Origin of the sequence: Enterobacter dykesii (genome assembly GCF_008364625.2) — a bacterium.
GTDB lineage: Bacteria > Pseudomonadota > Gammaproteobacteria > Enterobacterales > Enterobacteriaceae > Enterobacter > Enterobacter dykesii.
The window spans coordinates 3,609,143-3,666,813 of sequence record NZ_CP126604.1; the positions used below are offsets into that span (position 1 = coordinate 3,609,143).

Consider the following 57,671-nt stretch of genomic DNA (forward strand, 5'->3'; position numbering starts at 1 on the left):
AACATAGCCTTCATCCACGGCGGCGAAGTCGGTATCCGGGCCCGCGTCGCACTTATCGCCGGGAGGACCAATCCAGTAAAGCGTGTTGCCGCGAGGATCCTGCTGCGGGATCACCTGATCGGCCGGATGGCGGCTCCCGCAACGGGTGACGCGAATGCCTTTAATTTCATCAAGAGGAAGATCCGGCACGTTGATGTTGAGGATGCGCCCGGTACGCAACGGCTCGCGGCCGAGCGCCCGCAGGATCGAACAGGTCACCGCGGCAGCAGTGTCGTAGTGCGTGTGGCCGTTTAACGAGACCGCCAGCGCCGGGAACCCCAGATGGCGCCCTTCCATTGCGGCGGCCACGGTACCGGAGTAAATCACGTCATCGCCGAGGTTAGGACCGGCGTTAATGCCGGAGACGACGATATCCGGACGCGGCCGCATCAGCGCGTTCACGCCCAGAAAAACGCAGTCGGTTGGTGTGCCCATCTGCACGGCAATATCGCCATTTTCAAAGGTAAAGGTGCGAAGCGACGACTCCAGCGTCAGAGAGTTAGACGCTCCACTGCGGTTACGATCGGGCGCCACGACCTGCACGTCCGCGAATTCGCGGAGGTGTTTCGCCAGGGTCTGAATGCCCGGCGCGTGGATCCCGTCATCGTTACTCAGCAATATTCGCATAATCACCCGAGGTGTTGATAAGTTCCCTGACAACACTGGTGGCAAAGCTACCTGCCGGTAGCCAGAAGCGTAACTCGACGGTTACGTCATCCCACCAGTTCCAGCTTAACTGCTGCGGATAGAGCAGCATCGCGCGGCGTGCCGCCTCGACTTTTTCCCGCACCAGCAAGGATTGCAATTCTGCCGCATCCGCTACGACTGACTGCTCGGCAGCCAGCGCGTCGCCCTGCGATCCCCAGTCGCCCGTACCCGGCAACGCGGCGGTAATCATCAGCGCTTTTGCGTCCACGCGCGACTGCACATCGGCCATTTCTTCGGCCGTTGCCACAAACCAGCTTCCGCGTCCCGCTAATTGTAGCGCATCGCCAACAACAACTTGATTCGCGTCCGTTTTTTTCAGCCTTTCGCTCACAATCTGATTAAACAACGCGCTGCGGGCCGCCGACAACCAAAAACTGCGTTTATTCCTGTCGCGAACCGGCGCATCGCTTTGCGCCCAGCGCAGCGCGCCCTGCAGGTTGCTGCCGCCAATGCCAAAGCGCTGCGCGCCAAAGTAGTTCGGTACGCCGCGTTCATTGATAGCGTTCAGACGTTTTTCAACGTCTTCGCGGTGGGACACTTCACGCAGCACCAGCGTAAAGTTGTTCCCTTTCAACGCCCCCAGACGCAGTTTGCGCTTATGGCGGGCAAACTCCAGTACCTTACAGCCTTCAAGCTCAAATTTGCTTAAATCAGGCATCGTATTGCCTGGAACGCGCGCGCAGAGCCACTGTTCGGTGACGGCGTGTTTATCTTTCTGCCCGGCAAAGCTCACTTCGCGAGCATGAATTTTGAGGAATTTTGCCAGCGCGTCGGCCACAAAGCGGGTATTGCAGCCATTTTTCAGAATTCGCACCAGGATATGTTCGCCTTCGCCATCCGGCTCAAAGCCCAGATCCTCCACCACGAGGAAGTCTTCAGGGCTGGCTTTCAGCACTCCGCTCCCCTGCGGTTTACCGTGCAGGTAGGTCAGGTTGTCGAAGTCCGTCATTTGCTCGCCTTCACCAGCAGCGCCACGGCTTCACAGGCAATTCCTTCGCCGCGCCCGGTAAAGCCCAGCTTCTCGGTCGTCGTCGCTTTGACGTTCACGTCATCCATATGGCAGCCCAGATCCTCTGCAATAAACACGCGCATCTGCGGAATGTGCGGCAGCATTTTCGGGGCCTGAGCAATAATCGTCACGTCGACGTTGCCGAGGGTGTAGCCTTTCGCCTGAATGCGGCGCCACGCTTCGCGCAGCAGTTCGCGGCTGTCCGCGCCTTTAAATGCCGGGTCGGTGTCCGGGAACAGCTTGCCGATATCACCCAGCGCGGCAGCGCCCAACAGCGCGTCGGTCAGCGCATGCAGCGCCACGTCGCCATCAGAATGCGCCAGCAGCCCTTTTTCATAGGGAATGCGCACGCCGCCAATGATAATTGGGCCTTCTCCGCCAAAGGCGTGTACATCAAAACCGTGTCCAATTCGCATTATGCCTTCTCCTGATGGGTCGAACGGGTAAGATAAAATTCCGCAAGCTGTAAATCTTCCGGACGCGTTACTTTTATATTATCAGCGCGTCCTTCAACAAGCTCAGGGTGGAAACCGCAATACTCCAGCGCGGAGGCTTCGTCCGTGATGGTCGCACCTTCTTTAAGCGCTCGCGTTAAGCAGTCGTGGAGTAATTCGCGGGGGAAAAATTGTGGCGTCAGCGCGTGCCATAAATCGACGCGATCGACTGTGTGGGCGATAGCCTGTTTGCCCGGCTCGGCGCGCTTCATGGTGTCGCGCACCGGCGCGGCCAGAATCCCACCGACCTTGCTTGTTTCGCTCAGCGCCAGCAGGCGCGCAAGATCGTCCTGATGCAGACACGGACGCGCCGCGTCATGCACCAGCACCCACGGCGCGTTTCCGGCGGCCTGAATGCCCGCCAGCACGGAATCGGCGCGCTCGGCGCCACCGTCAACGACGGTAATGTTTGGATGATTTGCCAGCGGCAGCTGCGCGAAGCGCGCATCGCCAGGGCTGATAGCGATAATCACACGCGTCACCCGCGGGTGCGCCAGCAGCGCCGCCACGGCGTGCTCAAGGATCGTTTTATCGCCAATAGAGAGGTACTGCTTGGGACATTCTGTCTGCATGCGCCGGCCAAAACCTGCGGCCGGCACCACGGCGCATACGTCCGAAAAAGTTACTGCCATGTCGTAATCCTGGGCCTGATTATCGATTGTTTTGTGCTGAGCCCTGATTGCGTTTAGACGCATCCGGAACCAGACGATAAAAGGTTTCGCCCGGCTTAGTCATACTGAGTTCATTGCGTGCGCGTTCCTCAATCGCCTCTTGCCCGCCATTGAGGTCATCAATTTCAGCGAAGAGTTGATCGTTTCGCGCCTTAAGTTTGGCGTTTGTTGCCTGCTGAGCCGCGACGTCATCGCTTACCCGGCTATAGTCGTGCAGTCCGTTCTTACCGAACCACAGCGAATATTGCAGCCAGATTAGCAAAGCCAGCAACAGCAGCGTTAGTTTACCCATCCTGCCCCCTGAAAAACGGCATCATCATCCCAAGACTTCCCCAGAGCACTACGCCGGGGTAACAGAGATGCCGCAACATCGCGGGCAAATGTACCACATTTTTTCCGCAGAATCGTCCTGCACAATATCGTTACACAGTTGGTTACGGTTTGAATTATGGCTGAAGTTAGCCCATGAGCCACAAAAATAACAGACCAAACATCAGAACCACCGTCACAATCGTGACCACGGTGCTGTAGAGGAGCTTACCGTTCAGCAGCGAGTGCAGCGCAATGCCGACGACAACCGCCACGGGCATCAGCGCCAGAAAGAAAGGCCAGGTGTAGAGAAAGAAGAACAGTGTGTTGCCGCCGTAGATGAGAAACGGAATGCCAAGCGCCAACAGCCATGAGACGAAGCCAATGATGGCCCCAGGAAATGACCAGGTCGTTTCGTCGTCGGTCGCTAGCGGCTCCGACCCGGTGGTGGTGATGTAATGTTCACTGTTGCGCATAGCTAATCCTGTGACCGTGACTCATCGTTCGGGAAGACAGCTCCCGAACGATACCGCCTCAGGATCTGATAATATCGTCCCGTCTGAGCAGGTCTAATAATTGGCTTACTAAATTTGTTACCAATTGTTGACCTTCAAGGTGAATCTCAGGCGATTCAGGCGCTTCGTAGACCGCGTCAATTCCGGTGAAGTTGCGCAGTTCTCCGGCACGCGCTTTCTTGTAAAGCCCTTTCGGGTCGCGCGCTTCGCAAATCTCCAGCGGCGTATCGACAAACACCTCGATAAAGCGATCCTGGCCCACGCGTTCGCGCACCATCTGGCGCTCGGCGCGGTGCGGAGAGATAAACGCGGTCAGCACCACCAGCCCGGCGTCAGCCATCAGGCTGGAGACTTCGCCCACCCGGCGGATGTTCTCTTTGCGGTCGTCGTCGCTAAACCCTAAATCGCTGCACAGGCCGTGACGCACGTTGTCACCGTCCAGCAGGTACGTGCTTACGCCCTGCTGATGCAACGCCTCTTCCAGCGCGCCTGCCACCGTCGATTTACCCGAGCCGGACAGCCCGGTAAACCACAGCACAACCCCACGGTGACCGTGGAGCTGTTCGCGCTGGGCGACGGTGACCGGATGAGGATGCCAGACGACGTTCTCATCATGGGCGGCCATTACTTGCCTCCCAGCAGATCGCGTGCGCCCCAGTGCGGGAAGTGTTTACGCACCAGCGCGTTCAGTTCCAGCTCGAAGGCGCTGAATTCAGACGTCGCGGCAGCCTGTTTAATCGGTTCGCGAACCATACCGGCCCCGACGGTAACGTTGGTCAGCCTGTCGATAAAGATCAGCCCTCCCGTTACCGGATTCTGCTGATACGGATCCAGCACCAGCGGTTCGTCGAAAGTCAGATCGACCAGACCGATGCCGTTCAGCGGCAGCTCAGTGACGTCACGCTGGGTCAGGTTGTTGATATCCACCTGGAACTGAATACCGTCCACGCGGGCGCGGGTTTTCTTGCCGGCAATTTTGATGTCATAGCTTTGGCCTGCGGTCAGCGGCTGTTCGGCCATCCACACCACGTCCACGGAAGCCCCTTGAACCGCGGCCAGCGTTTCCTGCGCGTCTACCAGCAGGTCGCCCCGGCTGATATCAATTTCGTCTTTCAGCACCAGCGTTACGGCTTCACCGGCGCCCGCGTCCTGGAGGTCACCGTCGAAGGTGACGATACGGGCGATAGTCGATTCCACGCCGGATGGCAGCACCTTGACGCGCTGACCTACCTTCACGGAACCTGACGCGAGGGTGCCTGAGAAACCGCGGAAATCGAGGTTTGGACGGTTCACGTACTGCACCGGGAAGCGCATCGGCTGGGTGTCGACCACGCGCTGAATTTCAACGGTTTCCAGCACTTCCAGCAGCGTCGGGCCGCTGTACCAAGGCATGTTCGCGCTCTGGGACGCGACGTTGTCCCCTTCCAGCGCCGAGAGCGGCACAAAGCGAATATCCAGGTTGCCCGGCAGCTGTTCGGCAAAGGTCAGGTAGCTCTGGCGGATCTCCTCGAACTTCTCTTCGCTGAAGTTGACCAGATCCATCTTGTTGACCGCCACCACCAGGTGTTTGATCCCCAGCAGCGTGGAGATAAAGCTGTGACGGCGGGTCTGATCCAGCACGCCTTTACGCGCGTCCATCAGCAGGATCGCCAGGTCGCAGGTGGACGCGCCGGTCGCCATGTTGCGGGTGTACTGCTCGTGCCCCGGGGTGTCGGCGATAATAAATTTGCGCTTCTCGGTAGAGAAATAGCGGTAGGCCACGTCGATGGTGATGCCCTGCTCGCGCTCCGCCTGCAGGCCGTCCACCAGCAGGGCCAGGTCGAGTTTTTCGCCCTGGGTGCCGTGGCGCTTGCTGTCGTTATGCAGGGAAGAGAGCTGATCTTCGTAAATCTGGCGCGTATCGTGCAGCAGGCGGCCAATCAGGGTACTTTTCCCGTCATCCACGCTGCCGCAGGTCAGAAAACGCAGCAGGCTTTTGTGTTGTTGCGCGTGCAGATACGCTTCCACGCCGCCTTCGTTGGCAATTTGTTGAGCAATAGTGGTATTCATGGCGGCTCCTTAGAAATAACCCTGACGTTTCTTCAGCTCCATGGAGCCTGCCTGGTCGCGGTCAATCACGCGCCCCTGTCGCTCGCTGGTGGTGGACACCAGCATCTCTTCGATGATCTCCGGCAGCGTCTGCGCGCTGGATTCCACCGCGCCGGTCAGCGGCCAGCAGCCGAGAGTACGGAAGCGCACCATCTGTTTTTTGATCACTTCGCCCGGCTGCAGGTCGATGCGATCGTCGTCGATCATCATCAGCATGCCGTCGCGCTCCAGCACCGGGCGCTCGGCGGCCAGATACAGCGGAACGATCTCGATGTTTTCCAGATAGATGTACTGCCAGATGTCCAGCTCGGTCCAGTTGGAGAGCGGGAAGACGCGAATGCTTTCGCCTTTGTTAATCTGACCGTTGTAGTTGTGCCACAGCTCCGGACGCTGGTTTTTTGGGTCCCAGCGGTGGAAGCGGTCGCGGAAGGAGTAGATACGCTCTTTGGCGCGGGATTTCTCCTCGTCACGGCGCGCGCCGCCGAAGGCCGCGTCAAAACCGTATTTGTTCAGCGCCTGCTTCAGCCCTTCGGTTTTCATAATATCGGTGTGCTTGGCGCTACCGTGCACGAACGGGTTAATGCCCATCGCCACCCCTTCCGGGTTTTTATGCACCAGCAGCTCGCAGCCGTAGGCTTTGGCGGTACGGTCGCGGAACTCGTACATTTCGCGGAATTTCCAGCCTGTATCCACGTGCAGAAGCGGGAACGGCAGCGTGCCCGGATAAAACGCTTTACGCGCCAGGTGCAGCATGACGCTGGAATCTTTACCGATGGAGTACATCATCACCGGGTTAGAAAACTCGGCGGCCACTTCGCGGATGATATGGATACTCTCCGCTTCGAGCTGCCGCAGGTGTGTAAGACGTTTTTGGTCCATAACCGTTCCTTAAGCCAAATTTACAACAGAAGAACCAAAGCCTTCTGTATCGGTTGTGTGTTGGAACCAGGCGAGCGTGCTGTGCAGCTGCACCACTTCTCCCACCACAATCAGGGCGGGCATCGGGGCGTCTTTCGCCAGGGTTGCAAGATGTTCCAGCGTGCCCGTCGCAACGTGCTGATCGACGCGCGTGCCGCGAGAAATGACGGCAACGGGCGTCGTCGCCTCGCGACCGTGCTGAATAAGCTGTTCGCTGATGTCCGCCGCCTTCATCGTGCCCATGTAGATCGCCAGCGTCTGGCGGCTCTGGGCGAGATGCGACCAGTCGAACGGCGTGCTGTCGGCCTTGTAGTGGCCTGTCACAAAGGTGACGCTCTGGGCGTAATCGCGGTGGGTCAGCGGAATACCGGCGTAGGCCGTAACCGCAGAGGCCGCCGTGATGCCGGGCACCACCTGGAACGGTACGCCCGCTTCGGCTGCCGCCTGCAGCTCTTCGCCGCCGCGACCGAAAATGAACGGATCGCCCCCTTTCAGGCGCACCACGGTTTTACCCGCTTTGGCGGCGTCAACCAGCATCTGGTTGGTGTCGTGCTGCGGCACCGAGTGCTCGCCAGCCCGTTTGCCGACGCAGATTTGCTCCGCGTCCCGACGGATCAGCTCGCGCACGCCGTCGGTGACCAGATGGTCGTAGAACACCACGTCCGCGTCCTGCAGCACCTGCAGGCCGCGCAGCGTCAGAAGTCCGGCATCGCCAGGCCCCGCGCCCACCAGGATGATCTCCCCGCCCGTGCTGCCGGGGTTATCCAGTTCGTCCTCGAGAATTTTCTGCGCTGCCGTCTCATTACCGGCATGCATCAGGCTGGCAAAGCGGCCGCGAAACACGCGTTCCCAGAAGCGACGGCGTTCCGTCACGCTGGTCAGGCGCGTTTTCAGGTGGTTGCGCCAGTAGCTGGCTTTTTCCGCCATGCGCCCGAGGCTGGTCGGCAGCAGCGCTTCGATTTTTTCACGCAGCACGCGCGCCAGCACCGGTGCGGTACCGCCGGAGGAGATCGCCACCAGCAGCGGCGAACGGTCAACGATCGACGGGAAGATGAACGAGCATAACGGCTGGTCGTCCACCACGTTCACAAGGCGATAACGGGCCTGCGCGGCGTCGGAGATCCGCCGGTTCAGGTCGCGATCTTCGGTCGCCGCAATAACCAGCACCACGCTGTCGATTTGTGACTCGTGAAAATCTGCCTCTGCAACGACCTGCACCTGGGCCCCTGCGCGCTGTAGAAACGCGATTTTGCGATCGGCAATTTCACCCGTGCCAACAACCAGCACCGGCTTCTCTTTTATCGCGGCAAATAAGGGCAGATAGTCCACAAGCAACAACTCACTAACAACGAGGAATAAAGGGACTATAGGGGGCGGCTTAGACCGAATGAAATTACGAATTGGAATGAGTAGTTACTCAATGGAATAACGCCGTGAAAAAGCTAATACCAAAAAGTGCTTAACACGCGAAATTTCGGGCATTTAAGAGCAATTCAAATTGTGTATGGGCGATCACAGTTTCATACTAGGCGGGTTAATATTTTGCTCTGTTTTTAAGGACTCACTATGTTTTCCGCAACGCGCCACCGTATCGCTGCCCTGGCGCTCGGCGTTTGCTTTATTCTTCCTGCCCAGGCAAAAAACCAACCTTATGGTGAAATCGCCACTATGCAGGCGCGGCATATTGCCACCGTCTTTCCTGGCCGTATGACCGGCTCGCCTGCAGAGATGCTCTCTGCGGACTATCTTCGCCAGCAGTTTGCCGGGATGGGCTACCAAAGCGATATCCGCGCGTTTCACAGCCGCTACGTCTATACCTCCAGAAATAAAACGAAAAACTGGCATAACGTGACCGGCAGTACGGTTATCGCGGCGCATGAAGGTCGCGCGGCTGAACAGATTATTATTATGGCGCACCTTGATACCTACGCTCCGATGAGCGATGCCGATACGGATAACAACCTCGGCGGGCTGACGCTGCAGGGCATGGACGACAACGCGGCGGGCCTGGGCGTGATGCTCGAACTGGCCGAGCGGATGAAAGATATTCCAACCCAGTATGGCATTCGTTTCGTGGCCACCAGCGGTGAAGAAGAGGGCAAACTCGGCGCTGAGAATCTCCTTAAACGCATGAGCGCTGAGGAGAAGAAAAATACGCTACTGGTGATCAACCTTGATAACCTGATCGTCGGCGACAAGCTTTATTTCAACAGCGGGCAGAGTACGCCGGGACCCGTGCGGAAACTGACGCGCGACCGGGCGCTGGCGATAGCCCGCAGCCATGGCGTTTTTGCCACGACCAATCCGGGAGGGAATCCTGCTTTCCCACGCGGAACAGGCTGCTGCAACGACGGGGAAGTCTTCGATAAGGCGGGCATTCCGGTGCTGTACGTGGAAGCGACAAACTGGGCACTGGGCAAGAAAGATGGCTATCAGCAGCGCGCTAAATCGAAAGCCTTCCCGGACGGGACAAGCTGGCACAACGTGATGCTGGATAATCAGCAGCACATTGATAGCGCGCTGCCGCAGCGGATTGAGCACCGCAGTCGTGATGTGGTGAAGGTCATGCTGCCGCTGGTTAAGGAGCTGGCGAAGGCGGGGAAAGCCTGAGGTCGTTAAGCATAGCGCGGCCTGATGCCCTCACCCAAACCCTCTCCCACCGGGAGAGGGAGGATAAAGGATCACCCTTCGTGCAGCCCGCACTCGCGCTTCAGCCCAAAGAATCGCGTCTCTTCTTCCGCCATTCCCGGTTCCCATTTGCGCGTGGTATGGGTATCGCCCACTGACAGATAGCCCTGGTCCCACAGCGGATGGTACTTCAGCCCGTGTTTTTGCAGGTACTGATACACCGTCCGGTTATCCCAGTCGATAATCGGCAGCACTTTAAATACCCCGCGCTGGACCGCCAGCACCGGTAAGGTTGCACGGCTGCCCGACTGCTCGCGGCGCAGCCCCGCAAACCACGTCTGCGCATTGAGTTCTTTCAGCGCCCGGTTCATCGGCTCAACTTTGTTGATTTCATTGTATTTCTCAATGCCCTCAACGCCCTGTTCCCACAGCTTGCCGTAGCGCGCCTCCTGCCAGGCCGCGCTTTCCGTCGCGCGGTACACTTTGAGGTTCAGCTTGAGCTTGTCCGTCAGCTCGTCAATAAACTGGTAGGTTTCCGGGAACAGGTAGCCGGTATCGGTGAGGATCACCGGAATGTCCGGACGGATCTGATTCACCAGATGCAGGCTGACCGCCGCCTGAATACCAAAGCTCGACGACAGCACATAGTCTCCCGGCAGGTTTTCCAGCGCCCACGCCACGCGCCCTTCGGCGTCCAGCTTTTCAAGGTGGGCATTGGTTTCTGCCAGCGCCAGAATGCGTTCGACTTTCGGCAGATCGTTAAGGGCGTTTAGATCGAGTACGGACATAATTACCTCTCGTGGTTACTCCCAGAAATCCCTTGCGGGATCGAGCACCGGGCGAATGATGCCCGCACGCACCGTAAAGTCGCCGAAGCCTTCACCCGCTTCGCGCTCTTTCGCCCAGCGCCCGACAAGCTCGTCGATGGAATCAAGGATTTCCGGCTCGGTAATGTTCTCGCGGAACATACGCGGAATGCGCGTGCCGATACGGTTACCGCCCAGGTGCAGGTTATAGCGCCCCGGCGCTTTCCCCACCAGACCCAGCTCGGCCAGCATCGCGCGGCCGCAGCCGTTCGGACAGCCGGTGACGCGCATAACAATATGCTCGTCCGGAATACCGTGTTTTTCCAGAATCGCTTCCACTTTGTCAGTGAATGACGGCAGGAAACGTTCCGCTTCGGCCATCGCCAGCGGGCAGGTCGGGAACGACACGCAGGCCATCGAGTTTTCACGCTGCGGCTTAACCGCATCCATTAACCCGTGGTCGCGCGCCAGCTTCTCGATCTTCGCCTTCTGGCTTTCCGGCACACCGGCAATAATCAGGTTCTGGTTAGCGGTAATGCGGAATTCGCCTTTATGGATCTTAGCAATTTCCAGCAGACCGGTTTTCAGCGGACGGCCCGGATAATCCAGAATACGGCCGTTTTCGATAAACAGCGTCAGGTGCCATTTATTGTCGATGCCCTTCACCCAGCCAATGCGATCGCCGCGACCGGTGAATTCGTAAGGGCGGATCGGCTCAAACTTGATGCCCGCACGACGCTCCACTTCCTCTTTGAACGTCTCCACGCCCACGCGCTCCAGGGTGTATTTGGTTTTCGCGTTTTTACGGTCGGTACGGTTGCCCCAGTCGCGCTGCGTGGTCACTACCGCTTCCGCCACGGCAAGCGTGTGCTCCAGCGGCAGGAAGCCGAACTCGCTCGCGGTGCGGGCGTAGGTTTTCTTATTACCGTGTTCAATGGACAGGCCGCCGCCCACCAGCAGGTTAAAGCCAATCAGCTTGCCGTTTTCGGCAATCGCCACGAAGTTCATGTCGTTGGCGTGCAGGTCGATATCGTTCTGCGGCGGGATCACGACCGTGGTTTTAAACTTACGCGGCAGATAGGTCTGGCCAAGGATCGGTTCTTCGTCCGTTGTCGCGACTTTTTCCTGATCGAGCCAAATCTCCGCATAGGCGCGGGTGCGCGGCAGCAGGTGCTCAGAGATCTTCTTCGCCCACTCATAGGCTTCGGCGTGCAGCTCGGACTCATACGGATTCGAGGTGCAAAGCACGTTACGGTTCATGTCGTTGGCGGTCGCCAGCGCGTCCAGCCCGACCGAGTGCAGCATCTGATGCACCGGCTTGACGTTCTTCTTCAGAATGCCGTGGAACTGGAAGGTCTGACGGTTGGTCAGGCGGATGCTGCCGTAAATCGTGTTTTCACCGGCAAACTTGTCGATGGCCTGCCACTGTTTGGTGGTGATCACCCCGCCCGGCAGACGGCAGCGCAGCAGCATCGCATGGCGCGGCTCCAGCTTCTGTTCGGCACGCTCGGCGCGGATGTCGCGATCGTCCTGCTGGTACATGCCGTGGAAGCGGATCAGCAGGAAGTTGTCGCCTTTGAAACCGCCGGTGAGACCGTCATTCAGATCTTCAGCAATGGTGCCGCGCAGATAGTTGCTTTCCAGCTTCATGCGCTCGGCGTCTGTCAGTTTACCTTCGACCACCAGTGGCCCTGGATGTTTTTCGCTCATTAGTAGACATCTCGCTGATAACGGCGCTCAACGCGCAGCTCACTTAAAAATTCATCCGCCGTTTCGGCATCCATACCGCCGAATTCGGCAATCACTTCCAGCAAAGTCTGCTCAACGTCTTTCGCCATGCGATTGGCGTCGCCGCAGACATAAATGTGGGCACCGTCATTGATCCAGCGCCACAGCTCTGCGCCCTGTTCGCGCAGTTTGTCTTGTACGTATACTTTTTCTTTCTGGTCGCGGGACCAGGCCAGATCGATACGGGTCAGTACGCCTTCTTTTACATAGCGCTGCCACTCAACCTGGTAGAGGAAATCTTCGGTAAAGTGCGGGTTGCCGAAGAACAGCCAGTTTTTACCCGGCGCTTCATCTGCCGCGCGCTGCTGCATGAAGGCGCGGAACGGCGCAATGCCGGTACCCGGGCCAATCATGATGACCGGGGTTTCCGGGTTCGCCGGCAGGCGGAAGTTGTCGTTGTGCTCGATAAAGACGCGCACTTCGCCCTCTTCTTCCACGCGATCCGCAAGGAAACTTGATGCCCCACCCGCGCGGGCGCGGCCTTCGATGTCGTAGCGCACCACCCCGACGGTAACATGCACTTCGCTCTCCACTTCGGCCTGCGAAGAGGCGATGGAGTACAGGCGCGGCGTCAGCGGTCGCAGCAGGCCGATCAGCGCATCGGCATCCAGCTGAGCCGGAGAGAAACGCACCATATCGACAATTGGCGTCGTCGCGGCGTAATGCTGCAGCTTCGCCTTGTCGCCCACCAGCGGCAGCAGGGATTCGCTGCGCGTTAAGGTGGCATAATTTTCGACGATATTCGGGGTATTCACCGTCAGTTCGAAATGCCACTGCAGCGCCTCTGAAAGCGGCTGGGTTTTGCCGTCAACGGTGACGGGCTCGTCCCCCTTCAGCCACAGCAGCTCAACCAGCTCTTTCACCAGAGCCGGATCGTTCTGATACCAGACGCCCAGCGCATCGCCAGGCTGATAGCGCAGCCCCGAGTCGCCTAAATCGATTTCGATATGACGCACGTCTTTTTCTGAGTCGCGGCCGGTAATTTTCTGGTTCACCGACAGGCTCGCCGTCAGCGGCGCCTCTTTGGTGTACGGGCTGGTGTGGATGTCGTTAACAGCCCCCGTCGCGGTGAACGCGGCCTGCGCCGACGTCTCTTTCGGCACGCGCGCTTTCAGCACATCAACGATGCGCGCACGCCATTCGGCGGCGGCGGTCTGGTATTCAACATCTGCGTCAACGCGGTCCAGCAGGCGCTCCGCGCCCAGCTCCGCCAGCCTGCTGTCGAAGTCTTTACCGGACTGGCAGAAGAATTCATACGAGGTATCGCCCAGGCCAAATACGGCAAACGCCGTGCCGTCCAGCTTCGGCGCTTTTTTCGAGAACAGGAACTTGTGCAGCGCCACCGCTTCTTCAGCGGGTTCACCTTCGCCCTGGGTAGAGGCGACCACCACCAGCAGTTTTTCCGACGCGATTTGCTTAAATTTATAATCCCCGGCGTTGACCAGGTTCACGTTCAGTTTCGCGGCCAGCAGGTCGTCACGCAGCGCTTCGGCCACGCGGCGGGCGTTGCCCGTCTGCGAGGCGGAAATCAGGGTAATGGCCGGAATTTCAACGGTCGTTACCGGTGCACCCGCCACAGCGCCAGGCTGCTGATTGAGCATTCCCCAGAAATAACCGGAGACCCAGGCAAGCTGAGTGGGAGAAAAATCAGAGGTGGCAGCCTGAAGGCGCGCCAGTTGCTCCGGGTTCAGGGGAGGCAAATTTGAAGGTGGGGCCTGTGTTGTCATGCGTCGTTATGTTCCAGTAGCCAAGCGGACTTTAAGCGAATAAATCCAAACTGAAGATAAGGTTAACGGCGAGGATAATAACAATTAAAGAAGGGATGGAAATAATAAATAACCAAATGGACTAACCTGTTTTAGTTGTCATACTTAGCGATAAAAGCGATTAATTAACCCACTGAAAATTATCGATAAAAACATCAAAAAACGTCCGTTAATGAGACGCCAGGCTTCAGAGCCGTTTTAGTTAATGCTAAAAATTGTGCTTTCCGGTACTATGCGGCGGTTTTTTCCGCATTACTGAGAGCGATCATGTCCACCACACTGTTTAAAGATTTCACCTTCGAAGCCGCCCACCACCTTCCGCATGTCCCTGAAGGGCATAAATGCGGCCGTCTACACGGGCATTCGTTCATGGTGCGTCTTGAGATCACCGGTGAAGTTGATCCGCATACCGGATGGATCATGGATTTTGCCGAGCTGAAGGCGGCGTTTAAGCCGACCTACGATCGTCTGGATCATTACTACCTGAATGATATTCCGGGCCTTGAAAACCCGACCAGCGAAGTGCTGGCGAAATGGATTTGGGATCAGATGAAGCCGCTGGTGCCACTGCTGAGCGCGGTGATGATCAAAGAGACCTGCACCGCCGGCTGCATCTATCGCGGAGAGTGATCCTCTTCATCACGCCCGTTTAGCGGCATGAACTCATAGAGCACGAGCGCGTTACTTTCCAGTGATTCTGTCATTTGCCAGCCGTCATTAAGCCGTTCATCGCGTAAGGAAAGCGTTGGACGCGCTTTGTGCGCAATCCAGCGCCACATCTCTTCATCAGGCCCGCTGTCGCTGCGTACCCCTTCCAGCAGCGGGTAGAGCGCACCATTGTGCCGATCGAAAAGATGGCGCCTGATGCGCCACTCGCCGCACATCCCCTGTAGCTGCAGATGATATTGCTGTTGAAAACGTTGGATGAAAGCCTCCTCGCTGGAGAGCAGCGGATTGAACACCACCACGTTACGCAGCAGCAGCTGATAGCCCCCCTGATGGCGGAGCAGCAGCACGCTCTTGTCGTTGATGAGCACTTCTCCCCGCAGGCGTTGCCACAGCCAGAGCACCCAGTAGATAGGCCGCGGAAGGCCGTGATTATACTGAAGCGCAAGGCTCGATGTATCGAGGGTGTTGTTCGCCCTGGCTTCCCCCTGCAAACCGGAATTCAGCCAGAATCCCGCCAGCCAGACCTGTTCTGAAAGCCCGAGTAAATTTTGCATAAGCAGCGCGCCGCGAAAAAACCAGCCGTTGGTTGCCCGCGTATTCCCGGTAAGGGTATTCCACGAGAGTAACCATACCGGCAGCGTGCGCTGCCGCTGGCGAAGGGCGGCGAGTATTTGGCGAATCTTCAGCACGGGATAGTTTTCAGCCGAGGAGAGATGTGCAGGATCCAGCCGCGCCAGATCGAGCAGCTCGTTGGCATCCGCCTGACAGGCGAGGAAATCGGCCTGGTCCAGAATGCCAGAATGGAACAGCGCGTCGTCGCCGAGTTCAGTACCCACGGGAGAGAAGCGATGCCACACCCCAAACTTTGCCTGTGGAAGGTAGGCCCCGACCGTCGCCCGCTGAGCCTGCCAGGCGTGCTCCTGGGTTTCCGCGCTTGCCTGAGGAGACCAGTGCATCACGACGTGCCAGCCTGCGGTAATATCGGGTAAAAATCGGTTAACCGACAGCTGCAAAAAGCGCTTCAGAAGATCGCATCGGGTGGTGACCCCCGTGTGCAGCAGGATCGTCCAGCCTTTTTTTGCTACCCAGGTAAACAGCTGCTGCAAATTGTACCAGCAGGCGTAACCCGCCATATGGGGATCGTCCCATCCCGTGGCGAACAGACGGCTGCTGAGAAAAGGTTCAGCGATATCAATCCCCTCAATTGGGATCGCCTCGTGAAGCGCCTCAAGATGCTGGCGAACATCCTCCCGCAGTAAATCGTCGAGCTCGCGCAGGGTGACGACCAGCCGCGCGCGGCGCAGCGCGGACGAGAGCGGATAAAGCTGCTGCAGATCAACTATTCGCTCCTGACGCGGAGAGTGGGTTAGCGGAGCGGGTTCCCAGCAGCGGTTCTCAGCGCCTCTAAGCAGGCTAAACAGCCTATCCACCGCGACGGGAAAGCGCTGCTCGCCCGTGCCTGCCCGCAGCGGAGACGCATCGGAGCGATGCCGTCTGGCCTTACGAAACTCACCCGGAGACATATTGTGATAGCGCCGGAACCGATCGGTCATCATGCGCGTGCTGGCAAACCCGTGCTCCAGCGCAATCTGATGCAAAGGACGGCTGGTGAGGCGCAGGGCGTCAGCCGCTTTTTCCAGCCGCAGGGCGGTGATGTACTGCATAAAACTGACACCCATCTCTTTTCGAAAGAGGCGGGAGAGCCACGCTTCGGAGACGAACTCACTCGCTGCAATTTCGGCCAGCGTAATGCGCCGGGTATAGCTGGCGTTGATCCGCTCCAGCACGCGGGCAATGCGCTTGCTGACGTCGGCGTGCTGGTCCCGGGGTTTCTGGCGGGCAGGCTGCTGAAAGCGGCCAATCAGCAGCAGCAGGATCTCGCTCAGCCAGCGATTTGCCTCCAGCCTGAAGCGGTGCGGATCGTTCACCAGCGTCACCACCAGAAGCTGACGCAGCAGGTGCCGAAGTTCGTCACACTGCGGCCAGTTTCCACCGGACTCTGTCGGAACCGCGTAGTCATGGGCAAAAAAGTCATTGTACAGCTTGATTACCCACCGCCCGGAGAGAACGACACGAAGCGTTACGTTCGCGCTCTGGCTACTGAACCGCCAGCGCTGATAGCGGTTTATCACCGCAAGACCGTTATTTGACACCGTCTCGCGTCCTGCGGCGGTTTGCAGTTCGGCTTGCCCTTCCAGAACCCACAGTATCGTCAGCGAATCACCTTCATCCTGCGTGAGCAGGCGAATGTCTTCAACGACTACCGCAAACTCGTTCCCATGCTGCTCCATTCGGCTCCCCCGCATGGACAAAAAATGATGCGCCATTTTTTGTCATAACTGAATCGTATGAAAAACAATCAGAAAAAAGGCGTCGCTTTACAACAAAAAAGGGCATTTTCCGGCAATGCGATCGACATAAACTCGAAACTAACACCGTTTGGCAGGAAAAGGATAACAAAAATGACACATCCAATTGTTGACGCTCTGCGGGACACCGAAGATCGGTTCACTGAACTTCGTCGCGAATTCCACCGACACCCCGAAATTGGCTTCGAGGAGCACAAAACCAGCGACCGCGTCGCGTCACTCCTTCAACAGTGGGGCTATGAGGTCCACCGGGGAATGGCAAAAACCGGGGTGGTTGGTACCCTGAAGGTGGGCAACAGCAGCAAAAGCCTGGGCCTGCGCGCCGACATGGATGCGCTGCCAATGCAGGAAAACAGCGGCAAGGCGTGGAGTAGCACCGTCGAGGGAAAATTCCACGGCTGCGGGCACGATGGCCACACCACCACGCTGCTCTATGCCGCAGCATATTTGGCTCGCACCCGCAACTTTAGCGGTACGTTACATCTCATTTTTCAACCTGCGGAAGAGCTGCTGTATGGCGGACGCGTCATGCTGGAGGATGGCCTGTTTGAGCAGTTCCCCTGCGACCATATTTTCGGCCTGCACAATATGCCCTCCCAGCCGCTCGGGAAAATCGGCCTTCGCGATGGCGCCATGATGGCCTCTTCGGACACCGTTCATATTGAAGTCAACGGGGTGGGAGGGCACGGCGCCGTTCCGGAACACACCGTCGATGCCACGCTGGTTGCCTGCCACATCACCCTCGCCCTGCAGTCGATTGTGTCGAGGAATATCACCCCGTTCCAGCCGGTCGTCGTGACCGTGGGCAGCATCCAGGCGGGTCATGCTCCGAATATCATCAACGACAAGGTGTTAATGAAGCTGACCGTTCGCACGCTGGATGAAACGGTGCGTCAAACCGTGCTGCAGCGGATCCATGATATCGCCGTGGCGCAGGCTGAGAGCTTCAACGCCACGGCCACGATCCGTCACGTGAACGGGAGTCCGGTGCTAAGGAATAACCCGCAGGCCAATGAAATGGTGCGTACGGTAGCGACCGACCTGTTCGGTCAGGATGCCGTCTCGTCGGTGAATGCCTTTATGGGAAGCGAAGATTTTGCGTTCATGCTCGAGAAAAATCCCAACGGCTGCTACTTCACCCTCGGTGCGGGAGATGAGCCTGAACGCTGCATGGTGCATAACCCAGGCTATGACTTTAACGACAAGCTTCTCCTCACCGGCGCGGCACTCTGGTGCGCGTTGACCGAACATTATCTGCGTTAATTCTCGCCCCCCCCGGAGGCTTGCACGATGAGTACCGTTCCCCTGACAGGCACACCGACCTACGCCGGTAACGATCGGCTGCTGGCCGGTATTGTGATGAGCGTTCTGACGTTTTGGTTATTTGCGCAGTCGGTGATTAACGTTGTCCCGGCAATGAAAAATAGCCTGACTATCTCCCTCGAAACCCTCACGCTGGCGGTAAGCCTCAGCGCCTTGTTCAGCGGCTGTTTTGTCGTTGCCTGCGGGGGATTTGCCGACAAGTTTGGGCGTATGCGCATGACCTATATCGGCCTGATGCTGAGCATCGTCGGAAGCGCCCTGCTTTTCATCTCGTGGGAGCCGGTCCTGTTTTTGCTGGGAAGAGCGATACAGGGGCTGTCAGCGGCCTGCATCATGCCCGCCACGCTGGCGCTGATTAAAACCTGGTATGAAGGAAACGCGCGGCAGCGGGCCATCAGCTTTTGGGTCATTGGTTCATGGGGCGGCAGCGGCCTGAGCGCGTTTGTCGGCGGGACTATCGCCACCACGCTCGGCTGGCGCTGGATTTTTGTTTTTTCCATGCTGGTCGCGGTGGCGGCGCTGCTGCTGATCCGCGGCACGCCGGAAAGCCGAAGCGACGCCGCGAGCCGCCATAAGCTGGATATCAGCGGCCTGGTGAGCTTTGTCTGCATGCTGGTGCTGCTGAACCTGTTTATCAGTAAAGGGCACAGCTGGGGCTGGAGCAGCGTTTTATCGCTACTTGTGCTGGGTGGCGCCGCGCTGGCAGCGGTATGCTTTGTGCTTACCGGGCGACGTAAAGGTGATGTGGCGCTGATTGATTTTGCCCTGTTTAAAAACCGGGCCTACAGCGCGTCGGTATTCTCTAATTTTTTGCTCAACGGCTGCATTGGCACCATGATGATCGCCAGTATCTGGCTGCAGCAAGGACACCATCTTTCGCCGCTACAAACCGGCATCATGACGCTGGGATATCTGGTCACCGTGCTGGCGATGATTCGGGTCGGGGAAAAGCTGCTCCAGCGTTACGGGGCGCGCCTGCCGATGATGACCGGGCCGCTGCTGACCGCAACGGGTATCACGCTGATCTCCTGCACTTTCTTAAGCAAAGAGATCTATATTGTCACCGTTTTTCTCAGCAACATTTTATTTGGCCTGGGGCTGGGGTGTTACGCCACGCCGTCAACGGATACTGCGGTAATGAATGCGCCTGAAAACAAAGTTGGCGTGGCCTCAGGGGTTTACAAGATGGGCAGTTCGCTGGGCGGAGCAATGGGGATCGCCGTTACCGCGTCGCTGTATGCGCTGCTGCTGCCGCTGGGAATGGCCAGCGCCGCACAGTATGCGCTACTCTTCAACAGCGCAATTTGTCTCGCTTCGGCGGGAGTCACCTGGGCATTGCTTCCTTCAGAACGGGCCCCGCGATAGGCGGGGCCGCGCAACGATCAGGCGATATTCAGATATTTGTGCGTCTGCATCGACAGGCGCCAGTTACGCGCAATACAGGTTTCAATGCACAGGCGCGTTGCATCCTCTTTCTGGCTGATAGGCTGCAGGGCAATCACCCGCTGCTTTTCATCCGTCAGCGTGGCCAGCAGTTCTTCCAGCGCTTCGATATCACGCACGCGCCCTACCGGGTGCTTAATCTCATCCGCGCGCTCCAGCGCCTGAGACAGCACGTCATACCCACCGCGCATATTCACTTTTGGCGATACCGTCACCCAGGTCGTGTGTGAACAGCGCACTTCATGGGTGCCGCTGGTTTCAATCTGGCAGCTGTAGCCGTTCTTTTCGAGCAGCTCGGTCAGCGGCGTCAGATCGTGGATGCAGGGTTCACCGCCGGTGATCACCACGTGGCGCGCCGTCCAGCCCTGACGACCAATAATGGCCAGCAGATCTTCAGAACTGCCCGCGCCCCACTTATCGCTCTCTTTGGTTTTCGCCAGAATGCTAAACAGCGACACTTCCCGATCTGCGAGCTTATCCCACGTATGTTTGGTATCACACCAGGCACAGCCAACCGGGCATCCCTGTAAACGAATGAAAATAGCGGGAACGCCGGTAAAGTAACCCTCGCCTTGCAGGGTCTGGAACATCTCGTTAATCGGGTACTGCATAGTCATCTCAGTAAAGGGGATAAACGATAAGTATCGCAGATCCCCGCCGGATGGTCATGCTCCATCGGTGCTTTGCGCGCCAATCGCCGCCATAAAACGCTCGGTAATTTGCTGCGGGCGGGTGATCGCGCCGCCGACGACGACCGTATGCGCGCCCAGCGCCAGGCATCTGGCCGCGCGTTCAGGCGTATCCACGTTCCCTTCGGCAACCACGGGAACCGTCACGGCAGCCAGCACGGCCTTCAGGAACGCGCAGTCACTCTCAGGAAGCGAATGGCCCGCCGTTTCCGCCGTATAGCCGTAAAGCGTGGTGCCGACGCAGTCGAAGCCCAGCGCCTGCGCCGTCACGGCTTCGCCCACGGTGGAAATATCGGCCATCAGCAGTACCGCGGGATAGCGCGAGCGGATGCGCGAGACCAGCGTTTCCAGGGATTCACCACCGGGACGTTCCCGCGCCGTCGCATCAAGCGCAATGATTTCCGGGGAGATGCTCATGAGTTCATCCACCTCTTTCATCGTGGCGGTGATAAACACCTCGCTTTCCGGGTAATCCCGTTTGATGATGCCGATAACAGGCAAAGAGACCTGCTGCTTAATGGCCTCAATATCGACCACGCTGTTGGCACGAATGGCCGCGGCTCCGCCCTGCGCCGCCGCCAGCGCCATCCGCGACATAATAAACGGGCTGTGCAGCGGTTCATTCTCCAGCGCCTGACAGGAGACGACCAGTTTTCCCTTCAGGTTATCCAGTACAGTTTTCATTACGATAAGATCTCTTCCACTTCGTTTTTGATAATCGTGACGTGCGGGCCATAGATGACCTGAACCCCGTTACCGCGCACGATAACGCCGCGCGCGCCGGTGGCTTTCAGCGCCGCGTCATTCACTTTGCTGCCGTCCTTCACCGTGACGCGAAGCCGCGTGGCGCAGCAGTCCACCTCTTCCAGATTCTCTTTTCCGCCTAATCCGGCGATTACCGCAACGGCGCGCTCGCTCTGCGAGAAGGTCACTTCACTGGCTATCGCCTCCTTTTCCCGACCCGGCGTGGCAAAATCGAAGCGGTTAATCAGGTAGCGGAAGGTGAAGTAGTAAAGGAAGAACCACGGCACGCCGACCAGCGGAACGAACATCCAGTTAGTTTTGGCCTCCCCCTGCAAAATGCCGAACAGCACGAAGTCGATGAAACCGCCGGAGAAGGTTTGCCCGATGGTGATATGCAGCATGTGCGCGAGCATGAATGCCAGCCCGTCAAACAGCGCATGAATGACGTAAAGCACCGGCGCAATAAACAGGAAGGAGAACTCGATAGGCTCGGTAATCCCGGTCAGGAACGAGGTTAACGCCGCAGAGAGCAGCAGGCCGGCAACGCGCTTTTTGTTCTCCGGTTTTGCCGTGTGGTACATCGCCAGACACGCGCCGAGCAGGCCAAACATCATCGTAATAAAGCGCCCGGACATGAAGCGCGACGTGCCCTCATAGAAATGCTGCGTGTTCGGGTCGGCCAGCTGGGCGAAGAAGATCCGCTGTGTGCCCTCAACGAGGTGACCGTTAACAATCTCACTGCCGCCGAGCGCGGTGGTCCAGAACGGCAGATAGAAGATGTGGTGCAAACCAAACGGGCCCAGCATGCGTAAAATAAAGCCGTACAGCAGGGTGCCAAGATAGCCGGTGGCATCCACCAGCCCGCCGAGACCAAAAATCAGCTTCTGGAAATGCGGCCAGATCACGGTCATGAGCGCGCCTACGAGTATCGCCGCCAGCGAGCTGATAATGGGGACAAAGCGCGAGCCGCCAAAGAACCCGAGGAACTGCGGAAGCGCAATTTTATTAAACCGGTGATGGAGCGTGCAGGTCACCAGACCAATCACCACGCCGCCAAACACGCCGGTTTCCAGCGTCTGGATCCCCAGCGTCATGCCCTGCCCCACAGCGCCCGGGTTGTCGTGCGCCAGTTTGCCGGTGAGGATCAGCAGCGCGTTGATGGTGGCATTCATCACCAGAAACGCGAGTAGCGCCGCCAGCCCAGCCGTGCCCTTATCGCTTTTTGCCAACCCGACGGCAACCCCAACCGCAAACAGCACCGAGAGGTTTGCAAACACGATTGAACCGGCGCTGCTCATGATGGTGAAAATGGCCTGAAGCCAGCCCACATCTAAAAACGGATAAGCCGCCAGCGTATTGGGATTCGATAGCGCACCGCCTATCCCCAGCAGCAGACCCGCCGCGGGCAGCACGGCGATAGGCAACATAAAGGATTTACCAAAGCGCTGCGCTTTTTCAAACCATCCCCCCGAAGAAGCGCCACTGAACATCTGCATCATTTTTTCATCTCCCCATTAAACGATGAAAATTTTTACCATATAAATTTTATTCATTGAAAATTATCATCAAAAACCAGGAAGCCGATCATACTTTTTCAAAATGACTGGCATCTTTCCCCTCCTTTCCGCCACACTAGTCGCAGCGAAACACATTAAGGACGTGGCATGTCGGACCATGAAAATCTGCTGCTGAAGCTCCGCCAGGAGGCTTCCGGGTACAGCCCAACGCAACAAAAACTCGGCGAGTTTGTCCTCAGCGATCCTGGCCGGGTGCTCTACCTGACGATCACTGAACTGGCGCGCGAGAGCCACACCAGCGAAGCCAGCGTCACTCGCCTTTGCCGGACGCTGGGCTGCAAGGGCTATAACGAATTTAAAATGGCGCTTGCGCTGGATATTCAGCAGGGCCAGCCCGCGCGTCAGGGGGGGGATGAGATTGATAACGTCGTGGATGAGTCGGTGCAGGCTTTGCAGGATACCGCCCGACTCCTCGATCGCACGCTGCTTGAAAAGGCGGCGCTGGCGCTGCACCAGGCGCAATCCGTGCAGATTTATGGCGTCGCGGCCAGCGCGATCCTCGGGGAGTATCTCCACTACAAGCTGTTGCGGCTGGGCAAACCCGCACAGCTGTTTAGCGATATGCACCGCGCGGCCATGAATGCGACAACGCTTTCGAAAGAGACCCTGGTTGTGGCCATCTCCAGCTCGGGTTCAACGCGGGATTTGCTCCACGTGGTGAAGCTTGCCCGCAAGCGCGGCGTTAAGGTTCTGGCACTCAGCAATACGCCCCGCAGCCCGCTGGCGTCTCTGAGCGACATGCAGCTGGTTGCCGCCAAACCAGAAGGCCCTCTAAGTGCAGGCGCACTCAATGCTAAGGTTGGGGTGATGCTGCTGGTCGAGCTGCTGACCACGTCCATGATTGCGCTGGATGGTCATTACGGCGACGTTAGCCAGCAAACAGCCAGCGCCACGCTTCCCCTTTTGCTCTGAAAATCATTCGCAGGCTAAATAAAATAACCTGCGACTTATGTTGTCTGATTTGAGTTAAGTGGCGTTTAAATGATTTATTTGGTAAATGTTTGGTGTAACAAATTATTATATTTATTACATTTTGAATTACGTTCACCATTCGGCGAAGACTTCATAAAAACATTTAAATTCAATTGGTTAAAAATTAAATTTTAATAGAGTGAATTTTTAACATTGCGATAGTGTCCAATATCTCCACCTGATTTCCTTTCCTTAAAATAAGCTTAAGACGCCATTGATTTCGGCGATTTATTATTTAAATGCCGTTTACTTTTGCGCGCCTACAATCCGCCTCATCAATCATAATGAGACGGTATTAATGAAGATGTTACTGATTACAGGCGTGACCGGATTTCTGGGCGGTGCAGTTCTTGAAAAAATCCTGACCAGCGATCAATCCGTAGAACTCCTTTTGCTTGCGCGCGCCGGCGATCCGCAGAGCGGGCTGGAGCGCGTGCTGGATAACATGCGCAAGTTCAACGTTCCCGAGGACAAACTGGCCTCCCTGAAGGTGGATAATATCCTGATTGGCGATCTCAGCCAGCCTGAAGCCTTTCTCAACGATCCCCGTCTGGATCGGGTTACGCATGTCGTTAACTGTGCGGCCGTCGCCTCATTTGGTAATAACCCGCTGATCTGGAAGGTCAACGTTGAAGGTACGCTCGCGCTGGCGCGCCGTATGGAGCAGGTTACAGGACTGCAGCGTTTCCTCCACGTCGGCACCGCAATGTCATGCACGCCGGAGCAGGATTCCCTGGTCGCCGAAAGCGCTGAATTCAGAGATAATGCTGAACACCTGGTGGAATACACGTTTTCGAAGTCAACAATCGAACAGCTGATGCGCCAGGAGTGTCCTAACCTGCCGCTGCTCATCGCCCGTCCGTCCATCGTCGTCGGCCATACCCGTCACGGCTGCACGCCGTCGAGCAGCATTTTCTGGGTCTTTAGCATGGGCCTGATGCTGCAGAAGTTTATGTGCTCAATGGAAGACCGGATCGACGTTGTTCCGGTGGATTATTGCGCCGACGCGATGTTAATGCTGCTCAACAGCAACGCGCGTCCGGGGGAAGTAGTACACATTTCTGCGGGAGAAGAGAACAGCGTTCGCTTTGCGGATATCGATCAGGCAATGGCGCAGGCGCTGGAGAAAGCCCCCGTCGGGGATAAATATGCGCAGGTCAGCTACGAAACGCTGGTCAGAATGCGCCGCGAGCTGAAACATATTTTTGGGCCGTGCAACGAACGTCTGATGCTGAAAGCCATGCGGTTATACGGTGCGTTTGCCACGCTTAACGTGCGCTTCAGCAACGATAAGCTGCTGAGCATGGGAATGCCGAAGCCGCCCCGGTTTACGGATTATATCGCCCGCTGCGTGCAAACCACCCAGGGGCTGACCATTCCGGAGCAAATGGCGGTCGATTTTAAATAGCAAAAAAATGCCAGTCATTCGACTGGCATTTTCATTTTAAGGCTTAAGCAATTATGCCTGGCCTTTGATCTCTTTCAGACCGTTGTATGGTGCTTTTTCGCCCAGCGCTTCTTCGATACGAATCAGCTGGTTGTATTTAGCAACACGGTCAGAACGGCTCATAGAACCGGTTTTGATCTGGCCTGCAGCGGTACCCACAGCCAGGTCAGCAATGGTAGCGTCTTCAGTTTCGCCAGAACGGTGAGAGATAACCGCGGTGTAGCCAGCGTCTTTCGCCATTTTGATCGCAGCCAGAGTTTCGGTCAGAGAACCGATCTGGTTGAATTTGATCAGGATGGAGTTAACGATGCCTTTCTCGATGCCTTCTTTCAGGATCTTGGTGTTGGTTACGAACAGGTCGTCACCAACCAGCTGGATTTTGTCGCCCAGTACTTTAGTCTGGTATGCGAAGCCAGCCCAGTCAGACTCGTCCAGACCGTCTTCGATAGACACGATTGGGTACTGTTTGGTCAGGTCTTCCAGGAAGTGAGTGAACTCTTCGGAGGTGAACGCTTTGTTGCCTTCGCCAGCCAGAACGTATTTACCGTCTTTGTAGAATTCAGATGCTGCACAGTCCATCGCCAGGGTGATGTCTTTGCCCAGCTCGTAACCAGCAGCTTTAACTGCTTCTGCGATAACGGCCAGCGCTTCTGCGTTAGAACCCAGGTTTGGCGCATAGCCACCTTCGTCACCAACAGCCGTGTTCATACCTTTAGCTTTCAGAACTTTAGCCAGGTTGTGGAACACTTCAGAACCCATACGTACGGCTTCTTTCAGGGATTTCGCGCCAACTGGCTGAATCATGAATTCCTGAATATCAACGTTGTTGTCTGCATGCTCACCGCCGTTGATGATGTTCATCATTGGTACAGGCATGGAGTATTTGCCTGGGGTGCCGTTCAGTTCAGCGATGTGCTCGAACAGTGGCATACCTTTAGCAGCCGCAGCCGCTTTGGCGTTCGCCAGGGAAACGGCCAGGATTGCGTTCGCACCGAAGTTAGATTTGTTTTCAGTACCGTCCAGATCGATCATGATCTTGTCGATGCCAGCCTGGTCTTTGGCGTCTTTGCCAAGGATTGCCTGAGCAATCGGACCGTTTACAGCGCCAACCGCTTTCAGTACGCCTTTGCCCATGAAGCGGGATTTGTCGCCATCGCGCAGTTCCAGCGCTTCGCGAGAACCAGTAGAAGCGCCTGATGGAGCAGCAGCCATACCAACGAAACCACCTTCCAGGTGAACTTCGGCTTCAACGGTCGGGTTACCACGGGAGTCGATGATTTCACGACCGATGACTTTAACGATTTTGGACATTAGATTTTCCTCAGTACAAGTTAAACTAAAACTCCAGACAAACAACGCGTACCAAAGGTACGCGTTGCCGTTCTAACTTTTTTTACTTCGCCTGACGCTTCTGGTAGTCGCTAGCGGCCTTCACGAAGCCTGCAAACAGCGGATGCCCGTCACGTGGCGTTGAAGTAAATTCCGGGTGGAACTGGCAGGCGACAAACCACGGATGGTTTGGCACTTCGATGATCTCGACTAACTGATCATCCCCGGAGCGGCCCGCAACACGCAGGCCCGCGGCTTCAATAGGTTTCAACAGCATGTTGTTGACTTCATAGCGGTGACGATGGCGCTCGGTGATGACCGGCTCGCCATACAGCTTGCGAACCACGCTATCATCAGACAGCTGGCAGGCCTGTGCGCCAAGACGCATGGTGCCACCCAGATCGCTCTTCTCGGTACGGACTTCGACGTTACCTTCTTCGTCACGCCATTCGGTGATAAGCGCCACAACAGGGTACTTACAGTCTGGCACAAATTCCGTAGAGTTCGCGTTTTCCATTCCCGCTACGTTGCGCGCAAATTCGATCAGCGCAACCTGCATACCCAGGCAGATGCCGAGGTATGGAATATTGTTTTCACGCGCATAGCGCGCGGTGGCGATCTTGCCTTCAACACCACGGTAGCCGAAGCCGCCAGGGATGAGGATAGCATCCAGATCTTTCAGGATTTCAACGCCACGCGTTTCAACATCCTGAGAATCAATCAGCTTGATGTTCACGGAAACACGGTTCTTCAGACCACCGTGTTTCAGCGCTTCGATCACTGACTTATAGGCATCCGGCAGTTCAATGTACTTGCCGACCATACCGATAGTCACTTCGCCTGCCGGATTGGCTTCTTCGTAAATAACCTGTTCCCATTCAGACAGGTTCGCTTCCGGACAGTTCAAGCTGAATCGTTTACAAATATAATCGTCCAGGCCCTGAGATTTCAACAGGCCCGGGATTTTATAAATGGAATCGACATCTTTCATTGAAATAACGGCTTTTTCAGGCACGTTACAGAACAATGCAATTTTCGCACGTTCGTTCGCCGGAACCGCGCGATCGGAGCGGCAAACCAGGATGTCTGGCTGAATACCAATGGAGAGCAGTTCTTTCACAGAGTGCTGAGTCGGCTTGGTTTTCACTTCACCTGCGGCGGCCATGTACGGCACCAGAGTCAGGTGCATGAACAGCGCGTGCTCACGGCCGATATCTACCGCCAACTGACGAATCGCTTCCAGGAATGGCAGGGATTCGATATCACCCACGGTACCGCCGATTTCAACCAGCACCACATCGTGGCCTTCGCCACCCGCAACAATGCGTTCTTTAATTGCGTTAGTGATGTGCGGGATAACCTGAACGGTTGCACCCAGATAGTCACCACGGCGCTCTTTACGCAGAACGTCGGAGTAGATGCGACCAGTCGTGAAGTTGTTACGACGGGTCATTTTGGTGCGGATGAAACGCTCGTAGTGGCCAAGATCCAGATCGGTTTCAGCGCCGTCTTCAGTAACGAACACTTCCCCGTGTTGGATTGGGCTCATGGTGCCCGGATCGACGTTGATGTACGGATCCAGTTTCATCATGGTCACATTGAGGCCACGGGCTTCAAGAATGGCTGCGAGGGAGGCTGCGGCAATGCCTTTACCCAGAGAGGATACGACCCCGCCGGTCACAAAAATATAGTTCGTTGTCATGCTGAACCTGAGAAGTTAGGGTGAAACGATGGAATAACCAGGACGGGAAAGTAGTATACCCGAACACGGCGAGCGCCACAAACTTTCATTCTCCGTCTCCATTCCAGGCCATGACAAACATAAGGAGTGAGAAAATAGCCCCTTTTGGGTAAATGTTTTTGACGCAAATCAAGCGCTTGTCATTTAAAAAATCACACAAATTGCGCTTGATCGCAAAATTTCGTTAGAGATCAGATTCCTGGCGCTTTACTTCCTGCCAGACTTCTTCCATTGCCTCGAGGTCAATTCCGCTCATTTCCAGGCCTCGCGAGGCGACAATCCGCTCAACTTCGCGAAAGCGTCGTTCGAATTTTAGGTTGGCTTTTTGCAGGGCGGTTTCCGCTTTTACACCCAGGTGGCGAGAAAGGTTGACGGTCGCGAACAACAGGTCGCCCATCTCTTCCTCAAGCTTTGCTTCATCCACTACCGCCTGCTGCGCTTCGTGCATGACTTCGTCAATCTCTTCGTGCACTTTATCCAGCACAGGGCCGAGGGAGGTCCAGTCAAAACCGACGGCGGAGCAGCGCTTCTGGATTTTATGCGCGCGCATCAGCGCGGGCAGGCTCAGCGGAATATCATCCAGCGCAGAGTGCTGGGATTTTTCCGCTCGCTCGGCGCTTTTGATCTGCTCCCAGCGGGCCAGCACCTCAGCGCTGTTCCCTGCGGTGGCATCGCCGAAGATATGGGGATGACGGCGCTCAAGCTTGTCGCTGATGGCAGCGCAGATATCGTCAAAGTTAAAGCGCCCTTCTTCCTGCGCCATTTGCGCATAGAACACCACCTGGAACAGCAGGTCGCCCAATTCGCCGCGCAGGTCGTCAAAATCTTCGCGGGAAATGGCGTCCAGCACCTCGTAGGTTTCTTCGAGGGTATAAGGCGCAATGGTGGCGAAAGTCTGCTCTTTGTCCCACGGACAGCCATTTTCCGGGTCGCGCAGGCGTTTCATGATGCCGAGCAGGCGGTCGATTTGAGTCATAGTTTTTTCCATTAAAAAAGCCGGGTGGCGGAAAAGCCTTACCCGGCCTACAGAAGAGTGTGTTTAACCGCCGTGCAGACGACGCGCGTCTATCACATCCGGCACCTGGTTCAGCTTGCCAAGCACGCGGCCCAGCACCTGCAGGTTGTAGATTTCGATGGTCATATCGATGGTGGCAAGCTGCTCGCGGGTATCGCTGCGGCTGGCGACGCCCAGCACGTTGACCTTCTCGTTGGCGAGAATGGTCGTGATGTCGCGCAGCAGGCCGCTGCGGTCGTTGGCAGTGACGCGCACCACCAGCGAGTAGCCGGCAGAATAGCTCTCACCCCAGACCGCTTCCACGATGCGCTCCGGCGCATGCGACTGCAGCTCGGCAAGCTGGTCGCAGTCGGAACGGTGAATCGAAATTCCGCGTCCCTGAGTGATAAAGCCGACGATATCGTCGCCCGGAATAGGCTGGCAGCAGCGGGCAATGTGGTGCATCAGGTTACCTACGCCTTCAACCACCACGCGGCCGTTGTCTTTGCTGCGCTGCTGCGGCGCGTAGGTTTTCTGCTGCAGCTGCTTCAGCGCCGCCGCGTCCTGCTCTTCCGCGCTTGGCTTATTGAACTGCGCCTGCAGGAAGTTCACCATCTGATTCAGACGAATATCACCGCCGCCAATGGCCGCTAACAGCTCGTCAAGCTCGTTGAAGTTGTAGCGCGGCAGCAGGAATTTTTCCGCCTCTTTCAGGCTGATTCCGATATGCTCCAGCTCGTCGTCGAGGATCTGACGACCGGCAAGGATGTTCTTGTCACGATCCTGCTTACGGAACCAGGCGTGAATTTTTGAGCGCCCGCGGCTGGTGGTGACGTAGCCCAGGTTCGGGTTAAGCCAGTCACGGCTCGGGTTGGGCTGCTTCTGGGTAATGATTTCAATCTGGTCACCCATCTGCAGCTGATAGGTGAACGGTACAATACGCCCGCCAATTTTCGCCCCGATGCAGCGGTGTCCCACATCGCTGTGGATGTGGTAGGCAAAATCGAGCGGCGTAGAGCCCGCCGGCAGGTCGACAACGTCCCCTTTTGGGGTAAAGACGTAGACGCGATCGTCAAAGACCTGGCTGCGCACTTCGTCGAGCATCTCGCCGGAGTCGGCCATCTCTTCCTGCCACGCAATCAGCTTGCGCAGCCAGGCAATGCGGTCTTCGTGGCCAGAACGCGCTCCGCCGGACGTACCTTCTTTGTATTTCCAGTGCGCGGCAACGCCCAGCTCGGCGTCTTCGTGCATCTGTTTAGTGCGGATCTGAATCTCGACCGTTTTGCCGCCAGGGCCAAGCACAACGGTATGGATAGACTGATAGCCGTTCGGTTTGGGGTTGGCGACATAGTCATCGAACTCATCGGGAAGATGACGGAAGTGAGTGTGTACTATCCCCAGCGCGGCGTAGCAGTCCTGCAGACGCTCCGCCACGATACGCACGGCGCGCACGTCAAACAGCTCGTCAAAGGCGAGGTGTTTCTTCTGCATTTTGCGCCAGATGCTGTAGATATGCTTAGGCCGACCGTAGACTTCGGCGCGTACGTTCTCTTCTTTCATCGCCTGGCGCAGCCCGCCGACAAATTCCTCGATATAATGCTCGCGGTCGATACGGCGCTCGTGCAGCAGTTTGGCAATACGTTTGTATTCCGCCGGGTGCAGGTAACGGAAGCAGTAATCTTCCAGCTCCCATTTCAGTTGACCAATCCCTAAGCGGTTCGCCAGCGGCGCGTAGATATTTGTACACTCTTTGGCCGCCAGCACGCGCTCGTCTTCCGGCGCATCCTTCACCTCACGCAGGTGGGCAATACGCTCGGCAAGCTTGATGACCACGCAGCGGAAGTCATCCACCATGGCCAGCAGCATCCGGCGAACGTTATCGACCTGCTCAGATGAGACGGAATCGGTGTGCGCGGCTTTGAGCTGGCGAATGGCCGCCATATCGCGCACGCCGTGGATCAGCGCGACGACGGATTTCCCGACGCTGTCGCGCAGCACATCTTCGCTGACCACGTCCGCATCCGCGAGGGGGAAGAGCAGCGCGGCCTGCAGCGTTTCAATATCCATGTTCAGCATGGATAAGATTTCCACCATCTCCACGCCGCGCCACAGGAGAAGATCGGCATCCGGATGCCCCTGCGTGGTGCGCAGACAATAGGCCCAGGTTTCGGTTAAGCGTTCACACGACTGCTGGCTGGAAATTCCCAGACTTGCGATCCATTTTTGTGGGTCAAACTCCCCAGCTTTATTGAGATGTGCACTTCTTACCGCAACCATTGTCCTCTCCTTTAGGGACCAGGGCCTGTCGAAGTCGACAAGCCAAACAAATTAGATGTGCTCGAACAACACCATCGATTCCAGATGTCCAGTGTGCGGGAACATGTCCAGCATTGCCAGACGCTGAATCTGGTAACCCGCGCTGAGTAATGCCTCGCTGTCTCGTGCAAGCGTTGCCGGGTTACAGGAAACATAGACCACGCGCTTCGGCGCGAGTTTAATAATATGTGCCATCACGCCCGGGGCACCGGCACGTGCCGGGTCGAGCAAAATTTTATCAAAGCCCTGTTTTGCCCACGGCTGTTGGGTGACATCTTCCTCAAGATTTTGATGAAAGAATGTCACATTTTGCAAGCCGTTCTGCTGCGCGTTCTCCTGCCCTTTCGCCACCAGCGCCTCAACACCTTCCACGCCGACGACGCTGGCCGCTTTTCGCGCCAGCGGCAGCGTAAAGTTGCCCATTCCGCAGAACAGATCGAGCACCCGATCGCTTTTCTGAACATCCAGCCACGTCAGCGCTTTCTCAACCATCAGTTGGTTAACGCCATCATTCACCTGAATGAAATCCCGCGGGCTGAACGTTAAGCGTAGCCCGTTTGACGCATACCAGGGTGCCTCACCGGTAACCTGCTCAAGTATCTCGCTTTGTGGTGCAAGGAAAAGCGCCAGGTCGTGGGAATGCGAAAAGCGTTCCAGTTTTTCGCGATCTTTTTTCGACAACGGCGCGGTATGGCGCAGGACCATCAGCGGTCCATTGTTGGCCATGACCAGTTCGACATGCCCGAGGTGGCGAACGCCGTCCAGTCCGGAAAGACAGATGCGCACTTCCGGAAGCAATGCCTCAAGATGGGGCACCAAAATAGGGCACTGCTGCACATCGACAATGTCACTGGAACCGGCCTTGCGAAACCCCATCTCCAGACGTTCCGTTTTTGGCTGATAGCTGAGGCTCAGGCGCGCGCGTCGACGATAGCCCCAGGGCTCGTCGGCGAGGATCTCATTAACGTCGTGTTTAAGCAGGCGCGCCAGCGCGCGGCTTTTGCTTTTTTGCTGTAATCCTGTGCTCGCATGCTGTTGCTGGCAGCCCCCGCAGACGCCAAAATGGGGGCAGCGAGGCACTTCGCGTTCCGGGCTATCGCTCAGTCGGCGCTTTACCTGGCCGCGCGCGTACTGGCGTTTATCTTCCGTCAGCGTAATTTCTGCTCGTTCTGATGGCAGCAAACCTGTTATAAACAGTGTCTTACCGTTGTGCCGCGCCACCCCCTGACCAAAAGGATCGAGGTCCGTGGCTTCAACAGTTATGATCTGACGCGTCGTCACGCGTCGCTTTGCAGAGTAGAATTGCGCCATCGCTGAGATTTTTCTCACATATAAACATAATTGTCCTAATTGTCCCATAACGGAACGCCATGACCAACTACAGCCTGCGTGCACGCATGATGATTTTGATCCTCGCCCCCACCGTATTGATCGGTTTGCTGCTGAGTATCTTCTTTGTGGTGCATCGCTATAACGATTTGCAGCGACAGCTGGAAGACGCCGGAGCCAGCATTATCGAACCGCTGGCGGTCTCCAGCGAGTACGGGATGAACCTGCAAAACCGGGAATCCATTGGTCAGTTAATTAGCGTCCTGCATCGTCGTCACTCGGACATCGTGCGGGCTATCTCCGTTTATGATGAAAACAACCGTCTGTTTGTTACCTCGAATTTTCACCTTGACCCGACGTCCCTGAAAATTCCTGACGGCACGCCGTTCCCGCGCCATCTCACCGTATTGCGGCGCGGCGATATCATGATCCTGCGCACGCCGATCGTGTCGGAAAGCTATTCACCCGATGAGTCAGCGCAATCCGACGCTAAATCCAGCAACAATATGCTGGGATATGTGGCGCTCGAGCTGGATCTCAAGTCGGTCCGGCTACAGCAGTACAAAGAAATTTTTATCTCTGGCGTGATGATGCTGTTCTGCATTGGCATTGCGCTGATCTTCGGCTGGCGCCTGATGCGTGACGTGACAGGCCCCATCCGCAACATGGTTAACACGGTTGACCGCATCCGCCGGGGTCAGCTCGACAGCCGGGTGGAAGGGTTTATGCTGGGCGAGCTGGATATGCTGAAAAACGGCATCAACTCGATGGCCATGTCGCTGGCGGCGTATCATGAAGAGATGCAGCACAACGTTGACCAGGCGACGTCCGACCTGCGCGAAACGCTGGAGCAGATGGAGATCCAGAACGTTGAGCTGGATCTGGCGAAAAAGCGCGCCCAGGAAGCCGCGCGCATTAAATCCGAATTCCTTGCCAATATGTCACACGAGCTGAGAACCCCGCTGAACGGCGTGATCGGCTTTACCCGCCTGACGCTGAAAAGCGAACTGAATCCTACTCAGCGCGATCACCTGCACACCATTGAACGCTCGGCCAACAACCTGCTGGCGATCATCAACGACGTGCTGGACTTCTCCAAGCTGGAAGCGGGCAAGCTGATCCTGGAAAGCATTCCGTTCCCGCTGCGCAGTACGCTCGATGAGGTGGTGACGCTGCTCGCGCACTCATCGCATGACAAAGGCCTTGAGCTGACGCTCAACATTAAAAACGACGTGCCGGATAACGTCATTGGCGATCCGCTCCGCCTGCAGCAGGTCATTACCAACCTTGTCGGGAATGCCATTAAATTCACCGAAAGCGGTAATATCGACGTCCTGGTAGAGAAACGCTCGATCAGCAGTAATAAGGTGCAGATTGAAGTCCAGATCCGCGATACCGGCATCGGTATTCCGGAACGGGATCAGTCGCGTCTGTTCCAGGCGTTCCGTCAGGCGGATGCCAGTATATCCCGCCGTCATGGCGGCACCGGTCTGGGGCTGGTAATCACGCAGCGTCTGGTGAACGAGATGGGCGGCGATATCTCTTTCCACAGCCAGCCAAACCGCGGTTCAACCTTCTGGTTCCACATTAATCTGGATCTCAATCCGAACGTGCTGACCGATGGCCCGGTGACGGACTGCCTGAAAGGCAAGCGTCTGGCCTACGTCGAACCTAATGCGGCGGCAGCGCAGTGTGCGCTCGATATTTTAAGCACCACGCCGCTGGAGGTGGTCTATAGCCCTACCTTCTCAGCCCTTGCCGTTGAGCATTACGACATTCTGCTGATGGGGATCCCGGTCACCTTCACCGGCGAACTGACCATGCAGCAGGAGCGGCTGGCGAAAGCCGCATCGATGACCGACTATTTGCTGCTGGCGCTACCCTGCCACGCCCAGATTAATGCGGAGGAGTTGAAAAACGACGGAGCCGCCGCGTGTCTGCTGAAACCGCTCACCTCGACCCGCCTCCTGCCCGCGCTCACGGAGTATTGCCGTCATAGCCAGCATGCTCTCCCGCTGATTAACGACGAGCAAAAATTGCCGATGAGCGTGATGGCGGTGGATGATAATCCGGCCAACCTGAAGCTGATTGGCGCATTGCTTGAGGACCAGGTTCAGCACGTTGAGCTGTGCACCAGCGGCGCGCAGGCGGTTGAACAGGCGAAGCAGATGCAGTTCGATTTAATCCTGATGGATATTCAGATGCCGGGCATGGATGGCATTCGGGCCTGTGAGCTGATCCACCAGTTGCCGCATCAGCAGCAAACCCCGGTCATTGCGGTCACCGCGCACGCGATGGCCGGTCAGAAAGAGAAGCTGCTGAGCGCCGGGATGAATGACTATCTGGCGAAGCCCATCGATGAAGAGAAGCTTCATAACCTGCTGTTACGCTATAAGCCGGGTCACATTGGCGGGACATACACGGTTTCCAGCGAGCCGGTTGAAATCAGCGTTAACCAGAACGCCACCTTTGACTGGCAGCTCGCGCTGCGCCAGGCGGCCGGTAAACCCGATTTGGCCCGCGAAATGCTGCAAATGCTGGTCGCGTTTCTGCCGGAAATTCGCAATAAGGTGGAAGAGCAGCTGGTGGGTGAAAACCCGGAAGCGCTGCTGGAAGCAATCCACAAGCTGCACGGCAGCTGCGGGTACAGCGGCGTACCTCGGCTGAAAAATCTTTGCCAACTGCTGGAGCAGCAGCTGCGTGCCGGCACACCGGAATCGGAGCTTGAACCGGAGTTCCTGGAGCTGCTGGATGAGATGGATAACGTAACGCGGGAAGCAACGAAGGTGCTGGGAAGCTGAGGTAAAAGCCCGGTGGCGCTACGCTTACCGGGCCTACAATTGCGGTTGCGGCCTGATGTCCTCTCCCACAGGGAGAGGGAGCACTACATTCCCTGCCCCACTTTCAGCACCGCCGCGATATTCCTGGCGGCCATCCTGACGTTCTCGCTGGCATTTTCCAGCGCATCTTCCAGCGAGCAGATGGTGTAGATCACGCTAAACACCGCATCAATGCCGTGATCGTGTACCACGCCAACGTCCGCCGTCAGGCTGCCTGCAATGCCGATGACGGGTTTGTTAAAGCGTTTCGCCACTTTCGCCACGCCCACCGGGACTTTGCCGTGGATCGTCTGGCTGTCGATGCGGCCTTCTCCCGTGATCACCAGATCCGCGTCGGCCACCTGGTCGGCCAAGTGTAGCGCATCGGTCACGATCTCAATACCCTGGCGCAGCTGCGCGCCGCAAAAGGCGTACAGCGCGGCCCCCATGCCACCCGCCGCGCCGCCGCCAGCAAGGTTTAGCACGTCGATATCCAGATCCCGGGCAATGACTCTCGCATACTGCGCCAGCGCGTTGTCCAGGGTAACGATCATCTCGGGAGTGGCCCCCTTTTGCGGACCAAATACGGCTGACGCGCCATCCTTACCGGTGAGCGGATTCGTCACATCACAGGCGACCTCAATCCGGCACTCCGCCAGACGTCTGTCCAGCCCGCTCAGGTCGATACGCGCGAGTTTTCCCAGTTCACCCCCGCCCTGCCCAAGGGGCTGCCCGCTGTCGTCCAGCAGCTTTGCCCCCAGCGCCTGCACCATCCCTGCTCCGCCGTCATTGGTGGCGCTGCCGCCAATGCCAATGATGATATGCTTAACGCCTGCGTCCAGCGCGTGACGAATAAGTTCGCCCGTCCCCCACGAGGTGGTTTTCAGGGGATTACGCTGTGAAGGAACGACCAGCTCCAGGCCGCTTGCCGCCGCCATTTCAATAAAGGCACTCTGCTCGTCACCGGATAAGCCATAAAATCCTTCCACGCGCTCACCCAGCGGGCCGGTCACCGGAACATGCACAATGCGTCCCTGCGTTGCCGCGATCATCGCCTCAACCGTCCCTTCGCCACCGTCCGCGACCGGCAGTTTGACGTAAACCGCCTCGGGAAAGATCTCGCGAAAACCACGTTCTATCGCTGTCGCAACCTCAAGCGCACTCAAACTTTCCTTATACGAGTCCGGTGCGATAACAATTTTCATAAGCCATCCTTACGCATAGTCGTTACGTTAAGCATACACCACGTAAAAGACCGCCCATGGGAGCGGTCCCAATGCGTTTATCGTACCATGCACGGGCGTTTATTGTCGAATGTCCAGTCGGGGATCAGATACTGCATCGCCATCGCGTCGTCGCGCGCGCCCAGACCGTGTTTTTGATACAGCTCATGGGCTTTCATGACCTGGTCCATATCCAGCTCAACCCCCAGCCCCGGCGTGGAAGGCACCTGCACCATGCCACCTTTGATCTCAAACGGCTGCTTAGTCAGACGCTGATTACCTTCCTGCCAGATCCAGTGCGTGTCGATAGCAGTAATCGTGCCCGGCGCGGCGGCGGCAACGTGCGTGAACATCGCCAGCGACACGTCGAAGTGGTTATTAGAGTGCGAGCCCCAGGTCAGGCCAAACTCGTGGCACATTTGCGCCACGCGCACCGACCCCTGCATCGTCCAGAAGTGCGGATCCGCCAGCGGAATGTCGACGGACTGCAATGACAGGGTGTGTCCCATCTGACGCCAGTCGGTGGCTATCATATTGGTCGCGGTCGGCAGCCCCGTGGCGCGACGGAATTCCGCCATAACTTCACGGCCCGAGAAGCCCTGTTCAGCCCCACACGGATCTTCCGCATACGCCAGCACGCCTTTCAGCTGCTTGCCAATTTTGATCGCTTCTTCAAGCGACCATGCGCCGTTCGGATCCAGCGTCACGCGTGCCTGCGGGAAACGTTTTGCCAGCGCGGTGACGGCTTCCGCCTCTTCCTCACCGGCCAGCACGCCGCCCTTCAGTTTGAAATCGTTGAAGCCATACTTCTCGTAAGCGGCTTCCGCCAGGCGCACCACCGCATCCGGGGTCATCGCCTCGTCGTGGCGAAGTCGATACCAGTCGCATTGTTCATCCGGCTGGCTCTGATAAGGCAACGGCGTCAGCCTGCGGTCGCCGACAAAGAACAGATAGCCCAGCATTTCCACTTCGCTGCGCTGCTGCCCCTCGCCCAACAGCGACGCAACGTTAACGCCCAGATGCTGACCCAGCAGATCCAGCATCGCGGATTCAATCCCGGTCACCACGTGAATGGTGGTGCGCAGGTCGAAGGTCTGCAGGCCACGCCCTCCGGCATCGCGATCGGCAAAGGTATTGCGCACGGTGTTGAGGACATTTTTGTACTCGCCCAGCGCTTTGCCCACCACCAGCGGAATGGCATCTTCCAGCGTCCGGCGGATCTTCTCCCCGCCCGGAATTTCGCCCACGCCCGTATGGCCGGAATTGTCTTTGATAATGACAATGTTGCGGGTAAAGAACGGCGCATGCGCGCCGCTCAGGTTCATCAGCATGCTGTCATGACCCGCAACCGGAATGATTTGCATGGAAGTGACGACAGGGGTCGTAAAAGTACTCATCGTGTAATCCTTTTATCAGTGACGTCCAAAAACAGGGCGCTTGCGGTCAAATGTCCAGCCGGGGATCAGGTACTGCATCGGGCCCGCGTCGTTACGCGCGCCGCCCGGTAGCTTTTTATACGCCTCATGGGCTTTATGGATCTGATCCCAGTCAATCTCCACGCCCAGGCCCGGCGCATCCGGTACGGCAATCTTGCCATTGATGATTTCCAGCGGATTTTTCGTCAGGCGGGCTTCACCTTCCTGCCAAATCCAGTGGGTGTCGATGGCGGTCGGGTTACCCGGCGCCGCCGCGCCAACGTGGGTAAACATCGCCAGCGAAATATCAAAGTGGTTGTTCGAGTGACAGCCCCAGGTCAGCCCCCAGTCATCGCACAGCTGCGCCACGCGCACTGCGCCTGAAAGCGTCCAGAAGTGAGGGTCCGCCAGCGGTATGTCGACAGCGTTCAGCATCACCGCATGACCCATTTCACGCCAGTTGGTGGCGATCATATTGGTCGCGACCGGCAGCCCGGTGGCGCGACGAAACTCAGCCATGACTTCGCGGCCCGAGAAGCCCTGCTCCGCGCCACAGGGATCTTCCGCATAGGTCAGGACATCCCTTAGCCCCTTGCACAGGCTAATCGCTTCATCCAGCAGCCAGGCGCCGTTCGGGTCAACGGTGATCCGCGCATCCGCAAAGCGTTTTTTCAGCGCCCGGGCCGTGTCAATCTCCTGCTCGCCGGGCAGCACGCCGCCCTTCAGCTTGAAATCCTTAAAGCCGTAGCGATCCTGCGCCGCCTCGGCCAGACGCACCACCGCGTCGCTGGAGAGCGCTTCCTGGTGGCGCAGGCGATACCAGTCGTGATCGCCCGTGGATCGCGCCAGATAGGGGAGATCGGTTTTATTGCGATCGCCAACGTAGAACAGATAGCCCAGCACGGTGACCGCATCACGCTGTTTGCCGGGCCCCAGCAGCTCGCAAACCGGGACCTGGAGCGCTTTACCCAGTAAGTCGAGCAGGGCGGCCTCCAGCGCGGCGACCGCGTTGACGCGCAGTTCGAACGTCCAGGCACCTTTACCGAACGTATCAAAGTCAGCAGACTGGTTACCCTTATGCACACGCTGAACGACCTTGTTCAGACGGGCAACCTCCTGACCCACGACCAGCGGAATGGCATCAACCAGCGTCTGGTAAATTACCTCTCCGCCCGGGGCTTCGCCCACGCCGGTATTCCCTGCGCTGTCTTTCAGCACGACGATATTACGGGTAAACCAGGCGTTATGCGCCCCACCGATATTGAGCAGCATGCTGTCCTGCCCGGCCACCGGAATGACCTTCATCTCCGTAACGGTTGGGCTCGATTGCGTTGTCATCATCCACGCTCCGCAACAGGTTTAAGTTCGACGCGTTTGATATCCCCTACCAGCACCAGGTAACTCAGTACCGCCACCAGCGCATGCACACCCACGTAGATTAGCGCACCGTTGAAAGAGCCGGTGGTGCCGACGATGTAGCCGATAGCGATTGGCGTAACAATCCCGGAGATGTTGCCGAACATGTTGAACAGACCGCCGCTCAGGCCGCTGATTTCTTTCGGCGCCGTATCCGCCATCACCGCCCAGCCCAGCGCGCCAATGCCTTTGCCGAAGAAGGCCATCGCCATAAAGCCGATAATCATCCATTCGGCGTTGACGTAGTTACAGAACACCATGGTCATGGAGAGCAGCATGCCGAGCACAATCGGCGTTTTACGCGCGATGTTCAGTGACCCAGTGCGGCGCATCAGCCAGTCGGAAATCACCCCGCCGAGCACGCCGCCGACGAAGCCGCAGATTGCCGGGACCGACGCGACAAATCCCGCTTTCAGGATCGACATGCCGCGTGCCTGCACCAGGTATACTGGAAACCAGGTGATGAAGAAGTAGGTTAAGGCGTTAATACAGTACTGGCCCAGATAGATACCGATCATCATGCGCGAGCCGACGAGCTGCTTGATCTGCGCCCATTTCTGGCTGAACGGGACTTTTGCTTTTGCGGATTTCTGATCCATATTGATCAGCGCGCCGCCTTCCGCGATGTACTCCAGCTCTTTTTTGTTCACGCCTGGATGCTGGTTGGGTTCGTGGATCACTTTCAGCCAGATAAAGCTGATGACGATCCCAAGCCCGCCCATGAAGAAGAAGACGTGTGACCAGCCCACCTCATGCGTCAGCCAGCCCATAATGGGCGCAAAGATCACCGTCGCGAAGTACTGTGCGGAGTTAAAAATCGCCACCGCCGTTCCCCTCTCCTGCGCCGGGAACCAGGCAGCGACAATACGGCTGTTCCCCGGGAAGGAAGGTGCTTCCGCTAAGCCTACCAGGAAGCGCAGCGTGAAGAGCGCCACGATAATGCCGAAGCCGCTGAAGATATCGACGAAACCCTGCAACAGGGTAAACATCGACCAGATAAAGATGGACCAGAAATAGACGCGTTTAGATCCAAAACGGTCCAGCAGCCAGCCGCCAGGAATTTGCCCGATGACGTAGGCCCATGAGAATGCGGAGAAAACGTAACCCATGCCCACCGGATCAAGGCCGATATCTTTTGCCATTTCCGAACCGGCAATCGACAGCGTGGCGCGGTCACCATAGTTAAAGGATGTGACGATAAACAGCATCACCACTATCCAGTAGCGGGCATTAGTGCGCTTTTCAGCGCTGCTCGCTGCGTGGCTTAATGTACTCATTGTTGCACTCCTGAAACATAGCTTTCGCCTGGTTCATTCTGTACAGCACCGGTAGGGTAATCAGAATGAGATTGGTATTTGTCGTTTTGGTACGGCCTGACGCCGTTTTATAGTGACCGGAAAAGTATATGAAGGAGTGGTCCGTTCTCTCACCGTGCAAAAACACAGTATTGAAGGGTGCATGAGAGGTTGTTTATGGCATAAGCCCAGGGGAATGGAAGGTGGTTCACGGAATTGGCGTTTGGAGCGGGGCGTATCGCCGGGTGGCGGCTAAGCCTTACCCGGCCTGGAGAACTATTTAAGCAGCGTTGCCCAGTGTTCGACCCACGGGTTTGATTCGCTTTCTGGCTCCGGGTGCTCACCCGCATCAATCAGCAGCATCTCGCCGACGCGCTGGGCGCTCTGCTCCTGCAGGAGCGCATCGAACTGCTTGCCGCCGCCGCAGAAGTTGGCGTAAGAGCTGTCGCCCAGAGCAATGATGCCGTAGTGTACGTCCGGCTGATAGCCAAGCTGGTCTTTAATGCCCTGGAACAGCGGCACGATGCTGTCCGGCAGATCGCCCTGCCCGGTGGTGGAGGTCACCACCAGAATGTACTTATCTTTATACTTTTCCCAGTCTGCCAGCTCCGGGTCTTCATAGACCGTGGCTTTATGGCCCTGGCTGGCGAGTATTGCCTCAGCCTCTTCCGCTACCAGCAGCGAGTTGCCGTACATTGTGCCGACAAAAATGCCTACTTCAGCCATGCTATTTTCCCATATTGAATGCGCTTACTCTTCATCCTGAACGTTGCCCGGTACAAACTCAACCCTTTCATTTTCGGGGAGTTGTCCCAGCCAGCCAAACTGTGACAGCGCTTGCATCCAGACGTCGTCCAGCCCCGCACGGATAGTCAGCGGCTCGCCGGTAAACGGGTGCGTCAGGCTCAGCTCGCTGGCGTGTAACATCAGACGATGGCAGCCAAAGTGTTCGGCCGCGCTGCGGTTCTGGCGTAAATCACCGTGTTTGCTGTCGCCAATAATCGGGTGGCGCAGGTGCGCAAGATGGCGTCGCAGCTGGTGCTTACGCCCGGTTTTAGGCAGAAGCTCAACCAGGCTGTAGCGTGTGGTCGGGAATTTGCTGGTTGCCACCGGCATTTCGGTCGTCGCCATGCCGCGATAGTCCGTCACCGCGGGCTGCGGACCTTTGTCATCGCGGGCAAATTTATCGGCGATTTTGTCCAGTTCCTCCACCAGCGGATAGTCCAGCGTGGCGGCTTCCGTCAGCCAGCCGCGCACGATCGCGTGGTAGCGCTTTTGCATCTGATGCTGTTCAAACTGCTGTGATAGCAGACGCCCCGCCTCGCTGGAAAGCCCCATCAGCAGCACGCCGGAGGTCGGCCTGTCGAGACGATGGGCGGTAAAAACATGCTGACCAATCTGGTCGCGAACGGTCTGCATCACCACCACTTTCTCATCGCGATCGAGCCAGCTGCGGTGCACCAGCCAGCCTGACGGTTTATTCACCGCCACCAGCCACTCGTCCTGATAGAGGATCTCAAGCGTCATGCATCTTCACCGGCGAACAGGGCATCCAGTTTTTCCAGTTCGACCAGCATCACGTCGCGCGCAGGGTGCGTCGCCTCGAGCGCCATTTCATAGTAGGGAGAGACAGCAAACGCCTGCGGCAGCGGGTGACCGCCCTCAAGCAGGGCGTGCATGCGCGGGATTAACACCCACTGCAGCCACTCAAACGGGGCCAGCGTATCCAGGCAGAAGGGCTGAGTGCTCGCGAACGCTTCAGGCTGCGGCGCGGTCTCCTGCCACAGCTGATGTTGGCGCAAAAGGGCTTCGATGGCGTGCAACTGAGCACGAACGCTATCGTGTTGCGTCATAGTAACCTCAACTGAAAAAGTGAACGGCGCGCAGCATAGCATTGCGGAAGGCAGAAATAAAAAAAGGGAGCACTGTAAAAACAGTGCTCCCGGTTCGTTTCGCAGCATTCCAGCTACAATTCGTGCTCCCTGCTCATCCGTGACAACTTTTCCTGAAGCCCGAAGGCCTGGTCATCCGTAAGCCAATACATCCTGCACACATCTTCCTGACGTGTTTGTTTCATCCTGAAACGTCCTGGCCTTCCTGACCCACCAGCCATCCTGACCGGCTCTCGTTCTCCTTCCTGGAGGTGTCCCTTACGCATCCTGCGTTATCCACTTCGCTTCATCCTGAAGCCTTCCTGCAGCGCCATCCTGACGATTCCTGTTTGAGAAACGCCATCATCCTGATGTTCGTTTGTCGTGTCGGCATCCTGTCGACAGAAATAGAATCCGCTATTCCGCTTCGTCTTACAACCCACCCTTTCTGGGTTGTAAGCCGTAAGAAATCCCTGGAAACAATACAATGAACGAGTAATTCGTTGAAAAATAGAGTGATATTAATCTGAATAAAATGAGGTAATACTGAATCTTCAGCGATCTCTCACAAACGTTGTAAGAGATCTCTCACACGCGCTATAGCATCATGGATTACAGAAGTGGCTCAAGTCGGGTGAGGAAATCCGCAAGAGAGGGGGCGAGAGTCTCGCGATTGCGGGTGCCGATAGTCTCTTTAACCACTTCACCTGACAGGTTACAGACGGAGATAACGTCCAGTTCGCTGTCCAGCGTGGCAATAAAGAGCGTAGGAGAAAGCTTAAGGCGTTTTTGCGTGACCAGATGACCAATCAGGTTTTCCTGAACGCGCTGCAGATCTTCTTCGCTCCAGGTCTGCAACAGCGTCAGCTTAATATCAGCAAAGCGTGCGGGCATATCCCCTGCGAACTGCGTGGTATAAAACGCATGAACCGCTGGTTGTACCACAATGTCCATTGCCCGTTCAACCGCATTTACATTTTGCTCGCCGTCGAAAGGTTTTGGCTGCCAGATAACATGATCGTCGACTGAAGAGATAATGCACGGCGAAGGTACGCCATACAAATCAGCATTTTGCGGCCATGTCTGGTGCTTTTCATGCCATGCGTCGCAATAGCGGGTCGTGAAGGTAGTGAGGGCATTTGCAGTTTCGATGTCCACCGATTTCTCTCTTCTTGTCAGACAGGATAAACTCAGGCCATAAGTGTACCTGTAAAGTGGCTATGAAACATGTCTTACGAAAATCATCAGGCGTTAACCGGCTTAACGCTGGGTAAATCGACCGATTACCGCGATACCTACGATGCAAGCCTGCTGCAGGGCGTGCCGCGCAGCCTGAACCGCGATCCTCTGGGCCTGCATGCGGATGCCTTGCCGTTTGTCGGCGGTGACATCTGGACGCTGTACGAACTCTCCTGGCTCAACGCGCGCGGCCTGCCGCAGGTGGCAGTGGGCCACGTTGAGCTGGATTACGCCAGCGTGAATCTCGTCGAGTCCAAAAGCTTTAAGCTCTATCTCAACAGCTTTAACCAGACAAAATTCAACAGCTGGGAAGACGTTCAGCACACCCTGGAACGTGATTTAAGCGCCTGCGCGAAGGGAAAGGTAAGCGTTTCACTGTATCGCCTGCACGAGCTGGAGGGGCTGCCAGTCGCCCACTTCAACGGGACCTGCATCGACGATCAGGATATTGAGGTGGAGAATTATGAATTCAGCGCCGATTACCTCGAAAACGCCGCGAGCGGAAAGGTGGTCGAAGAGACGCTGGTCAGCCACCTGCTGAAATCCAACTGCCTGATCACCCACCAGCCGGACTGGGGCTCGGTGCAGATCCAGTACCGCGGCCCGAAAATTGACCAGGAAAAATTGCTGCGCTACCTGGTGTCGTTCCGCCATCACAACGAATTTCACGAGCAGTGCGTGGAGCGTATCTTTAGCGATATTCAGAGTTTCTGCCAGCCAGAAAAACTGAGCGTTTACGCGCGCTACACCCGCCGTGGCGGTCTGGACATCAACCCATGGCGCACCAACACCGATTTTGTGCCAGCAACGGGACGGCTGGTGCGTCAGTAATATAAATATTTTCACAATATGCGCGGTATCTTCCGCGCTTTAGGTTGTGAAACGTCACGCGCCAGGGCTATTGTAATCAACAGGGAAAGACGATAATCGTCCCGTAAGGAGCTCACTTGATTACACATATTAGCCCGCTTGGCTCAATGGATATGTTGTCGCAGCTGGAAGTGGACATGCTTAAGCGCACGGCCAGCAGCGATCTTTATCAACTGTTTCGTAACTGTTCACTTGCCGTACTGAACTCCGGAAGCCTGACAGATAACAGTAAAGAACTGCTGTCCCGCTTCGAAAGCTTTGATATCAATGTGCTGCGCCGCGAGCGTGGCGTGAAGCTTGAAGTCATCAACCCGCCGGAAGAGGCCTTTGTCGACGGGCGCATTATTCGTTCACTTCAGGCGAACCTGTTTGCCGTGCTGCGTGACATCCTGTTTGTTAACGGGCAGATCCACAACGCAGGCCGTTTCCAGCATCTCGACCTGGAAAGCTCGGTCCATATCACCAACCTGGTGTTCTCCATTTTGCGTAACGCCCGTGCCCTGCACGTTGGCGAAGCGCCGAACATGGTTGTCTGCTGGGGCGGCCACTCCATTAACGAAACCGAATACCTTTATGCGCGTCGGGTGGGCACCCAGCTCGGCCTGCGCGAGCTGAATATCTGTACCGGCTGCGGTCCAGGTGCGATGGAAGCGCCAATGAAAGGTGCGGCGGTTGGGCATGCGCAACAGCGTTATAAAGAGGGGCGGTTTATCGGCATGACCGAGCCGTCAATCATTGCCGCTGAGCCGCCTAACCCGCTGGTTAACGAGCTGATTATCATGCCGGATATCGAGAAACGTCTTGAAGCGTTTGTCCGTATCGCCCACGGCATTATCATTTTCCCGGGCGGCGTGGGGACAGCGGAAGAGCTGCTCTATCTGCTGGGTATTCTGATGAACCCGGCCAACAAAGATCAGGTTCTGCCGCTGATCCTTACCGGGCCAAAAGAGAGCGCCGACTACTTCCGCGTGCTGGACGAGTTTATCGTACACACGCTGGGCGAAGCCGCGCGCCGTCACTATCGCATCATCATTGACGATGCCGCGGAAGTGGCGCGCCAGATGAAAAAGGCGATGCCGCTGGTTAAGGAAAACCGTCGCGATACCGGCGATGCGTACAGCTTTAACTGGTCAATCCGTATTGCGCCGGACCTGCAGATCCCGTTCGAGCCAACGCATGAAAATATGGCGAACCTGAAACTCTACCCGGACCAGCCGGTGGAAGTCCTGGCTGCCGATCTGCGTCGTGCCTTCTCCGGGATTGTGGCGGGCAACGTCAAAGAGATGGGCATCCGCGCCATTGAACAGTACGGTCCGTACAAAATCCACGGCGACCCGGAGATGATGCGCCGCATGGACGACATGCTGCAGGGCTTTGTCGCTCAGCACCGTATGAAGCTGCCGGGCTCAGCCTATATCCCTTGCTACGAAATCTGCACATAACGCGCATTAGCATCTCATAAAAGCCGGGTCGCCCTGTCATGCGTCCCGGCTTTTTTATTAATGAGGCAATTCATACGCATCACTTATGTCTTTTACAAACTACGCGCAAAAGCAAACGATTACCTTATTTTTTCAACCGTAAATTATCAGCCTTAATCCAAATTACCTGCCAGAAAATACTAAAAACCCATTTCTTTACAGCTAAAGACACCTATATCACGGGTCAGTCTTTCAGCTCACATGTCGTTGGTGGTAGCCTTCGCGCCCGTAAATTCTCTTTGACGTTTTTTTAACAGAGAAATGGTCTAAAGATGCCCACTTCATAAGTGGATTATTGCATTTGGGATCAGGATCACTGATAGATTCATAACTAGAATGTATCTTTCCGCCCGCCAATAGTTACGGGCAAAAATTATTAAAAAACCGTCACTGAACGAATTTCATATTACCGTCAGGCACTTTTTCATCGGATTTGACTAAAAACCTGACAATTTGCTTCCTCCAGGAGATACAGATGGAAACCACTCAAACCAGCACCGTTGCTTCGATTGAATCCCGAAGTGGTTGGCGCAAAACGGATACCATGTGGATGCTTGGCCTTTATGGCACAGCAATCGGCGCTGGTGTACTGTTCCTTCCTATCAACGCAGGCGTCGGCGGTCTGATCCCGCTGATCATTATGGCTATCATTGCTTTCCCGATGACCTTCTTTGCACACCGCGGTCTGACCCGCTTCGTGCTGTCCGGTAAAAACCCGGGCGAAGACATCACTGAAGTTGTTGAAGAGCATTTCGGCGTGGGCGCAGGTAAACTGATTACCCTGCTCTACTTCTTCGCGATTTACCCTATTCTGCTGGTCTACAGCGTGGCAATCACCAACACCGTTGAAAGCTTCATGATGCACCAGCTGCACATGACCCCGCCGCCGCGTGCCATTCTGTCTCTGATCCTGATCGTGGGCATGATGACCATCGTTCGCTTCGGTGAGCAGATGATTGTGAAAGCAATGAGCGTACTGGTCTTCCCGTTCGTTATTGCTCTGATGGTACTGGCTTGCTACCTGATCCCACAGTGGAACGGTGCAGCGCTGGAAACCCTGTCCCTGAGCAGCGCAACGGCAACCGGTAACGGCCTGCTGATGACCCTCTGGCTGGCGATTCCGGTGATGGTGTTCTCTTTCAACCACTCTCCAATCATCTCTTCTTTCGCCGTTGCGAAACGTGAAGAGTACGGTAATGGCGCAGAGAAGAAGTGCTCCAGCATCCTGGCGCGCGCTCACATCATGATGGTACTGACCGTAATGTTCTTCGTCTTCAGCTGCGTACTGAGCCTCTCCCCGGCGGATCTGGCGGCAGCGAAAGAGCAGAACATCTCTATTCTGTCTTACCTGGCGAACCACTTTAACGCACCGGTCATTGCGTGGATGGCACCAATCATCGCGATTATCGCCATCACCAAATCCTTCCTGGGCCACTACCTCGGCGCGCGCGAAGGCTTCAACGGTATGGTGATTAAATCTCTGCGCGGTAAAGGCAAGAGCATTGAAATCAACAAGCTGAACAAAATCACTGCGCTGTTCATGCTGCTCACCACCTGGGCGGTAGCGACCCTGAACCCAAGCATCCTGGGCATGATTGAAACCCTGGGCGGCCCGGTCATCGCGATGATTCTGTTCCTGATGCCGATGTACGCAATTCAGAAAGTCCCTGCTATGCGCAAGTACAGCGGTCATGTGAGCAACATCTTTGTGGTTATCATGGGTCTTATCGCAATCTCTGCGATCTTCTACTCCCTGTACACCATGTTCTGATTATCACCCGCGCCGTCTTCGGACGGCGCACTCCTCCCTCTCTGACTGAAAGCAATGGACGCATCATGATTAGCGTATTCGATATCTTCAAAATCGGTATTGGTCCTTCCAGCTCTCACACCGTCGGACCAATGAAAGCCGGTAAGCAGTTCACGGATGACTTGATTGCACGCGGCATCTTGCATGACATTACCCGCGTGGTTGTCGATGTATACGGCTCGCTTTCCCTTACCGGGAAAGGCCACCATACCGATATCGCCATTATCATGGGCCTGGCGGGAAATCTGCCGGATACCGTTGATATTGATGCGATCCCTGGCTTCATCCAGGATGTGAACACCCACGGTCGCCTGCTGCTGGCGAACGGTGAGCATGAGGTTGAATTCCCGGTTGACCACTGCATGAATTTCCATGCGGACAACCTGTCGCTGCACGAAAACGGCATGCGCATTACCGCGCTGGCCGGCGACAAAGCGGTATACAGCCAGACGTATTACTCTATCGGCGGCGGTTTTATCGTCGACGAAGACCACTTTGGTCAAACCAATACCTCTTCTGTCGAGGTGCCGTATCCGTACAAAACGGCGGCGGATCTTCAGCGTCACTGCCAGGAGACGGGCCTTTCCCTCTCCGGCCTGATGATGAAAAACGAGCTGGCGCTTCACAGTAAAGAAGAACTCGAACAGCACTTCACTAACGTCTGGGAAGTGATGCGCGGCGGTATTGAGCGCGGGATAACCACCGAAGGCGTTCTGCCGGGCAAGCTTCGCGTGCCGCGTCGCGCTGCTGCGCTGCGCCGTATGCTGGTGAGCACCGACAAAACGACGACGGACCCGATGGCCGTTGTAGACTGGATCAACATGTTCGCACTGGCGGTGAATGAAGAAAACGCCGCAGGGGGCCGCGTGGTCACCGCGCCGACCAACGGCGCCTGCGGTATCGTTCCGGCGGTGCTGGCGTACTACGACAAGTTTATCCGTGAAGTGAACGCGAACTCACTGGCGCGCTACCTGCTGGTCGCCAGTGCAATTGGTTCGCTGTATAAGATGAACGCGTCTATTTCCGGTGCGGAAGTGGGCTGTCAGGGTGAAGTCGGCGTGGCGTGCTCCATGGCGGCGGCGGGTCTGGCCGAGCTGCTGGGTGCAAGCCCGACACAGGTGTGCATTGCTGCGGAAATCGGCATGGAACATAACCTTGGGCTGACCTGTGACCCGGTTGCCGGACAGGTACAGGTACCGTGCATCGAACGTAACGCGATTGCCTCCGTGAAGGCGGTGAACGCGGCACGTATGGCGCTGCGCCGAACCAGCGAGCCGCGCGTCTGTCTCGATAAGGTTATCGAAACCATGTACGAAACCGGTAAAGATATGAACGCCAAATACCGCGAAACTTCTCGCGGCGGCCTGGCGATGAAGATCGTCACCTGCGATTAAGCCTCTCAGGAAGCCTCGTTTTGCGAGGCTTCTTCCTGTTTTCCCCACCATTCATAGTTTCACGCTGCTAACAGTGTTACCCTTCACGCATGAGATAGAAGGGAGATTATCTGTGGCCGTTCATTTACTTATCGTCGATGCTCTTAACCTGATCCGCCGTATCCATGCGGTACAGGGGACGCCTTGTAAAGACACCTGCCTGCACGCGCTGGAGCAGCTTATCCGCCACAGTGAGCCCACCCACGCGGTCGCGGTATTTGATGACGAAGCCCGCAACACGGGCTGGCGACACCAGCGTCTGCCCGACTACAAAGCCGGACGCGCCCCGATGCCGGACGATCTTCACGCCGAATTGCCCATGCTGCGCGCCGCATTTGAACAGCGGGGCGTTCCCTGCTGGGGCGCACAGGGAAATGAAGCCGACGATCTCGCGGCCACCCTCGCCGTAAAGGTAGCCAGTGCCGGGCATCAGTCTACTATCGTTTCAACTGACAAAGGCTACTGCCAGCTGCTCTCGCCGACTATCCGCATTCGCGACTATTTTCAAAAACGCTGGCTGGACGCGCCGTTTATTGCCAGCGAGTTCGGCGTCTCACCTGAACAACTGCCGGACTACTGGGGGCTGGCAGGCATCAGCAGTTCTAAAGTTCCGGGTGTCGCCGGTATTGGGCCAAAGAGCGCCGCGCAGCTGCTGACCGATTTTCAGAGTCTGGAAGGGATTTACGCCCGTCTGGATGAGGTACCGGAAAAGTGGCGCAAGAAGCTGGAGGCGCATAAAGAGATGGCGTTTACCTGCCGGGAGATCGCAACGCTACAGACGGATTTGCAGCTGGACGGGAATTTACAGCAGTTAAGGTTAGAGCGTTAACGCTTTACTGTAGGCCCGGTAAGCGTAGCGCCACCGGGCAATACAACACGGACTATCGCTCGTCGCGACGTCCACCGACCGCAGCCCACCAGCGACGAATATGCACCGTCACTTCTTCACGGTCGTGATACAGCTGACGCGCCTGGATCTCCACGTTGATTCCGTGTTCATCCATCTGCTCCTGAATGTAGGCCAGGTTCTGCGACACTTCCTCATAGCGCTTTTTCATCGGCAGCTTGAGGTTGAAAATGGTCTCACGACACCATCCGTTCACCAGCCAGGAGGCCATCAGCGCGGCGACTTTTGCCGGCTTCTCAACCATATCGCACACCATCCACGAGATGTTGTTACGATTCGGGCGATAGCGGAAACCGTCTTCACGCAGCCAGGTGACCTGCCCGGTGTCCATCAGGCTTTGCGCCATTGGGCCGTTATCAACGGACGATACCCACATGTTGCGTTTCACCAGCTGATAGGTCCAGCCGCCCGGGCACGCGCCGAGATCGACAGCGTACATGCCGTTTGCCAGACGCTCATCCCACTCATCTGCCGGGATAAAGACGTGAAACGCCTCTTCCAGCTTGAGCGTGGAACGGCTTGGCGCATCGGACGGGAAGCGCAAACGCGGGATGCCCATAAAGAAGGGAGAGTTGTTGGTGGTGTACGAATAGCCTGCATAGCAGCAGCCCGGTGCGATAAAGAAGATATGCACCACCGGACGCTTCGGCGTTTCGTAGTTCGTCAGCACGCCTGCATCACGCAGCGCCGCACGCAGCGGCACGGTGAACTTGCGGCAGAACTTCATCAGCTCTTTACTTTCGTTGGTATCCGCCACTTCAACGCGCAGATCGCCGCCCTTCTCCACCACGCCCTGCAGCATGCCGACAATAGGCGTGATGCGGTCTTCCGGCGGAAGATCCTTCAGCAGCTCACCCGCGACAAACATCTGGCGAGCAAAGATCAGCGAGCTGAACGGCAGCTCGCGCGCCAGCTTGTCTGCGTCTTCAGGCTGATAGCACTCGAATACTACATAACCCGCGTTTTCTTTTACGCGGGCAAAGCCGAAGACTTCGCGCTTCGCCGCTTTATCGGTAATTTCCGCGGCGCACTCTTTCTCAAACCCCGGGCGACAATATAAAACAACCTTATTCATGAACAACGCCCTTGCGTTTCAGACGGATAGCTCCGATAAACATTAATACCCAACCCGCCAGGAAGCTGAAGCCACCGACGGGTGTAACGAACGCCCAAAGGCGCAGATGTGAGAGCGCAAGGCAGTACAGGCTACCGCTGAATAACACGGTACCCAGCGCCATAAACACGCTGCTCCAATAAAACCAGATACTGATACGACGCTGCATCGCCACCGCCAGCCCAAAAATCGCCAGCGTGTGGAATGCCTGATATTCAAGGCCGGTCTGGATCCAGCCCATCTCTACAGCGCCCAAAGACTTGCTTAATACATGTGCGCCAAAGGCGCCCAGTGCAACAAAAATAAAGCCACTCACCGCGGCAAAAATCAGCATGAATCGGCTGGTCATGTTTAAGTCCTGAGTTGATGCGTGCCCGGCACACAAACGTTATTGCTCATACCTGAAGCGGAATTTTTCTTGCTCGGTTGCCGCTTTCGCCAGTATCCACTGCCGGAAGGCGGCTATTTTACCCAGTTCTGCCTGACTGTCATGACAAACCAGATAAAACGCATTCTTGCTGACCAGTACATCATTAAAAGGGCAAACCAGGCGGCCTGCCTCAATTTCGGACTGCGCCATAACGTTGTTCGCCAACGCCACGCCTTGTCCGTGAATGGCAGCCTGTAACACCATCGCACTGTGGCTAAAAATGGGTCCCTGCTGCACGTTTATATGTGTAAGACCTAATTGACGGGTATAAGTTTGCCAGTCGCGGCGAGAGGCATCATGCAAAAGCGTATGCTGAGCCAGGTCAGCGGGTGACTTCAGCGCCTTCTCGCCTGTTAACAGCAGGGGAGAACAGACCGGCAGGAGATATTCTGCGTATAATTTTTCAACGCGCAAGCCCGGCCAGTTACCGCGACCATAAAAAATGGCGACATCCACGTCATCGGCCAGCTTGTCCTCCTGACGATCTACCGCCTGGATTCGAACGTCGATCCCCGGATAAGCTGAGTTAAAGCTTGAGAGTCTTGGAACAAGCCAATGAATGGCAAAACTGGGCAATAAACTGACGGTCAGAGCACCTTTTGCACTGCGAGCCTGCAGCTTACGCGTGGCTTCCGTAAGCTGGGAAAAAATCTCTTTAATATCCTGAAAATAGCTCTGCCCCTCTTCGGTCAACAGCAACGAACGGTTGCGTCGACGAAACAGCTTAAGGCCCAGAAAATCCTCAAGAGACTTGATTTGGTGACTTACTGCGGCCTGCGTCACAAAAAGCTCATCTGCCGCGCGGGTGAAGCTCAGGTGACGTGCTGCTGCATCAAAAACACGTAATGCGTTAAGGGGTGGCAATCGCTTTGACATGGTTATCTGGCTTAGATGTTAACGGATTTTAACAAACAGGAAACAACGTTTAACCTATTAGTTTTTTTTATCTGAGCCATTATAATTTGTCCGTTGAGGAACTACCAGCAAATACCTATAGTGGCGGCACTTCCTGAGCCGGAACGAAGAGCTTTTTTCGGAATGCGTGTTCTGAAGGGCTTTTGGCTTACGGTTGTGATGTTGTGTTGTTGTGTTTGCAATTGGTCTGCGATTCAGACCACGGTAGCAACGCTACCAATTTTTCACTTCCTGTACATTTACCCTGTCTGTCCATAGTGATTAATGTAGCACCGCCAATTTGCGGTGCTTTTTTTTCGCCTGCGATCTGTTAATGCTCGATCTCTTTCATCTCTTTCACGTCCGTGCGGTTGATCTGCTGCTTGTTCCCGTTAGCATCTTTGTACGAAATCATCCCGGTATCATTATCGGTAGTCGGTTTCCCTTCCGAAACGATAGAACGACCATCGTTGGTGTGCATCACGTAGTTGTTACCAGAACACGCGCTCAGGGCAAAAGTAAACGCACAGGCAGAAATGATTGCAGCTGTCTTATTCATGATTATTCTCCTTTAGCAATTAATGCTATTCAAACCTCGATTTATAACAGGCTAAAACATCCGCCTAACACTATTTAGCATAACCTGCTTTTTTGAGGTCGTAAGGATAAGCAGACAATTCTGATAGATATCAACCTCCTTGCCCTGCCGCTGAAATTGCGCGACGATCGCTATATTGAAATGAGGAATCCCATGAACGCTTTCAGTCCTGCGCAGTTCCGCGCACAGTTTCCGGCCCTGGCCGATGCCGGTATTTACCTGGATAGCGCCGCCACCGCCCTTAAGCCACAGGCGGTGATTGAGGCCACGCAGCAGTTCTACAGCCTGAGCGCCGGGAACGTGCATCGCAGCCAGTTTGCCGAAGCGCAGCGATTAACCGCGCGCTACGAAGCCGCACGCGATCAGGTCGCGCGCCTGATCAATGGCGAAAGCGGGAAAAACATCGTCTGGACGCGCGGCACGACCGAAGCCATCAATATGGTGGCCCAGTGCTACGCGCGCCCGCTGCTTCAGCCGGGCGATGAGATCGTCGTCAGCGAGGCGGAACATCACGCCAACCTGGTGCCATGGCTGATGGTGGCCGAGCAAACGGGTGCGCGCGTGGTGAAACTCCCGCTAGGTGCAGACCTTCTGCCCGACGTGGCCCGTCTCCCCGAGCTGATTACCCCCCGCAGCCGCATTCTGGCGCTCGGACAGATGTCGAACGTCACGGGTGGTTGCCCGGACCTGGCTCAGGCCATTCGTATCGCCCATGCCAGCGGGATGGTGGTGATGGTCGATGGCGCTCAGGGCGTGGTGCACTTCCCCGCCGATGTGCAGGCGCTTGATATCGATTTCTATGCCTTCTCAGGACATAAGCTCTACGGGCCAACCGGTATAGGAGCGTTGTACGGCAAGCCAGAACTGCTGGCAAAAATGACGCCGTGGCTCGGTGGCGGCAAAATGATCACCGAAGTGTCGTTCGATGGCTTCAAAACTCAGGATGTTCCCTATCGCCTGGAGGCCGGTACGCCGAACGTGGCGGGGGTGATTGGCTTAAGCGCGGCGCTGGAGTGGCTGGCAGAAACAGACATCGTTCAGGCTGAAAGCTGGAGCCGGGGGCTGGCGACGCTGGCAGAGGAAGAGCTCAAAAAGCGCCCGGGCTTCCGCTCGTTCCGCGTTCAGGACTCAAGCCTGCTCGCCTTTGATTTTGCGGGCGTTCACCATAGCGACATGGTGACACTGCTGGCCGGGTACGGCATTGCCCTGCGTGCCGGACAGCACTGCGCCCAGCCGCTGCTGGCGGCGCTTGGCGTTAACGGTACGCTGCGCGCCTCGTTTGCGCCGTATAATACCCAAAGCGATGTCGACGCGCTGGTTGCCGCCGTTGACCGCGCCCTTGAAATACTGGTGGATTAATGACTAGCGCTGCTTTAGCCGGACATCCGTTTGGCACGGTCATCACAGAAGAGACCTTAAGACAGACCTTCGCCCCGCTCCAGCAGTGGGAAGATAAATATCGACAGCTGATCCTGCTGGGTAAACAGCTCCCTGCCCTTTCAGACGATCTTAAAGCGCAGGCGAAAGAGATCGCAGGCTGTGAAAACCGCGTCTGGCTGGGGGTGAGCGTCTCCGGCGAGAAGCTGCACTTCTTCGGCGACAGCGAAGGCCGCATCGTCCGGGGCCTGCTGGCCGTATTGCTGACCGCTGTGGAAGGGAAAAGCGCGGCGGAACTGCTGGCGCATTCGCCGCTGGCGTTATTTGATGAGCTTGGGCTGCGCGCGCAGCTCAGCGCCTCGCGCGGTCAGGGGCTGATCGCGCTCAGCGACGCGGTACTGGATGCCGCACGTCAGGCTCAGGCCTGACGTTCCGCTTTCGCCATCATCTTCTTCAGGGCGTGAGACACCGCCACAAAGCCAAAGGAGGCGGTCACCATGGTGGCCGCACCAAAACCTGAGGCGCAGTCCATTCGTTTTGGCCCTTCCGCCGTGCTTTTCATCGCGCAGACTGAGCCATCCGCCTGCGGGTAGACCAGCGCTTCGGTCGAGAATACGCAGTCGACGCCCAGCTTGCCTTTGCTGTTCTTCACCACGTTAAAATCGCTCTTCAGGCGCTCACGCAGCTTGGCCGCCAGCGGATCCTGGATCGTTTTCGCCAGGTCGGCTACCTGGATCTGCGTCGGATCGATTTGCCCGCCCGCACCGCCGGTGGTGACCAGCGGCACCTTGTAGCGACGGCAGTATGCGATCAACGCCGCTTTTGGCCGCACGCTGTCGATGGCGTCAATCACATAGCTGTAGCCTTTGCTCATGTATTCAGCGACGTTATCGGCCGTCACAAAGTCGTCGATCACCGTCACGCGGCACTCCGGGTTGATCAAACGGATACGCTCCGCCATCACCTCGGATTTTGCCAGGCCGACGTTATCGCGCAGGGCGTGGATTTGACGGTTAGTGTTGGTGACGCAAACGTCATCCATGTCAATCAGCGTGATTGCGCCAATACCGGTTCTCGCCAACGCTTCTGCCGCCCACGACCCCACACCACCAATGCCCACGACGCAGACGTGCGCATCCGCAAACAGCTGCAGGGCTTTTTCACCATATAAACGTGCCGTCCCGCCAAAACGCTGGCGCCAGGCGTCGCTGATTACCACAGACATAAAACCTCAGATGTAAAAAGGGTGAGGTTTTCCTCACCCTGAACAGTAATCCGTATTGCGCTCAGAATACCACAATCAGCCGCTGAATACGTTTCCGGCACCCGGCGCCGCCTTCAGTACCCACACGCGTCCGTAGTGGTTATACCAGCCCGCGCGATGGCCTGCGTCAGGGCCAATGCCCTGATAGATGTCGAAGTGCTGGCCTTTGATCGCCCCGCCGACATCCAGCGCCACCATCAGACGCAGCTCATACTGACCGTTGAACTTGCCGTTATTGTCCAGCAGAGGGACCTCAGCCAGCAGCGTGGTGCCTGCAGGAATAATCGAACGATCCGATGCTACCGACGCGCGGCCAATCAGCGGAACCGCGCTGGCCCCTTTGACCGGCGCGAAGTTTTGCGGTTTGAAGAAGACGAAAGACGGGTTCTGCTCCAGCAGCTCGCGCACCTCGGCTTCGCTGTGTTTCTCGCCCCACTCGCGGATCGCCTGCATCGACATGTCTTCTTTCTTCACTTCGCCGCGATCGATCAGTACCTTGCCAATACTGCGGTAGGCGTGGCCGTTTTTACCGGAATAGCTGAAGAAGTTAAGCGGTGAACCGTCGCCAAAATCAATGTAGCCGCTGCCCTGAACGTCCATGATGAAGTTATCCATCAGGGAGTTGCTGTAGGCCAGAACGTAGTTTTCGCTCAGCGCACCGGCGTAGATCTCAGCGCGCGACGGCAGACGACCGCGTTTTGGCGGCATGCGGTAGATAGGATACTGGAACTCGCCCTGACGCGAGTGCCGTGCCTGAATAACCGGGGTGTAGTAGCCGGTAAACTGGACGTTGCCGTAGTTATCGGCCCCTTCCATCTGCCAGGCGTCGATACCAAACTGGCGCATGTTGCGCGTATCGCCGCCTGCTTTCAGCCAATCCTGGACCGCGCTATAAACACTGTTCTGTGAGCTATACAGACGCGGCGACGCGTTGCGGATCTGGTAGACCTGCTCGGAGAAATCACCGGCATTAATCGGTGCGCCGACGGCATCAGGCTGATTAACTAAAGAGAAAGGCTGGGATAACTTCCCGTCTTTATACTGTTGACCGCGATCGGTCGGTTTGGAAGAACAGGCCGCAAGAATCGCTACCATTGCGCCCGCCATCAGATACTTCGCCCAACGTCCTTTCATTATATCTCGTCTTTAAGTTGCCCATTTCCGCGTGATGAAGATAACAAACCGACAGGGCTAATGAAATGCGATCGCATGCCCTTTGGCAAATTTTGCGCAAAAAATAGTCCAAACAGCCCCATGTCGTTCAATTTGCATACAAAATCATGATAAATGTGAAAAAGGGGTTGCATCACAAACCTATCCGAGTATAGTGCGCATCCACGGACGCGGGGTGGAGCAGCCTGGTAGCTCGTCGGGCTCATAACCCGAAGGTCGTCGGTTCAAATCCGGCCCCCGCAACCAATTAAAATTTGATGAAGTACCTTCTACGACTGTAGAAAGACGGACGCGGGGTGGAGCAGCCTGGTAGCTCGTCGGGCTCATAACCCGAAGGTCGTCGGTTCAAATCCGGCCCCCG

General features: G+C 56.6%; 50 protein-coding genes and 2 tRNA genes (2 of these 52 running past the window's edge). 16 read left to right on the top strand and 36 right to left on the bottom strand.

Translation table 11 applies throughout. The features are described from left to right. From surE to cysG, 10 genes are all read right to left on the bottom strand, one after another. Window positions 1–666, bottom strand: partial view of a 5'/3'-nucleotidase SurE gene (gene surE / locus F0320_RS17155; RefSeq protein ID WP_029741539.1) — the 5' portion only. Its footprint begins 96 nt before the window's first position; the window shows 666 of its 762 coding nt (coding positions 1–666); its start codon is at window positions 664–666; its stop codon lies beyond the left edge, outside the window. Further along, window positions 647–1,696, bottom strand: coding sequence for a tRNA pseudouridine(13) synthase TruD (gene truD, locus F0320_RS17160; protein WP_126329615.1), 1,050 nt, complete (start codon window positions 1,694–1,696; stop codon window positions 647–649). The genes surE and truD overlap by 20 nt, the downstream gene beginning before the upstream one ends. Then, window positions 1,693–2,172 carry a 2-C-methyl-D-erythritol 2,4-cyclodiphosphate synthase gene (gene ispF, locus F0320_RS17165; protein ID WP_008499607.1) on the bottom strand — a complete coding sequence of 160 codons (480 nt, stop codon included), beginning with the start codon at window positions 2,170–2,172 and terminating at the stop codon, window positions 1,693–1,695. Before ispF ends, truD begins: the two co-directional genes overlap by 4 nt. Further along, window positions 2,172–2,882 (bottom strand): 2-C-methyl-D-erythritol 4-phosphate cytidylyltransferase, encoded by a 711-nt coding sequence (gene ispD, locus F0320_RS17170; protein WP_126329617.1) that lies wholly within the window; start codon window positions 2,880–2,882, stop codon window positions 2,172–2,174. The genes ispF and ispD overlap by 1 nt, the downstream gene beginning before the upstream one ends. 19 nt (window positions 2,883–2,901) lie before the next feature. After that, window positions 2,902–3,213: a cell division protein FtsB gene (gene ftsB, locus F0320_RS17175; protein ID WP_008499609.1), complete on the bottom strand. Its 312-nt coding sequence runs from the start codon at window positions 3,211–3,213 to the stop codon at window positions 2,902–2,904. Window positions 3,214–3,379: 166 nt separating this feature from the next. Then, window positions 3,380–3,706, bottom strand: coding sequence for a DUF3561 family protein (locus F0320_RS17180; protein ID WP_008499610.1), 327 nt, complete (start codon window positions 3,704–3,706; stop codon window positions 3,380–3,382). Window positions 3,707–3,764: 58 nt separating this feature from the next. Continuing rightward, the gene (cysC, locus tag F0320_RS17185) at window positions 3,765–4,370 is read right to left on the bottom strand and encodes an adenylyl-sulfate kinase (protein WP_047650264.1); all 606 of its coding nucleotides are present in this window, start codon (window positions 4,368–4,370) and stop codon (window positions 3,765–3,767) included. Further along, complete coding sequence (cysN, locus tag F0320_RS17190) at window positions 4,370–5,794, bottom strand: sulfate adenylyltransferase subunit CysN (protein ID WP_126329619.1); 1,425 nt, start codon at window positions 5,792–5,794, stop codon at window positions 4,370–4,372. Before cysN ends, cysC begins: the two co-directional genes overlap by 1 nt. A 9-nt stretch (window positions 5,795–5,803) precedes the next feature. Further along, complete coding sequence (cysD, locus tag F0320_RS17195) at window positions 5,804–6,712, bottom strand: sulfate adenylyltransferase subunit CysD (RefSeq protein WP_006811770.1); 909 nt, start codon at window positions 6,710–6,712, stop codon at window positions 5,804–5,806. 9 nt (window positions 6,713–6,721) lie between these two features. After that, window positions 6,722–8,071, bottom strand: a complete 1,350-nt coding sequence (gene cysG / locus F0320_RS17200; RefSeq protein ID WP_185807258.1) for a siroheme synthase CysG — start codon at window positions 8,069–8,071, stop codon at window positions 6,722–6,724. Between the two features lie 246 nt (window positions 8,072–8,317). Between cysG and F0320_RS17205 the strand changes: the two genes are divergently transcribed. Beyond that, the gene (locus F0320_RS17205; protein WP_045888081.1) at window positions 8,318–9,361 is read left to right on the top strand and encodes an aminopeptidase; all 1,044 of its coding nucleotides are present in this window, start codon (window positions 8,318–8,320) and stop codon (window positions 9,359–9,361) included. 71 nt (window positions 9,362–9,432) lie between these two features. Here the strand turns inward: F0320_RS17205 and cysH are convergent, their stop codons facing one another. Genes cysH through cysJ form a run of 3 tightly spaced genes read right to left on the bottom strand, consistent with a single transcriptional unit; the run spans window position 9,433 to window position 13,700 of the window. Continuing rightward, window positions 9,433–10,167: a phosphoadenosine phosphosulfate reductase gene (cysH, locus tag F0320_RS17210; protein ID WP_023308999.1), complete on the bottom strand. Its 735-nt coding sequence runs from the start codon at window positions 10,165–10,167 to the stop codon at window positions 9,433–9,435. Between the two features lie 15 nt (window positions 10,168–10,182). Continuing rightward, window positions 10,183–11,895, bottom strand: coding sequence for an assimilatory sulfite reductase (NADPH) hemoprotein subunit (gene cysI, locus F0320_RS17215; protein WP_023309000.1), 1,713 nt, complete (start codon window positions 11,893–11,895; stop codon window positions 10,183–10,185). Then, on the bottom strand, window positions 11,895–13,700 hold the full coding sequence (gene cysJ, locus F0320_RS17220) for an NADPH-dependent assimilatory sulfite reductase flavoprotein subunit (RefSeq protein ID WP_126329623.1): 1,806 nt from the start codon (window positions 13,698–13,700) through the stop codon (window positions 11,895–11,897). The genes cysI and cysJ overlap by 1 nt, the downstream gene beginning before the upstream one ends. A gap of 306 nt (window positions 13,701–14,006) precedes the next feature. On the opposite strand from cysJ, the gene queD reads away from it, so the two are divergent. After that, a complete protein-coding gene (gene queD / locus F0320_RS17225) occupies window positions 14,007–14,369 on the top strand; it encodes a 6-carboxytetrahydropterin synthase QueD (RefSeq protein WP_023309002.1) in 363 nt (120 codons plus the stop codon). Here queD and F0320_RS17230 read toward each other — a convergent pair. Beyond that, window positions 14,354–16,699 (bottom strand): helix-turn-helix transcriptional regulator, encoded by a 2,346-nt coding sequence (locus F0320_RS17230; protein WP_126329625.1) that lies wholly within the window; start codon window positions 16,697–16,699, stop codon window positions 14,354–14,356. The genes queD and F0320_RS17230 overlap by 16 nt on opposite strands. A 171-nt stretch (window positions 16,700–16,870) precedes the next feature. Between F0320_RS17230 and F0320_RS17235 the strand changes: the two genes are divergently transcribed. Both F0320_RS17235 and F0320_RS17240 read left to right on the top strand, forming a co-directional pair. Continuing rightward, the gene (locus F0320_RS17235) at window positions 16,871–18,040 is read left to right on the top strand and encodes a M20 aminoacylase family protein (protein ID WP_126329627.1); all 1,170 of its coding nucleotides are present in this window, start codon (window positions 16,871–16,873) and stop codon (window positions 18,038–18,040) included. A gap of 27 nt (window positions 18,041–18,067) precedes the next feature. After that, on the top strand, window positions 18,068–19,465 hold the full coding sequence (locus F0320_RS17240; protein WP_126329629.1) for an MFS transporter: 1,398 nt from the start codon (window positions 18,068–18,070) through the stop codon (window positions 19,463–19,465). A gap of 17 nt (window positions 19,466–19,482) precedes the next feature. On the opposite strand, the gene queE is transcribed toward F0320_RS17240, so the two are convergent. Genes queE through F0320_RS17255 form a run of 3 tightly spaced genes read right to left on the bottom strand, consistent with a single transcriptional unit; the run spans window position 19,483 to window position 22,475 of the window. Next, window positions 19,483–20,154: a 7-carboxy-7-deazaguanine synthase QueE gene (gene queE / locus F0320_RS17245; protein WP_126329631.1), complete on the bottom strand. Its 672-nt coding sequence runs from the start codon at window positions 20,152–20,154 to the stop codon at window positions 19,483–19,485. 54 nt (window positions 20,155–20,208) lie between these two features. Continuing rightward, window positions 20,209–20,916 carry an N-acetylmannosamine-6-phosphate 2-epimerase gene (locus F0320_RS17250; protein ID WP_126329633.1) on the bottom strand — a complete coding sequence of 236 codons (708 nt, stop codon included), beginning with the start codon at window positions 20,914–20,916 and terminating at the stop codon, window positions 20,209–20,211. Beyond that, window positions 20,916–22,475 (bottom strand): PTS transporter subunit EIIC, encoded by a 1,560-nt coding sequence (locus tag F0320_RS17255; RefSeq protein WP_126329635.1) that lies wholly within the window; start codon window positions 22,473–22,475, stop codon window positions 20,916–20,918. Before F0320_RS17255 ends, F0320_RS17250 begins: the two co-directional genes overlap by 1 nt. A gap of 165 nt (window positions 22,476–22,640) precedes the next feature. On the opposite strand from F0320_RS17255, the gene F0320_RS17260 reads away from it, so the two are divergent. Together F0320_RS17260 and F0320_RS17265 are read left to right on the top strand one after the other, a co-directional pair. Continuing rightward, window positions 22,641–23,465: a MurR/RpiR family transcriptional regulator gene (locus F0320_RS17260; protein ID WP_126329637.1), complete on the top strand. Its 825-nt coding sequence runs from the start codon at window positions 22,641–22,643 to the stop codon at window positions 23,463–23,465. A gap of 358 nt (window positions 23,466–23,823) precedes the next feature. Beyond that, window positions 23,824–24,933, top strand: a complete 1,110-nt coding sequence (locus F0320_RS17265; RefSeq protein ID WP_126329639.1) for an SDR family oxidoreductase — start codon at window positions 23,824–23,826, stop codon at window positions 24,931–24,933. A 51-nt stretch (window positions 24,934–24,984) separates the two neighbouring features. On the opposite strand, the gene eno is transcribed toward F0320_RS17265, so the two are convergent. The 5 genes from eno to rlmD form a co-directional block, all read right to left on the bottom strand. Continuing rightward, a complete protein-coding gene (eno, locus tag F0320_RS17270; protein ID WP_126329641.1) occupies window positions 24,985–26,283 on the bottom strand; it encodes a phosphopyruvate hydratase in 1,299 nt (432 codons plus the stop codon). Window positions 26,284–26,365: 82 nt separating this feature from the next. Next, window positions 26,366–28,003: a glutamine hydrolyzing CTP synthase gene (gene pyrG / locus F0320_RS17275; RefSeq protein ID WP_023309013.1), complete on the bottom strand. Its 1,638-nt coding sequence runs from the start codon at window positions 28,001–28,003 to the stop codon at window positions 26,366–26,368. A 223-nt stretch (window positions 28,004–28,226) separates the two neighbouring features. Then, window positions 28,227–29,018: a nucleoside triphosphate pyrophosphohydrolase gene (gene mazG / locus F0320_RS17280; protein WP_023333241.1), complete on the bottom strand. Its 792-nt coding sequence runs from the start codon at window positions 29,016–29,018 to the stop codon at window positions 28,227–28,229. 63 nt (window positions 29,019–29,081) lie between these two features. Further along, window positions 29,082–31,313: a GTP diphosphokinase gene (relA, locus tag F0320_RS17285; protein WP_008499628.1), complete on the bottom strand. Its 2,232-nt coding sequence runs from the start codon at window positions 31,311–31,313 to the stop codon at window positions 29,082–29,084. A gap of 51 nt (window positions 31,314–31,364) precedes the next feature. After that, window positions 31,365–32,663 (bottom strand): 23S rRNA (uracil(1939)-C(5))-methyltransferase RlmD, encoded by a 1,299-nt coding sequence (rlmD, locus tag F0320_RS17290; protein ID WP_126329643.1) that lies wholly within the window; start codon window positions 32,661–32,663, stop codon window positions 31,365–31,367. 59 nt (window positions 32,664–32,722) lie between these two features. On the opposite strand from rlmD, the gene barA reads away from it, so the two are divergent. After that, the gene (barA, locus tag F0320_RS17295; RefSeq protein WP_126329645.1) at window positions 32,723–35,482 is read left to right on the top strand and encodes a two-component sensor histidine kinase BarA; all 2,760 of its coding nucleotides are present in this window, start codon (window positions 32,723–32,725) and stop codon (window positions 35,480–35,482) included. 83 nt (window positions 35,483–35,565) lie between these two features. Here the strand turns inward: barA and F0320_RS17300 are convergent, their stop codons facing one another. The 8 genes from F0320_RS17300 to syd form a co-directional block, all read right to left on the bottom strand. Beyond that, window positions 35,566–36,705 (bottom strand): glycerate kinase, encoded by a 1,140-nt coding sequence (locus tag F0320_RS17300; protein WP_032660254.1) that lies wholly within the window; start codon window positions 36,703–36,705, stop codon window positions 35,566–35,568. A gap of 77 nt (window positions 36,706–36,782) precedes the next feature. After that, window positions 36,783–38,120, bottom strand: a complete 1,338-nt coding sequence (gudD, locus tag F0320_RS17305; protein ID WP_149323918.1) for a glucarate dehydratase — start codon at window positions 38,118–38,120, stop codon at window positions 36,783–36,785. A 15-nt stretch (window positions 38,121–38,135) separates the two neighbouring features. Then, window positions 38,136–39,476: an enolase C-terminal domain-like protein gene (locus tag F0320_RS17310; protein WP_126329747.1), complete on the bottom strand. Its 1,341-nt coding sequence runs from the start codon at window positions 39,474–39,476 to the stop codon at window positions 38,136–38,138. Next, complete coding sequence (gene gudP / locus F0320_RS17315; RefSeq protein WP_045404164.1) at window positions 39,476–40,831, bottom strand: galactarate/glucarate/glycerate transporter GudP; 1,356 nt, start codon at window positions 40,829–40,831, stop codon at window positions 39,476–39,478. Before gudP ends, F0320_RS17310 begins: the two co-directional genes overlap by 1 nt. Before the next feature lie 294 nt (window positions 40,832–41,125). Further along, window positions 41,126–41,575, bottom strand: a complete 450-nt coding sequence (locus F0320_RS17320) for a flavodoxin (RefSeq protein WP_029741558.1) — start codon at window positions 41,573–41,575, stop codon at window positions 41,126–41,128. Between the two features lie 24 nt (window positions 41,576–41,599). Continuing rightward, window positions 41,600–42,376, bottom strand: a complete 777-nt coding sequence (truC, locus tag F0320_RS17325) for a tRNA pseudouridine(65) synthase TruC (protein WP_126329649.1) — start codon at window positions 42,374–42,376, stop codon at window positions 41,600–41,602. Next, the gene (locus F0320_RS17330) at window positions 42,373–42,702 is read right to left on the bottom strand and encodes a YqcC family protein (RefSeq protein WP_023309024.1); all 330 of its coding nucleotides are present in this window, start codon (window positions 42,700–42,702) and stop codon (window positions 42,373–42,375) included. Before F0320_RS17330 ends, truC begins: the two co-directional genes overlap by 4 nt. Window positions 42,703–43,332: 630 nt before the next feature. Next, window positions 43,333–43,878 carry a SecY-interacting protein gene (syd, locus tag F0320_RS17335; RefSeq protein WP_126329651.1) on the bottom strand — a complete coding sequence of 182 codons (546 nt, stop codon included), beginning with the start codon at window positions 43,876–43,878 and terminating at the stop codon, window positions 43,333–43,335. Between the two features lie 69 nt (window positions 43,879–43,947). Between syd and queF the strand changes: the two genes are divergently transcribed. The 5 genes from queF to xni all read left to right on the top strand — a co-directional run bounded on the left by queF (window position 43,948) and on the right by xni (window position 50,382). Beyond that, the gene (gene queF, locus F0320_RS17340; protein ID WP_126329653.1) at window positions 43,948–44,790 is read left to right on the top strand and encodes an NADPH-dependent 7-cyano-7-deazaguanine reductase QueF; all 843 of its coding nucleotides are present in this window, start codon (window positions 43,948–43,950) and stop codon (window positions 44,788–44,790) included. Window positions 44,791–44,906: 116 nt separating this feature from the next. Continuing rightward, on the top strand, window positions 44,907–46,271 hold the full coding sequence (ppnN, locus tag F0320_RS17345) for a nucleotide 5'-monophosphate nucleosidase PpnN (RefSeq protein WP_023309027.1): 1,365 nt from the start codon (window positions 44,907–44,909) through the stop codon (window positions 46,269–46,271). A gap of 514 nt (window positions 46,272–46,785) precedes the next feature. Further along, complete coding sequence (locus F0320_RS17350; protein ID WP_126329655.1) at window positions 46,786–48,081, top strand: HAAAP family serine/threonine permease; 1,296 nt, start codon at window positions 46,786–46,788, stop codon at window positions 48,079–48,081. Between the two features lie 65 nt (window positions 48,082–48,146). After that, the gene (locus F0320_RS17355) at window positions 48,147–49,514 is read left to right on the top strand and encodes an L-serine ammonia-lyase (RefSeq protein ID WP_033146431.1); all 1,368 of its coding nucleotides are present in this window, start codon (window positions 48,147–48,149) and stop codon (window positions 49,512–49,514) included. 112 nt (window positions 49,515–49,626) lie between these two features. Continuing rightward, entirely contained in the window at window positions 49,627–50,382 is a 756-nt protein-coding gene (xni, locus tag F0320_RS17360; RefSeq protein ID WP_126329657.1) for a flap endonuclease Xni, read from the top strand. Window positions 50,383–50,434: 52 nt separating this feature from the next. Here xni and rlmM read toward each other — a convergent pair whose 3' ends face one another. The 4 genes from rlmM to F0320_RS17380 form a co-directional block, all read right to left on the bottom strand. After that, window positions 50,435–51,535 carry a 23S rRNA (cytidine(2498)-2'-O)-methyltransferase RlmM gene (gene rlmM, locus F0320_RS17365; RefSeq protein WP_047650241.1) on the bottom strand — a complete coding sequence of 367 codons (1,101 nt, stop codon included), beginning with the start codon at window positions 51,533–51,535 and terminating at the stop codon, window positions 50,435–50,437. Further along, a complete protein-coding gene (locus F0320_RS17370) occupies window positions 51,528–51,923 on the bottom strand; it encodes a DUF423 domain-containing protein (RefSeq protein WP_023309031.1) in 396 nt (131 codons plus the stop codon). The genes rlmM and F0320_RS17370 overlap by 8 nt, the downstream gene beginning before the upstream one ends. 39 nt (window positions 51,924–51,962) lie before the next feature. Continuing rightward, window positions 51,963–52,880, bottom strand: coding sequence for a glycine cleavage system transcriptional regulator GcvA (gene gcvA, locus F0320_RS17375; RefSeq protein WP_023309032.1), 918 nt, complete (start codon window positions 52,878–52,880; stop codon window positions 51,963–51,965). A 349-nt stretch (window positions 52,881–53,229) separates the two neighbouring features. Beyond that, window positions 53,230–53,457 carry a YgdI/YgdR family lipoprotein gene (locus tag F0320_RS17380; RefSeq protein ID WP_008499648.1) on the bottom strand — a complete coding sequence of 76 codons (228 nt, stop codon included), beginning with the start codon at window positions 53,455–53,457 and terminating at the stop codon, window positions 53,230–53,232. A gap of 192 nt (window positions 53,458–53,649) precedes the next feature. On the opposite strand from F0320_RS17380, the gene csdA reads away from it, so the two are divergent. After that, window positions 53,650–54,855, top strand: a complete 1,206-nt coding sequence (gene csdA / locus F0320_RS17385; protein WP_126329659.1) for a cysteine desulfurase CsdA — start codon at window positions 53,650–53,652, stop codon at window positions 54,853–54,855. Then, window positions 54,855–55,301 (top strand): cysteine desulfurase sulfur acceptor subunit CsdE, encoded by a 447-nt coding sequence (gene csdE, locus F0320_RS17390; RefSeq protein ID WP_047060010.1) that lies wholly within the window; start codon window positions 54,855–54,857, stop codon window positions 55,299–55,301. Before csdA ends, csdE begins: the two co-directional genes overlap by 1 nt. Here the strand turns inward: csdE and tcdA are convergent. Both tcdA and mltA read right to left on the bottom strand, forming a co-directional pair. Continuing rightward, window positions 55,292–56,098: a tRNA cyclic N6-threonylcarbamoyladenosine(37) synthase TcdA gene (tcdA, locus tag F0320_RS17395; protein WP_006811804.1), complete on the bottom strand. Its 807-nt coding sequence runs from the start codon at window positions 56,096–56,098 to the stop codon at window positions 55,292–55,294. The genes csdE and tcdA overlap by 10 nt on opposite strands. A 75-nt stretch (window positions 56,099–56,173) precedes the next feature. Continuing rightward, window positions 56,174–57,271, bottom strand: coding sequence for a murein transglycosylase A (gene mltA / locus F0320_RS17400; RefSeq protein ID WP_023333261.1), 1,098 nt, complete (start codon window positions 57,269–57,271; stop codon window positions 56,174–56,176). A 208-nt stretch (window positions 57,272–57,479) separates the two neighbouring features. Here mltA and F0320_RS17405 point away from each other — a divergent pair. Together F0320_RS17405 and F0320_RS17410 are read left to right on the top strand one after the other, a co-directional pair. Then, window positions 57,480–57,556: transfer RNA gene (locus F0320_RS17405), tRNA-Met, on the top strand. Window positions 57,557–57,600: 44 nt separating this feature from the next. Further along, a tRNA-Met gene (locus F0320_RS17410) sits at window positions 57,601–57,671 on the top strand (it continues 6 nt past the right edge of the window).

Bases quoted from the DNA above. Each gene is read 5' to 3' on its own strand.
- truD (WP_126329615.1), bottom strand. From the start codon at position 1,696: ATGACGGACTTCGACAACCTGACCTACCTGCACGGTAAACCGCAGGGG.
- ispF (WP_008499607.1), bottom strand. From the start codon at position 2,172: ATGCGAATTGGACACGGTTTTGATGTACACGCCTTTGGCGGAGAAGGC.
- ispD (WP_126329617.1), bottom strand. From the start codon at position 2,882: ATGGCAGTAACTTTTTCGGACGTATGCGCCGTGGTGCCGGCCGCAGGT.
- ftsB (WP_008499609.1), bottom strand. From the start codon at position 3,213: ATGGGTAAACTAACGCTGCTGTTGCTGGCTTTGCTAATCTGGCTGCAA.
- F0320_RS17180 (WP_008499610.1), bottom strand. From the start codon at position 3,706: ATGCGCAACAGTGAACATTACATCACCACCACCGGGTCGGAGCCGCTA.
- cysC (WP_047650264.1), bottom strand. From the start codon at position 4,370: ATGGCCGCCCATGATGAGAACGTCGTCTGGCATCCTCATCCGGTCACC.
- cysN (WP_126329619.1), bottom strand. From the start codon at position 5,794: ATGAATACCACTATTGCTCAACAAATTGCCAACGAAGGCGGCGTGGAA.
- cysD (WP_006811770.1), bottom strand. From the start codon at position 6,712: ATGGACCAAAAACGTCTTACACACCTGCGGCAGCTCGAAGCGGAGAGT.
- F0320_RS17205 (WP_045888081.1), top strand. From the start codon at position 8,318: ATGTTTTCCGCAACGCGCCACCGTATCGCTGCCCTGGCGCTCGGCGTT.
- cysH (WP_023308999.1), bottom strand. From the start codon at position 10,167: ATGTCCGTACTCGATCTAAACGCCCTTAACGATCTGCCGAAAGTCGAA.
- cysI (WP_023309000.1), bottom strand. From the start codon at position 11,895: ATGAGCGAAAAACATCCAGGGCCACTGGTGGTCGAAGGTAAACTGACA.
- cysJ (WP_126329623.1), bottom strand. From the start codon at position 13,700: ATGACAACACAGGCCCCACCTTCAAATTTGCCTCCCCTGAACCCGGAG.
- queD (WP_023309002.1), top strand. From the start codon at position 14,007: ATGTCCACCACACTGTTTAAAGATTTCACCTTCGAAGCCGCCCACCAC.
- F0320_RS17230 (WP_126329625.1), bottom strand. From the start codon at position 16,699: ATGGAGCAGCATGGGAACGAGTTTGCGGTAGTCGTTGAAGACATTCGC.
- F0320_RS17235 (WP_126329627.1), top strand. From the start codon at position 16,871: ATGACACATCCAATTGTTGACGCTCTGCGGGACACCGAAGATCGGTTC.
- F0320_RS17240 (WP_126329629.1), top strand. From the start codon at position 18,068: ATGAGTACCGTTCCCCTGACAGGCACACCGACCTACGCCGGTAACGAT.
- queE (WP_126329631.1), bottom strand. From the start codon at position 20,154: ATGCAGTACCCGATTAACGAGATGTTCCAGACCCTGCAAGGCGAGGGT.
- F0320_RS17250 (WP_126329633.1), bottom strand. From the start codon at position 20,916: ATGAAAACTGTACTGGATAACCTGAAGGGAAAACTGGTCGTCTCCTGT.
- F0320_RS17255 (WP_126329635.1), bottom strand. From the start codon at position 22,475: ATGATGCAGATGTTCAGTGGCGCTTCTTCGGGGGGATGGTTTGAAAAA.
- F0320_RS17260 (WP_126329637.1), top strand. From the start codon at position 22,641: ATGTCGGACCATGAAAATCTGCTGCTGAAGCTCCGCCAGGAGGCTTCC.
- F0320_RS17265 (WP_126329639.1), top strand. From the start codon at position 23,824: ATGAAGATGTTACTGATTACAGGCGTGACCGGATTTCTGGGCGGTGCA.
- eno (WP_126329641.1), bottom strand. From the start codon at position 26,283: ATGTCCAAAATCGTTAAAGTCATCGGTCGTGAAATCATCGACTCCCGT.
- pyrG (WP_023309013.1), bottom strand. From the start codon at position 28,003: ATGACAACGAACTATATTTTTGTGACCGGCGGGGTCGTATCCTCTCTG.
- mazG (WP_023333241.1), bottom strand. From the start codon at position 29,018: ATGACTCAAATCGACCGCCTGCTCGGCATCATGAAACGCCTGCGCGAC.
- relA (WP_008499628.1), bottom strand. From the start codon at position 31,313: ATGGTTGCGGTAAGAAGTGCACATCTCAATAAAGCTGGGGAGTTTGAC.
- rlmD (WP_126329643.1), bottom strand. From the start codon at position 32,663: ATGGCGCAATTCTACTCTGCAAAGCGACGCGTGACGACGCGTCAGATC.
- barA (WP_126329645.1), top strand. From the start codon at position 32,723: ATGACCAACTACAGCCTGCGTGCACGCATGATGATTTTGATCCTCGCC.
- F0320_RS17300 (WP_032660254.1), bottom strand. From the start codon at position 36,705: ATGAAAATTGTTATCGCACCGGACTCGTATAAGGAAAGTTTGAGTGCG.
- gudD (WP_149323918.1), bottom strand. From the start codon at position 38,120: ATGAGTACTTTTACGACCCCTGTCGTCACTTCCATGCAAATCATTCCG.
- F0320_RS17310 (WP_126329747.1), bottom strand. From the start codon at position 39,476: ATGACAACGCAATCGAGCCCAACCGTTACGGAGATGAAGGTCATTCCG.
- gudP (WP_045404164.1), bottom strand. From the start codon at position 40,831: ATGAGTACATTAAGCCACGCAGCGAGCAGCGCTGAAAAGCGCACTAAT.
- F0320_RS17320 (WP_029741558.1), bottom strand. From the start codon at position 41,575: ATGGCTGAAGTAGGCATTTTTGTCGGCACAATGTACGGCAACTCGCTG.
- truC (WP_126329649.1), bottom strand. From the start codon at position 42,376: ATGACGCTTGAGATCCTCTATCAGGACGAGTGGCTGGTGGCGGTGAAT.
- F0320_RS17330 (WP_023309024.1), bottom strand. From the start codon at position 42,702: ATGACGCAACACGATAGCGTTCGTGCTCAGTTGCACGCCATCGAAGCC.
- queF (WP_126329653.1), top strand. From the start codon at position 43,948: ATGTCTTACGAAAATCATCAGGCGTTAACCGGCTTAACGCTGGGTAAA.
- F0320_RS17350 (WP_126329655.1), top strand. From the start codon at position 46,786: ATGGAAACCACTCAAACCAGCACCGTTGCTTCGATTGAATCCCGAAGT.
- F0320_RS17355 (WP_033146431.1), top strand. From the start codon at position 48,147: ATGATTAGCGTATTCGATATCTTCAAAATCGGTATTGGTCCTTCCAGC.
- rlmM (WP_047650241.1), bottom strand. From the start codon at position 51,535: ATGAATAAGGTTGTTTTATATTGTCGCCCGGGGTTTGAGAAAGAGTGC.
- F0320_RS17370 (WP_023309031.1), bottom strand. From the start codon at position 51,923: ATGACCAGCCGATTCATGCTGATTTTTGCCGCGGTGAGTGGCTTTATT.
- gcvA (WP_023309032.1), bottom strand. From the start codon at position 52,880: ATGTCAAAGCGATTGCCACCCCTTAACGCATTACGTGTTTTTGATGCA.
- F0320_RS17380 (WP_008499648.1), bottom strand. From the start codon at position 53,457: ATGAATAAGACAGCTGCAATCATTTCTGCCTGTGCGTTTACTTTTGCC.
- csdA (WP_126329659.1), top strand. From the start codon at position 53,650: ATGAACGCTTTCAGTCCTGCGCAGTTCCGCGCACAGTTTCCGGCCCTG.
- csdE (WP_047060010.1), top strand. From the start codon at position 54,855: ATGACTAGCGCTGCTTTAGCCGGACATCCGTTTGGCACGGTCATCACA.
- tcdA (WP_006811804.1), bottom strand. From the start codon at position 56,098: ATGTCTGTGGTAATCAGCGACGCCTGGCGCCAGCGTTTTGGCGGGACG.
- mltA (WP_023333261.1), bottom strand. From the start codon at position 57,271: ATGAAAGGACGTTGGGCGAAGTATCTGATGGCGGGCGCAATGGTAGCG.